We start from the raw sequence: 44,793 nt of genomic DNA on the forward strand, positions 1-44,793 counted from the left end.
TCTGAAACATGCCTTAGACAAGGTTTCTGGTTGCTTTACAGTTTGATGCTATGAATGGCGTTCTACTGCACCAAATCTGCAATCTGCAATCTGCAATCTTGTCTTAGATCGCCAGCCGCACCGCCGGGTCGCCCAGGAGCACATAGTTGCGCGCGTCGTTGCGGGCCATCCAGAGCCGCGCGAGCCGCGCCGGGTTGGGCTGTATGCCGTGGCGTATATCCTCAAGCTCCTTTGTCAGGGTGAGCGAGCGAGCGCCCTGGATGACATTGAACTGGTCGGTGGCGCTGCCCGCCGGCATGCCCTTGAGCAGCCGGCCGATCACGTCCTGGAAGGGCTGGATCTGGCTGTCGGCGCCGCCCTCGACCCCGCTGAACGAGTAGGTCCAGGCCCGCTCGATGTGGCCGAGCACCGCCAGCGCCCCGTGCGCCAGCAGACGCTGCGGCAGCTGGGACACAAAGGAGAAGGGGGCGATCTGTGCGCGTGGCTTGCCCGGCTCAAAGGCAAACTCGTCATGCTGGGGGCAGCCGGCGCTGTAGCAGGCGAAGAGGCAGGCGATCATGCCCGCCACATTCAGGTTGCTCATGGCGTCCAGATCCTCGCCGGCCAGCCAGTGCTCGCGCCTGATGCTGCCATACGCGAAATCTGCGGTTAGCAGGGCGCCCTGGTGCATCACCAGCCGGGCCGGGTCGTCGCTCGACCGCAGGCCAATGCCGTGGGTGGCGCTGAAGAGGATCGCCGGCGGCGCGCTGGCGCTCAGCATCCGCGTCAGATTGTCGCGCGTGGCGTCATCGCCCAGGTAGAGCCTGTGTCCGAACCCGAGCCGGGCGGGGGTCGTGTTCGGCGCGCCACTCCACGCGGCCAGCGGGGTGACCAAGTTCTTGGCGCTGCGCTCGGTCGAGGTGTCGCCCTCGTGGCGTGTGCCGATGAAGGCGATCTCTTTGCGCAGGTGGCTGGCCGCGTCGGCGCGAGTCTCCCAGGCCACCACCTGCTCGGCATAGTCGCGGTAGGCGTCAAGGCGATGCCGCCCGCTCGCGTCCGTGAAGAGCAGCCGGCCCACCCCCCAGAAGACATCCAGCTCGTACTGGAAGCCCCACGGGATAAAGACATCGTCGTGGGGGTCGAGCGGGCCGGGCCGGCCGACGATCATCAGGTAGAAGGGCACCCCTTGCTTCGGGTCGACCGGGGCCTGGGAGACGCGGTGGCGCGTGAGCCAGTTGTTCACTGTCTCGCCGGTGCGCACGAGCAGCACCGGCGGCACCTCGCCCCAGTTGTCCCTGAGGCTCTTCTTGCCATCGTCGGTGTGGCGGCGGAGCCATGCGCCGCAGGAGCTGTCGCCGCTCTGGAAATCGAGGTTGAGCGGGCGGCAGCCCATCTGGCGCATGCGGTGCTGGATGAGCGGCGCGAGCGCTTTCAGCACCGCCACGTCCTCCTTCGCCCGCACCACCACCGCCCAGCGCGCCTCTGCGATAGTGTCCTGATCGACATCGGCGATTGTGCCATAGGTGTGGATGCCGCCAATGAGTCCCCTGGCGATCGTAACCGCCTCTGGCATGGGCTCTCCGCTCGGCGCAAACTCCTCGCTGCGGCAGAAGGCAGCGACCTTTGCCTTGTAGATGCTCTCTACGGCCGTGTCTGGCGGCTTGAACTGCCTGTTCTGGGCCATCGCCACAATGTCGCCAGCGGTGATATGGAGCAGGGGTTGTCCGGTGTGCGCGTCGATCCCGTTGGGGTAGAGCTCCTCGCCGCCCGCGCTCTGCACCAGATTGCGCTGAGGGGATGCCCCGGCCGGAGCCTGCTGGCGCGGATTGAGGTGCTGATCGAGAAGCTGGGTCAGCGTATCGTACTCGTTGTGAATATTGACAGGGGTGCTGGTCTGTCTGCCAGTGGAAGTCGTCTGCGCTATGAACTTGGGGAAATCCCGCCGATGGAACAGCTCGGCCAGCCGCTCGATCAGCGCCTGAATCTTCCGCAGCCTATCGCGCTCCTCCTCCTCCTGATGGCACCCTAGCTGCTCGACGTGCTGCCCCATGAGCTCAGTGGCCCGCTGAAGCGCCTCGTAGATCGTGTCGTAGGGGTCGGTTGCCATAGGTCTTCCTTGCGCGATCATCAGATCGCCAGCCGCACCGCCGGGTCGCCAAGGAGCAGATAGTTGCGCGCGTCGTTGCGGGCCATCCAGAGCCGCGCCAGCTGCGGCTTGGGCTTCGCATCGTACAGGAGGTACTCCAGCTCCTCGGTGAGGGTGAGCGAGCGGGCGCCCTGGATGACATTGAACTGGTCGGTGGCGCTGCCCGCCGGGATGCCGCGCATGAGCCGGCCGAGCACGTCCTGGAAGGGCTGGATCTGGCTGGTCGTCCCGGCTTCGGTGCCGCTGAACGAGTAGGTCCAGGCCCGCTCGACGTGGCCGAGCACCGCCAGCGCCCCGTTGACCAGCATGCGCTGCGGCAGCTGGGAGATGAAGGGGAAGGGCGCGATCTGCCGGCGCTGTTTGTTGGCGTCGAAGATGAACTCATCCTGCTGGGGGCAGCCGATGCCGTAGCAGGCGAAGAGAACGGCGATCATGCCCTCCACGTTCAGGTCGCTCATGGCGCCCAGGTCCGCGCCGGACAGCCAGTGCTCGGGCCTGATGCTGCCGTACGCGAAGTCAGCGGTCAGCAGCGCGCCCTGGTTCATCACCAGGCGGCTGGGGTCGCTCATGGGCAGGCCGATGCCGTGAGTGGCGCTGAAGAGCAGGGCCGGCGGCGCGCTGGCGCTCAGCAATCGGGCCAGGTTGTCTTTGGTCGCGTCTGTGCCGAGCGAGACGGTGTGTTCAAATTGCCGCTCGACGGGGATCTTGCCGCCCTGGCTCCACGCAAGCAGCGGCTTGACCAGCTCCTCGGTGCTGCGCTCGGTCGAGATATCGCCCTCGTGGCGGGTGCCGAAGAAGGCGAGCTCTTTGCGTAGGCGGCTGGCGGCGTCGGGGCGCTGCTCCCAGGCCACCACCCGCTCGGCGTAGGCCCGGTAGTCGTCGATCCGGTGCCGGCCGCCCTCGTCGGTGAAGGCCAGCCGGCCCACCCCCCAGAACATGTCCAGCTCATACTGAAAGTTCAGCGGGATGAATGTCTGGTCGCTGAGGTCGAGCGGGCCGGGGCGGCCGACGATCATCAGGTAGAAGGGCACGCCCTGCGCGGGGTCCACCGGCGCCTGGGATGTGCCGTGGCGCTTCAGCCAGGCGTTCACCCGCTCGCCGGACTCCACCAGCAGCACGGGCGGCACTGTGATCTCGTCCCACCGGGGCGTCTGCCCGGGCTGCCAGTGGATCGCGTCTTTGAATGTCCGCGCGCCGCCATCGGTGTGGCGGCTGAGCCAGGCCCCGCAGGACGTGTCGCCGCTCTGGAAGTCAAAGTCGCGCTTGCCGAAGCCCATCTGGATCATCCGGTGCTCGATCAGCGGCCAGAGCGCCTTGAGCACCGCCACATCCTCCTGGGCGTGGATCACCACCGCCCAGCCGGCCTCCTGGATCTTATTCTGATCGATGTCGGCGATGGTGCCGAGATGCTCGGTGACCAGCGACTTCTTGGCCTCGACCGCGACGTCGAGCGGCGGGTCTGTGCTGCTGCCCGGGTCGTAGCTGGCTATCTTCTTGCGATGAAGCTGTTTGATCTCCGGGTCGATCTGATACGCCTCATCTCTGGTCATCGCCACCACCGCCGCCGCGTTGATGCGCAGCAGCGGCATGCCGATAACGCCGTCGATCCCGTTCGGGTAGAGCTCCTCGGACTGCTCGCCGCCCCCGGCGTCGAGCAGGATCAGCGGCGCGCGGTACTCGTTCTCCGCCGGTGCGGCTTCCGTAGTCGCCGGCGTATCGCCCGCCGGGGGCGTGGGCGCGAGGGTGGCGGTCGGCGCATCGCCGAGGGCCGCCGCAAAGCTTTGCTCGAGCTGACCAAGGCGCCTCCCGAGATCACCGTAGTCTTGCCTGATAGCGCGCAGCTGGTCATAGAGCGCGCGGGTCTGCTCATCCGCCATGCCAGTTCTTTCCGATATCACGGGGGGCGCCGTCTCACGCGCGCGGGAGACGGGGGATAGGGGCGCGGCGATGCCGGCACGCGCCCCTGCCTCCCGCTCGCCTTCAGACTCCCGGCCGCGCAGTCAAATAGCCAACTTCACCGCCGGGTCGCCCAGGAGGGCGTAGTTGCGCGCGTCATTGCGGGCCATCCACAGCCGAGCCAGCAGCGATGGGTTGGGAATACTGCCACCGATCCCCTGCTCAAGCTCCTGAGTCAGGGTGAGCGAACGGGAGCCCTGGATGACATTAAACTGGTCGGTGGCGCTGCCGACCGGCATGCCTTGCATCAGCCGACTGACTACATCCTGGAATGGCTGGATCTGCGCCTTTACATTCTCGGTGCCGCTAAACGAGTAGGTCCAGGCCCGCTCGACATGGCCGAGCACTGCCAGTGCGCCCTTCAGCAGCATGCGCTGCGGCAGCTGAGCGATAAACGGGAAGGGCGCGATCTGCTGGCGCTTTTTGTTGGCATCGAAGATAAACTCGTCCTTGTCGGGGCATCCGGCACCGTAGCAGGCGAAGAGGAGGGCGATCATGCCGTCCAGGTTGGCGCTGCTCATGGCGTCCAGATCCTCGCCGGCCATCCAGTGCTCGCGCTTGATGTTGCCGAACTCGAAGTCTGCGGTCACCAGCGATCCCTGGTTCATCACCAGACGAGCTGGATCGCTCATTGGTAGGCCGACGCCGTGGGAGGCGGTGAACAGCAGGGCCGGCGGGGTACTGGCGGTCAGCAGCGCCTCCAGATTATTCTTGGTGGCATCGTCGCCCAGGTAGATGGTCGGATCCTGGTTGAAGCCGACGCGCTTGACGAACTTGCTTTCCTTGTTCCACTTGACCAGCGGCGCAACCAGCTCATCGGCGCTGCGCTGGGTGGAGTTATCATCCTCGTGGCGCGTGCCGAAGAAGGCGATCTCCTTGCGCAGGCGATTCGCCGCGTCGGCGCGGGTCTCCCATGCCACCACCCGCTCGGCGTAGGTCTTGTAGTCATCGAGGCGGTGGTGGCCGCTCACATCGCTGAAGACCAGCCGTCCCACGCCCCAGAAGAAGTCGAGCTCATACTGGAAGTGGAGCGAGATATAGATCTTATCATGAGAGTCGAGGGGGCCGGGGCGACCGACGAGCATCAGGTAATAGGGCACGCCGAGGGCAGGGTCGACAGGCCCCTGCGAGGTGCCGTGGCGCTTCAGCCAGGCGTTTACAGGTTCGTCGGGGCGCACGAGCAGCACCGGCGGCACCTTCCCCCAGGCGTTGGCCAGAGTCTTCTTGCCGCCATCGGTGTGGCGGCTCATCCATGCACCGCAGGTGGTGTCGCCGCTCTGGAAGTCGAAGTCGAGCTTGCTGAACTCCATCTGGCGCATACGGTGCTGGACGAGGGGCCAGAGCGCCTTGAGCACCGCGACATCCTCCTCGGCATGCACCACCACTGCCCAGCCGGCCTGCTGGATCTGGTTCTGATCGACCTCGCCCGTCGTGGCGAAGGAGCCATGTTCCTTTTCTTTGGCAAGGTTTTGCTCATCCTCCCACGAGCGCTCGCCCTTGGCGAACTTCGCCGCCGTATCGGTGTCGATCTTGAGCAGCAGCTGTCCAGTGACGCCGTCGACGCCATTGGCATCTAGCTCCTCGTTATCCTCACTCACTCCTTTGTTTAGGAAGACGAGCGGCCCCGTATAGGGGATGGTCTCCTCCGCAGGGGCGACGGCTGCCGGTTCCGGCGTAGCTGTGGGGGCGGGCCGGGGCAGCTGAGCAGGTGCAGGTGCCTCTATTGGCGCGGGGGCAGCCTCGTCCTCGTCCTCGTGCGAAGGCATCGGCACACCCAGGATGCGCTGGAGCCGCGTGGTCAGATCATCGACCTGATCCTTGAGCCCCAGCAGGTCGGCGTAGATCGCCATCAGGTTATCGCTGCCCTCGCCCGAACTGCCGAGGCGGGCCGATCCGGATTTGCCACGCGAGCCGACCTTCTTCGGCGGCGCGGCCACCTTCTCCTCGAGGACAATACCGTCGGCCACAAAGGCCACAAGGTTCTGGCGGGACACCAGCAGGAAGGGCATGTGGCAGTAGCCGGGGCCGTCGCTATTGTCCTTGCCCCAGTCGGGGCCCCAGCTGTTTCGCACAATAAAGTAGCCGCCGCCGGGGGCCGTCGCATCGGTGCGGTAGCCCACGACACACATGGCATGGCCGCCCTTTGCTTGTTCGCTGGGCAGCGGGAAGCGCAGCCGGCCCAAGATCGTCGCCTGGGTCGCGCCCGTCCAATGCGAGTAGATCGGCATACCGATCATCACCGGCTTACCCTCAGCCAGCTGGGCCTGGATCTGGTTCACCCCTGTGCTGCCCTTGGGCTGTAGCTGGGTGAAGCCGCTGATCCGGCGGCGTTTCGCCTCATCGTAGGCGGGCGCGGGCGGCGTCGGGCCACCGGGCTGGCTGGTATTAGGCTCAGCGTGGTAGGGCCAGGTTCGCTCGGTGCAGATTCCCACGTCGCGCAGCAGCTGGATGGCCAGGGCCGGATTCGTACCCACATCGCCGGGGATGCCGTCTCGCTCCTTGCAGAGGTAGTAGAGGAACTGCTCCGAGAGGTCGGTCGGGTCGCCGCTGAGGATCTGCAGCATTGAGGCCAGGGTGAAGGCCACGCAGGTGTTGCGCTGGCCTTGGTTCTGCGGGTCGGGGATGCCCCTGGCCTTGGTCAGCGGCTCAACAGCCTCGGGCAGATCGACCACGGTGGCGAAGGACGCCTCAACCTCAGGCACGCCGGTCATATCCAGGCCCGCGCCGACCTCAAACTCAACCGCGATGTCGAAAGGCGTATCTTGGGGGAGGGCTGCGTTGACGGCGTCGGCGAGGCTCCCCAGCGTGGCATCATCGACGCCCAGGACTGCCGCCAGCGTTTTCCGCCCGCTGAAGTTGATCGTGCTGCGGAACTCCTCGGCCGTCGTGATCCAGTATGGGTCTGCCAGCTTCTTACGGATCGTCTCGTCAAACCCGGCGATCCCGTCGAGCGGCGTGAGCGTGCGTTCAGGCATTCCAGCTCCTTCAAAGATTGCAGATTGCAGATTGCAGATTGCAGATTGCAGCATCAGTGTACGATACTCATTTGCGATCAACAATCCGCAATCTGCAATCACATGCGACTGAGGATGCTCTAAGGTACGATAATCTGTAATTACATGCGGCTGAGGATACCACGGATGAGCGCGGAGAAGCGGGGCTTGGCCTGCTCGCCGGCCTCCAGCACCTCGGCGTGGTTGGCCGGGGGGCCGTCGGGCATGGCCAGGTTGGTGATCAGCGAGAAGCCGAGGACGCGCATGCCGCCGTGGATGGCGACGATCACCTCGGGGGCGGTGGACATGCCCACGGCGTCGGCGCCCCAGATCCGCAGCATACGGATCTCGGCGGCGCTCTCGAAGGCCGGCCCCGAGAGCATGCAGTAGACGCCCTCGCGCAGCGTCGTGCCCTGCGCTGCGGCCACCTCGCGGGCCAGGGGCACCAGCTCGTTGTCGAAGGCGCCGACGACGCCGGGGAATCGCGGGCCGAGCCGGTCGTCGTTCTCGCCGCGCAGCGGGTGGTTGCCGACCATGCCGGGCAGGAAGATCTGGTCGCTGATCCGCATAATATCGCCCACCTGCCAGTCGGGGCGCAGACCGCCGGCGGCGTTGGTGACGATCAGTGTCTCGCAGCCGAGCGCCTTGAGCACGCGCACCGGGAAGGCCACCTCCTGCATCGAGTGGCCCTCGTAGAAGTGGAATCGACCGCGCATCGCGGCCACCGGCTTGCCCTCCATCAGCCCGATCGCCAGCTCGCCGCGGTGTCCATGCACCTTCGGCGCGTGGAAGCCGGGGATCTCGGCGTAGGGCACGACGGCGGCCTGCTCCAGGTCATCGGCCAGGCCGCCCAGGCCCGAGCCGAGGATCAGGCCGACCTTCGGCGTCACCAGCAGGCGCCCGGCGATGGCGGCGCGCGCCTGCTCGATTAGTTCGTACATAATTCCTCAGGGTACAGGGTGCAGGGTGCAGGGTACAGGGTGCAGGGTGCAGGGTGCAGGGTGCAGGGTGTAGGGTGCAGGGTGCAGGGTGCCTCTACGGTTTGACGTAACGTGCTTTGGGGCATAGGAACGTGACGGGTTGGTCTGCTCTCGGCTCTAGCGCCATCATACGATAGCCTACGAGCGCCTATCTAGCCCTGTCCCCTGTCCCCTGTCCCCTAAATCCGGCTCAATAATTCTTTCTTCTTCGCCTCGAACTCATCGGTCGAGAGGATGCCGCGCTCGCGGAGGGCGGCGAGCTCCTCCAGGGTGCGCTGGATATCGCCGGCGGACATTGAGGGGCGCTGCTGGGGGCTCTGGTAGCTCTGCGGGTCGAGGTAGCCGTAGCCGCGCTCGTGGTTATGCTTGGCGTCGAGCATAGCCTTCTTAAACTCCAGCGGCCCTTCGATCCGATCCATCACATTGATCGCATCATCTGAGGCGGTGAGGATCTCAACCGTGCCGAAGTTCATCATGCGGCCGATCAGGGTTTGGCGCAGCTCCACATCATTGATCTTCTCCAGCGACGAGTCGATCACCCGCTTGTTGACGATGCCGCGCACCTGGATGACCCGCCGGTCGGTGATCACATACTGCTCGGTCGTCCAGCGCAGATAGTCCATAAAGCCGCTGATCATGACGATCACGCTGATCACCACGCAGAGCAGGAGGATGAGGCTGCTGGCGGTGAGGCTGCCGATGAGCGGGGTGGTGTTGGTGCTGAAGGCCCAGTTTGACGCGACCCCGGCGGCCACCAGGACGGCGATGAGCGTCAGTTCGGCGAGGATATTGGCGATGAGGACGAAGAGGTGCTGGCGGGCGATGTAGATAATCTGCTCCCCGCGCCCCAGCAGCTGGTCGATGTATGCCATGATGGAACTCCTTATTCGCCGCGCATCACGTCCTGGAGAAAGGCCACCGACTTCAGATCGCGCTCGAGCAAGTTGCGTAGGTAGCTCCGCATCAGCTCCTCGGCCTCGCCGCGCACCGCCGTTGAGAGGTGGAGCGCCTCGATGGCGCTCATGGGCTGGCTCTGGAGGTAGCGTAGCAACCGGAACGCCGGGCCGCTCATCGCCATCGCGCGCTGGTCGGCCTTGCGGTCGCGTGGGCAGATCACGCCGCCGAGCTGCGGGCTGAAGCGGTCGGCGTCCTCGGCGAGCAGATCACCGCACACCGCGCAGTTGTGGAGGTGCGGTCGGTAGCCGGCGATATGGAGCAGGCGTAGCTCGTAGGCGCGCAGCACGAGATCGGGGTTCGCACTCTGATCGATGGCTGTGAACGAATCAACGAGCAGCTGGAAGAGCGGGCGATTCTCCTCGCCATCCTCAGTGAACTTGTCGTAGAGCTCTGCGATGTAGTAGGCGCGACTCAGGCGTGCGATCTCGGCGCGCATCTGGGGGAACGAGCTAATTATCTGGCTTTGGGTGATGATATCGAGGTTCCGCCCGACGGCGAGGAGCATGCTGGTGTGGGTGAAGAGCTCGATGTGGCCTGCGATACGGCTGGTGGTCTTGCGGACGCCCTTGGCCACCACGCGGCTCTTGCCGGCAGGCGTGGCGATGAGCAGCAGCCGGTCAGCCTCCGCGAAGTCGCTGCGCCGTAGGATCACCGCCTCTGTTCGATAAACGCGCTCGCGCATACTATTTTCCTGCGCAGCCCGCGTATGCACGCGGGCGCGTGCGTGTGATGAGGCTGTGAGAGACCCCTTGGTGCATCGGCATTCGTTGTCCCGAAGTGCTCGCATCTCGCAATGGCCCTATTATAGCCACTGCCATGGGCATGATCAAGGCGTCGCACCAGCTTCACGAGGGAGTGCGCGCGGCGCGCGCCGGATCGCCTGTCAGTGCGTGATCTCCTGGTACTCTCTGCCGATCTCGGCCTGCTGGGCGTAGCCCCCGGCCCGCACCTCGGCGATCGCCTGATCCTCGGGCATTGTCCAGCGCGGGCTGTAGTGGACGAGCAGCAGCCGGCTCGCACCTGCGGCGGCGGCCACGGCGCCGGCTTGCCGGGGCGTGGTGTGGCCGGGGAATGGCTGCGGCGTGGTCGCCTCGTGGATCAGGACGGTGGTGCCGTGGGCCAGATCGTCTACGGCTGGGCAGGGCTCGGTGTCGGCCGAGTAGGTGATCGCCCGCCCGCCCGCCGCATCCTCACATCGGAGGGCCAGGCAGGGGCGGCTATGCGCGGTCAGCGCCGTGCGGATGCGCCACCCGTCGGCGAGCGGGATCGTGTCGCCGGCCTGGATCTCCGTCCAGATGATCGGCGGGCACATGTCGTCGAGGGCGAAGGCGGCGAGGATGCCCTGCACGAGCGCCAGCGTCGGGGCCAGGCCGTAGATCGGCAGGGGCGCCGTGCGCCCGGACAGGCGCAGGCTGAACAGCAGCGCCGCTATGCCGTTGATGTGGTCGCAGTGGCTGTGGGTGAGCAGAACGCCCTGGAGGGGAGGGCCAGCGTGCCCGCCCAGCGAGTCGAGCCCAGCCTTGAGCAGGCGCTGGTAGGTGCTGCCGCCGGCGTCGATCAGCAGCGGGCCGCCCGGCCCGTCCCAGACCATGTGGGTGTGCTCGCGGTCGGCGTCGGGCACGCCGGTGCCGGTGCCGAGCAGGATCATGCGGGGCATATGGTTTCGTCCGTGGTTCGCTTATAGGCCTGCGGGCTATGCCGCTCTGCGCACATCATAGCACGGCCCGGCCTCGCGGAGGAGGCGCGGCTGCACGGCGGGGCCGAGCAACTCGGCGATGCGCTGGCGGCGGCGCGTGCCCATCAGCGGCTCGATGTCGGCCATGACGGCGCGGGCGGCGTCGCCATAGCAGGCGAGGTGATACTGGGGCTGGTAGCCCTCCTGGCGCGGCGGGCGGGTGTGCAGGTTCACGCTAATAGCATAGCGATCACGGAGGATGCCCTGGACGCGTAGGATGACGTCGTGGTCGACGGTATTTAGTTCGACAATGGGGGTCACATTATGCTTGCTGGTAGGATGCAAGCCAAAATACGCCTCGCCCTCAAGGAGGCCGGCGAGCCAGTAGCGCTCAAACTCCTCGGCGCCATCGGGCGCGACGTAGAAGCGCTTATGCTTGATGGATCGGAGCGGCTGGTAGGTTGCTACAGCCTCATCGATTTGCGTCTGGCGCCGGGAGCTCAGGTGCGGTTGAAGGATCTGCATCATCGCCACGGCGCTGCCGCCGACGAGCTCGGTACGATGGACGGGCTTATAGCGTGGATTCTTGAGCTTGAAGATCCATAGGCGTGTGCCCCAGAGCTCACAGACATGGTTGATCACATCTTCATCTGCCATGCCAATTGATGTTGTTGGCCGCCGTGGCTTCGCTGGCGAGCCGCATGCAAAGGAACCCTCTCCCTCCATCAGCCCGACAAGCCACGCTAGCTGGCGCGTATCGAAGTGTAGTTCACGCTTGATTATTATACTAAACCTCCACGCTAGCGGATAATAAGCTCATGTATTCTAGTGTGAGTGAGTTGACCTGTCAAGCTCAAAAGAGAACGAGCTCTCCTCAGAGTGCTCGTTCAAAAGTATTTACACTTATAATTACAAAGTGTAAGCCTTAATTTTCGTCACTCATTGGTACGAGCCTTTTGCGAAGCGCATAAATTGCCACCTGAGTGCGATCTGCAAGGTGAAGCTTTGAAAGGATATTGCTAATATGGGTCTTGGTCGTCTTCTCTGAAATGATCAGAGTGTCGGCAATTTCCTTGTTCGACATGCCCTTGGCCACCAGGCGCAGCACGTCCATCTCACGCGGGGTGAGCTGGTCGACGGGGGCCTCGGAGGAGCGCGGCGCGCTGAACTCCTGCATGAGCTTGGCGGCCACCTCGGGGTGGAGCACCGCCTCGTTGCGCTGGGCGGCGCGGATGGCGTGTGCCAGCTCCTCGGGGGAGATGTCCTTGAGCAGGTAGGAGATCGCGCCGGCCTTGATCGCCGGGAAGACCTTGTTGTCGTCGCTGAAGCTGGTCAGCACGATCACCTTGCTGCTCGGGCTGACCGTCTTGACCTGGCGGGTGGTCTCGACGCCGTCGATGCCGGGCATCACCAGGTCCATCAGCACCACGTCGGGCAGCAGGTCGCGGGCGAGCTGCACGCCCTCGGCGCCGCTGCTGGCCTCACCCACAACCTCGATGTCGTCCTGGAGCTCCAGGAAGTCGCGCAGGCCCTGACGCACCACCCGGTGGTCATCGATCAGCATCACGGTAATGGCATCCATCTGGAACCTCCTCATTGTTTTAGGGACGCGAATCTTCTTACGCATCTGATCGTGACGGGTGATCCGTGATCCGTGATCCGTGACCAAGCCACGGATCACGGATCACCCGTCACGGATCACGGATCATGCAACTGCCTGGATGATCGCGCATTTCTGCTTCCCTTACCCTACGCCGCAGTACGTGGCACCGTCACCGTCACCTCGGTGCCGCCACCGATCATCGAGCGCAGATCCATTGTGCCACCGATCTCGGCGGCCCGCTCGCGCATACTGATCATCCCCAGGTGTCGGCCCTGGCCCGAGGGGGTGGCCTGCGGGTCAAAGCCCTGTCCGTCGTCGGCGACCCGCACGAGCACCCGCTCGGCACCGAACTCCAGCGCCACCGTGACGTTGCGGGCGTCGGCGTGCTTGACCACATTGTTCAGCGCCTCCTGGACAATGCGGAAGAGCGGCTGCTCCAGCCCGCGGGCCAGGCGGTCGTCGCCGACGACGCTGAGGGCGATCGCCAGGCTCTCGCGGCGCGAGAGGGCCTGGGCGTGCTGCTGGAGCGCCGCGACGAGCCCCTGGTCGCGCAGGGCCGGCGGGCGCAGCTGGAAGATCAGGGCGCGCATCTCAGCCAGGGCGGCGGTGGCCGTCTCCTGGAGACGATCGAGCTGGGCGGCGGCCCGCTGCGGGTTCTTCTCAAGCTGGGCGCGGGCCGCCGGCGCGGTGAGGGTCATGCTAAACAGCTGCTGTGAGACGCTGTCGTGGAGCTCGCGGGCGAGCCGGTTGCGCTCCTCAAGGACGGCGGCGGCCTGGGCGCGCCGGTAGAGCCGCGCGTTCTCCAGGGCCCCCGCCAGCACATCGGCCACGGTCTCGAGGATCGCCACATCCTCATCGCTGAAGGCGGCCAGCTGTGGCGACTCGAGGTTGAGCAGGCCGAGGGTGCGCCCGTTGGCGATGATCGGCACGCAGAGCTCCGCGCGTGTCGCGCTGCGCTCGGCCACCACAAAGTAGCCTGGCTCGTCGCGCACATCGTCGACGCGGATGGTCTGCCCGCCGCGGGCGGCCCGCCCGATGAGCCCGAGGTTGAGGTGCTGGCGGTAGCCGGCGCCCATCGAGGGCAGTATGCCGAACGAGGCCGACAGAACGAGCTCGTTGGTCTCATCGTCGACCAGGAACAGGTCTACCTGATCATAGCCGAACCCGCTGCGGATCTGGGCCGTGACCTCGGGGAGGCTGTACTCCTGCTCCAGGGTGGCGCTGGCGGTGCGGGCGATGGTGTTGAGGACGGCGAGCTGGTCGGCGTGGCGCTGGATGTGGGCGGCCATGCGCTGCGACTCCTGGTAGAGCCGGGAGCTGGTGATCGGCCCGCCCACCTGGGCGGCGATCGCCTCCAGCAGATCCACATCTTCGTAGGCGAAGGCGCCCTCGTGGTGGCTGCCCACGTTCAGCGTGCCGATCACCCGGCCGCCGCTGCGCAGGGGCGCGATGATGCACGAGCGGTAGGTCGGGTCGATCGGGGCGAAGGATGGGCTGCTGCTCAGGTCGTTGGCGAAGAACGATCGTCCCTGCTGAGCCACCCATCCCACCATGCCCTCGCCGACACCAAAGCGTGCGCCCAGCAGGGCGGCCTCCTCGGGCGATGCGGCGACCACGGCCAGCGCGCCGTCATCCTCCAGCAGGCAGAGCGATCCGCTGCCGAAGGCGGCCTCGAGTCGCTCGACCGTGCGGCTCAGGATGGCGTCTAGGTCGAGGGTCGCGCTGACATCGCGGCCCAGCTCGGCGAGCAGCTGCTCCTTGGCGAGCAGGCGGGCGCTGCGCTCGGCGAGGCGCACATTCTCGACCGCCAGGGCGGCCTGGCGGGCGATCGCCTCGATCACCTGGGCGGCGGTCGGGTCGAGGGCGGAGGGCGCTGAGAGCGCGATGTAGATCACGCCGATCAGGCGGTCGCCGCGCCCGCGCAGGGGCACCAGCAGGGTCGGTACATCGGGCGGCGCGGCGGCGGCGTCGGCCGCGTTGGGCGCGGCGCTCCCGGCGGGGATGAGGTAGGAGTCGCTCACCCGCAGCTCGGGGCGGAGCAGGGGCGTGTAGGTGCCGGGCTGCACCGGGTCGGCGCGCAGCCGCTCCTGGATCTCCGTGGCGATGCCGGCGAAGGCCGTCGCCTCGAAGGCGTCGCTGTCGATGTTGCGCAGACGCACATAGACTTGGGCGCTCGCCACCACGCTGCGCAGCGTCTCGGCGACCTCGTGCAGTAGGCTCTCGGGCGTGTCGTCGGCGCGGATCTGGCTGCCGAGGGCCAGCAGATCGCCGAGCGGCAGCTGGCGGCCTCCCTCCGAGCGGGGCTGCTCCTGGGGCTGATTCGTCATCCGAGCTCCTCTCCAGCTGTGGCCTCTGCCAGCGCCGCGCCCCGCCCGATGCTGATCATGCCGAAGAGCGCGTCCTGCTCCACGACGACCGCCCGGCGCTTGAGCAGCTCCAGGATCGCCCAGAAGACCACGATCACATCCTGGCGGCTGGTGGCTTCGGCGAGCAGGTCGTCGAAGCTGAGCCAGCTCTGGCGGGCGAGCCGCTCGCGCACCATGGCGGACACCTGGGCCACCGTCATCCGCGGCGGCAGGCTCAGCACGGCGGCGGCGTCTTCGAGGGGCAGGGCCAGCTGGAGCCGCCGCTGGACGGCGGCGATCAGCTCGGCGACGGTGTGGCTCAGTGGGGATTGCTCAGGGGCCTCTGGGACGATCACCGGCGCGGTGCGCAGGAAGGTGCGCCGCTCCTCGTCCTGCCAGCCGCGCAGGACGGCGGCGAGCTGCTTGTAGCGCTGGTACTCGCGCAGCTGGCGGGTCAGGGCCTCGGCGTCGGTGTCGGCGTCAGATGCGCCGGCGCGCCCCTCGGCCGCCGGGCGCGGCAGCAGCGCCCGCGACTTGATCAGCAGCAGGCGTGCGGCCAGGCTCACGAACTCGGCCAGGGCGTGGGGGTCGGGCTCGTCTATCGCCCGCACGTGGGCGAGGTACTGGTCGGCGACCCGCGCCAGGGCGATGGTCGTGATATCGAGCTCGGCCCGCTCGATCAGCCGCAGCAGCAGATCCAGCGGCCCCTCAAATGTCGGCAGGGTGATGGTATACATTGAGTTGAGTGTTGAGTGTTGAGTGTTGAGTGTTGAGCTTTTGAACTCAACACTCAACACTCAGCACTCAGCACTAATGCTGTTCGTCGGCCCATTTGAGGGTCGCCGCCATCCCCGTCGGCGCCGGGTCGTGGTAGTGGCGCAGGGCGTGTACGATCTCGGGCGGGCTGCCGGCCTCGGCGGCCATGCGCGCGCCGCGCCAGGCGTGCTCGGCGTAGACGTGCAGGGGCCGCAGGGGGCCGCGCCCGCCGCGGGCCAGGGCCAGGTAGAGCCCGGGCATATGCTTCAGGATGGTCGCTACAATATACCACCCCAGCCCCATAGTCTGCCCGTCGTCGTCCACCTTGCCGCAGTCGTGGACGATCGCCGCCCGCAGCAGCAGGGGGGCGCGCTGGCCGGCGTCCACCAGGGTCTGGTAGACATCCAGGCAGTGGCGCTGGTCGTAGGTCGGCATGCGCTCGAAGAGCCGCCGCTCCCCGGCCGAGAGCGTGCGGGCCACCATGGCGCGCTCCTCGGCGCTCACCTCCGCCCGCAGCGCGGCGAAGAACTGCCGGGCGCGGTAGGGTAATGTTGAATGCTGAATGTTGAGTGTTGAATGATCGGTGTTGTTCGACATGAGGTGTCACCTTCGTAAGTGTGTGTATTAGGGAGGATGCCTACCATTCAACTCAACATTCACAATTCAACATTCAACATTATGGTATCAACGCGATCACCCGCGCCGGGCTGCTCTGGGCTGCCTGGAGCTTGAGGGCGCCGACGATGATCGTCGCCCCGGTGGCGGGGAGTTGCTCCAGGCTTGTCAGGTTCTCCAGGAGCAGCCGGTAGCCGCTGGAGGGGGCGTAGGCTGCCCCGGGCGCGTCGATGCCCAGCCCGATCACCTCGCGATCATCGAGCAGCGTGGCCGCCGCCGCCGCGCCGAAGGCCGGCGCGGTCATCTGCCCCGCCCCATCGTGATCGATGTAGGACGCCGGGTCGCCCCAGCGCAGATCCCACCCGGTCACCAGCAGCACGAGCGCGCCGCGCGGGACGACGCCGTGGCGTCGCTCCCAGTCGTCCAGCTCAGCCGTGCTGAGCTGGTAGCCGGCGTGATCCTGGGCCCGGTCGCGCACGTCGATCACCACGGCGGGCAGCACCAGTTCGCGGGGCGAGAGCTGATCGACCGTGCGCAGGTCGGAGGCCGGGGCGGCGACGAGCCGTAATAAGGTGCCAGTGCGTGCGCCGATCTCGATCTGGCGCACGCTGCCATCGGCGTCCCTCCCGATCCGCATGGGCGGCTCGTCGGGCAGGTAGGGCACATCCTGGCGCACCACATGGCTCAGATCGACCGTGCGGGTGAACATCGGCTGCTGCGCTGTGGGCTGCTCCCGCGGTGCGCAGCCCGAGAGGAGCAGGGAGATCGCCAGCAGCGCGACGATCATCCGCCGGCTGCTGGCTGATCGCTGGCTGCGCAAAGTTGTGGGGCGTGCTGTCAGATCGATGATACCTGATCATCCTCAAGAGGCAAGAACTATCGGCCTGATCATCATTATAGCAGCGATATCGTCGCTGTAGCGTGGCCGCAAGCACAGCCGGTATGCTATAATGCTATCCTATAGCGGTCAGAGCAGCGAGAGACACCCTATGTCGCTGTATATCCCAGAGGGCATCCCGCCCGTTATCCCGAACGCAATGGCCCGGATCGAGCGGCGCCTCCCCTACCCCGGAGAGGTGCTTGTGCGCGAGGGCAGCCGCGTCGAGCCCGAGGATATTGTCGCCCAGACCCTCAAGCCCGAGCCCCCGCAGATCATCAACGTCGCCCGATCGCTCGGCATTCCGCCGAGCCAGGTCTACCGCGCGATGCGCCGCGAGGTGCATAATAAGGTGGAGGCCGGGCAGGTGCTCGCCCGCGCGGCGGGGATCGTCGGGCGCAGCTGCCTGGCACCGGTTACCGGCATGATCGCCGATATCGATGATGAGACGGGCTATGTCACCATCGCCCCTGACCCCACCGAGTATGCCATGCAGTCCACGGTGCGCGGCATCGTGATGGAGGTCATCCCTTACGAGGGCGTGGTGATCGAGACACCGTCGGCTCAGGTCTATGGCGCTTTCGGCATCGGCGAGGATCGTAGTGGCGTGCTGCGCCTGTTGGCCACTGACCCCGGCGACATCGTGCGCCCCGAGCAGATTGATGCCCGCAGCGCCTACGCCATCCTGATCTGTGGCGCCGGCATTAGCGCCGCCGCGCTGCGCCGCGCGGTGCAGGAGCAGGTGCGCGGCATTATTGTCGGCGGGATCGACGAGTCTGAGCTGCGTGACTTTCTCGGCTGGGCGGATGTTGGCAGCTGGCAGGTGGGGCGGCATACCTGGCAGTGGCCAGACCTCACCGCGACCCCCGATCCGAAGCTGACAATCCTTGTCACCGAGGGCTTTGGATCTCGCCCGATGAATGCGGCCATGTTTGATCTGCTCAGCGCTCAGGATCGTCAGGAGGCGCTGATCGAGGGTGTGACGCGCCTGCGTCGCCCCCTGCGCCGTCCCCGCGTGGTGATCCCGCTCACCCGCAGCAGCAGCAGCGTGCAGGTCGAGGCTCCGCGCCCAACCTTGCGCCCAGGGGCGAGTGTGCGCCTGCTCGATAGCGACCACCTCGGGAAGATCGCTCAGGTGCGGAGCATTCCCTCCTCCCCGCGCCGGGTCGCCTCGCGCGTCAGCCTTGCTGCTGTAGAGGTTATCGATGCGGAAGGAGTGGCGTTCTGGCTGCCGCGGACCTGCGTTGAGGTGCTTTCCTAGATTGCAGATTGCAGACGCGGCCATAAAGCACGGCGGCACTCAACAAATGATCTACAATCTGCAATGAGTATGAGCCAGGAACCTTCACCCACGCCACAACCTGCCAGCGCCGGCATCAGCTCTGCATCTATCCTCGTCGTCGACGACGATCCAACCACCTGCACCTTCTGCGCTCGCGCCCTGAGTGTGTCGGGCTATACCGTCTCCTCTGCCACCGAGGTGGATGACGCCCTCGCGATCCTGCGCGGGCCTCAGCCGGTCGACCTCCTCCTCGCCGATATCCAGATGCCTGGCCTGAGCGGTCTGGAGCTCGCTCAGATCGCCCGCGAGGGCGATCCGGCGATCGCGATCATTATCATGACCGGCCACGCGACGCTTGATGCCGTGCATCAGACGGCCCGCCGCGGGGTGGCCGATTTTCTGATCAAGCCGTTTGAGCTCGATGAGCTGCGAACTGCGGTCGACCAGGCGCTGCACAAACGGCAGCTGCTCCAGGAGCGGGTGCGCCTGCGCGCCATTGAGAAGATCCTCCTGAGCAGCCAGGCGATCAACGTAATTCTCGACCTCGACCAGCTCTGCCGGGTGATCATTGATCGTGCCTGCGACCATGTGCCCTGCGATGCCGCGTTCCTGGTGCTCTCCGGTACGGCTGACCAGATCGGCCAGGTGATCGCTACGCCGGACGGTGCCGAGCTGCTGCCTGCTGGTGAGTCCGCCGCCCGCGATGCGGGGCGTGCCAGCGGGCCGCTGACCCATGCGGGCGAGCGCCTTGCGCGCATCGGTGATCGCGCGATCTCCACCGGTGTTACGGTGCCCCTGCGCGCGCAGGGGCAGGCTGTGGGCGCGCTGATCCTGTGTAGCGAGCAGCCCGATCTGCTCGCCCCAAGCACGCAGGACACCCTCGCGCTCCTCGCCAATCAGGCTGGCACAGCCTTGCGCAACGCCCAGCTCTACGGTGAGCTCCAGGTCGCCTACCACTCGCTACGTGAGCTGGATCGGCTCAAGAGTGAGTTTCTCGCGATCGCCTCTCATGAGCTGCGCAGTCCGCTCTCGATCGTGCTGGGCTACACCAAAATGGTGCGTGATCGTGGCGATGGTGAGCAGCGCGAGTTTTCGCAGCGCGCGCTCGACAGCGCCGAGCAGATTAAGGCGATCGTCGACACGATGGTTCGCCTGCGCCACGCTGATCTCAATCAGTTGACCTTGAGCCCAGAGCCCTGGCCCATCGCTGCGCTGATCCGCCAGGCGGTTGAGCGTCTCACCCCTACGGCTGATCTGAAGCGGCAGCAGGTCGAGCTGCTGATCTCCGATGAGTCGCTGACGCTCCCCGTTGATCGTGAAAAAGTGCTGCTGGTGCTTGGTAATTTGATCGATAATGCGATCAAATTTAGTGCCGAGGGCGCGGTGATCCAGGTTGGCCTGGCGAGTTGGCACCATGAGCGGATCCTGGCGGCGGCGGGTGCCGCCGTGCCAAACGTGACGATTCGCGGGCTCGGCGCGCTCTCCGAGTCGCGCTGGGCGGTGATGCGGGTGGTTGATCCGGGCGTGGGGATCAGCCGCGAGCAGCAGCCGCAGATCTTTGATCGCTTCTATCAGATTGCGGGGTCGCTCACCCGCAGCCATGGCGGCCCCGGCCTTGGCCTTGCCCTCGTCGCTGACCTTGCGACGCTTCAGGGCGGCATTGTCTGGGTTGAGAGCGCCGAAGGGAAGGGCAGCATCTTTAGCTTTGCTCTGCCATATCTGCAGTCGGCATAGCGGCGTGGGTGGATTTGAGGGCTTCGCCCCAGACCTGGTTTTTCATTGGGTTTGGGCGGCGAAGCCGCCCAAACCCAATGAAAAATACTGCGGGGGTGGCGTAGCCGCCCCGCCCCCCACTGGGATATGACGTTGTAGCAGCCGTGATCCCTCGCCTGCGCCCCGCACCACCGTAACCGCGATAGGGTATACTAGAGGGCAGATTGTGCTGTGTAAATGCTATAGGGCGGGAATGCATTCCCTCCCACTCCGAGAAGCGAGAGCTGAAAATGACCTATCGTCTTGTGGTCGTCACCGTCGAAAATGAGATCTTGCGCGCCTTGCCATCTGCGCTTGGTGATGATGTGAGCGTGCAGATCTTTGAGTCGGCGAACGACGCCCTGTGGGAGCTACGGGTGAACCCGCCGGAGGCGGTGATCGCTGAGGTGGAGCTACCTGGGATGACGGGCCTGGAGCTTGCGGAGATCATTCCGAACTTTGAGATCCAGACGAACGTGCTGCTCTATAGCCCGAGCCTGAACGATAGCGCGCGCAAGCAGGCCGAGGCGCTGGGGGTCTATACATTTCTGCATGGCCCGGGCGCGGCGGGCGAGCTCCATGCGGCGATACAAGCGGCGCTCCATGATGCGCACATGGCCGCCGAGGCGGCCGCCGCCGAGCCCGAAGAGGAAGACGTACCAGAGCCAGAGGCAGAGCCAGAGCCAGAGGCGAAGCCTCGCCGTATGGCGATGCGTCCCGTCTCCCCGGCCCCACCTGCCGCGAGGCCCAGTGCCGCGCAAGAGCCGAAGGCTGAGCGGCGTGACTTCACGCCGGCCCGGGTCGTGCTGCCCTCGGCGCGTGAGCGCGAGCAGGCGGCGGCGGCACCGCCGCCGCCGCCGCCGCCTGCTCGCGGTGGGCTCGCCTCGCGGACGCGGGCTGCCGTTGATCGTAAGCCTGAGCCTAAGCCGCGAGCGGAGCCGACGCCCGAGCCGACCCTTGAGCTGCCTGGACGTCGTAGCTCTGGCACGCTGGTTGTCACCGCTGAGAATATTAACGCGGTCCGCAAGGACATGAGCCAGCTTGCTCAGGAGCTCGGGGCCCAGAGCGTGATGCTCACCGACCGTGCTGGCATGGTGCTCGTCGATGTAGGGACAACCGATGGCCTGCTTATGATGAGCGTCCTGCCGCTGCTCTCGATGAGCTTCTCTACGTCGGGTGAGGTGGCTCGCCAGCTCCAGGAGGAAGATGCCCTCACCGTATATATCCACGAAGGTATGAACTACGACCTGTACTGCTTCGATGTGGTGCAGCGATTCCTGCTCGTGCTCGTGTTCAACAAGAAGATTGCCAGCTCAAAGATTGGCTCGGTCTGGATTAATGCGAAGCGGGCTATCCGCGAGTTGCGTGATAACCTCGCGAAGACATAGCCTGTTTGCGCATCACAATGAGCTATGGTATACTCCGGGCGATTTCCAACCGGGTGCCCATAGGAATATCAACTGCTCAGCTCAACTCTTCAGTGGCGAACAGTTGACATTTTTTTGCCCTCTATGGTAAACTGATTGTGAAAGAGTTCTCAATATAGTACAGGGAGAGGGGATCGCCACGATGCGAAATCGGATCCTCACAGTTCTGGGGGCGCTAGCGGTGCTTGGCATCGTTATGTACTTCCTGGGCTTCCGGATGTCCAAAGACGACCTCCACATCTCCGCTGCCGCAGAGCCGCTCTTCTGCATCGGTGGCGCGCTGGATGCTTCGGGGGAATTGTGTGAATCGGGCCTGCCATTCACCAACTCGGTGCTGATGACTCTGTTGGTCGATGTGATCTTGGTTGGTATCGCCTTTGGGGTTGGGCAGCGGCTACAGCTCGTGCCGCGTGGGTTTCAGAACATCGTCGAGCTTACCATTGAGTTCTTCTATGACTTCGCTCGCGGCGTTGACAAGAAGAATGTCGGAAAATTCTTCTCCCTGGCGGCGACGATTTTCATCTTCTTCCTCGTGGGTAACGTGCTAGCTCTGGTGCCGGGCTTCGGCAGCATCGGCACATGCCGCCCGAAGGTCGAGGCAGTGGTCGAGGGCGCGGCACCCGAGGCACACGCGGCAGAGAGCACCACGCTGGTGAATCTGGCGGCCTTCCCCGGAGCCTGCGATCACAAGACGAGCCTGCTGGTTCCCTATATGCGGGCACCTGCAGCGGATCTCAACGTCACCTTCGCGATCGCTATCGCGGCAGTGTTCATGGTGGAGTTCTGGGGCTTCCAGGCGCTGGGCATCGGTTATCTACGCAAGTTCTTCATCTTCAATGAAGGCCCGATCATGTTCTTTGTCGGACTGCTCGAGCTATTCTCGGAGATCATGCGTGTCGTCGCCTTCGCCTTTCGAATTTTTGGCAACATCTTTGGTGGAGAGGTGGTCCTGGCTGTGATGTCCTTCCTCTTCGCCTACCTGTTGCCGCTCCCCTTCTACGGCCTTGAGCTGTTCGTCGCCTTTATCCAGGCGGTCATCTTCGCGGTGCTCACCGTTGTGTTTGCGGCTCTTGCGGTGCAGGGGCACGGTGATCATGATGATCACGCGCATGCGGGAAATGAGGCTGCTGCCCACTAAGTACGCCCGTTCGGACGCATTTCGCTGACTTTTAGGAAGCGTTGCTTTTAGGAGGCTTTGGTAATGAGTGACAAAGCGGCACAGCTTATTGGCATGGCGCTGGCGATCGGTCTCGGTGCTATTGGCCCGGGTGCGGGCATCGGGATTATCTTCGGGGCCGCGATCGAGGCGATGGGGCGCAACCCCGAGGCTGAGGGTCTGGTACGAACCTACATGTTCCTCGGCTTCGCGCTCACTGAGGCTCTGTTCATCTTCGGCCTGGTGTTCGGTCTGCTGATCGGCTTCGGTATCCTCTAATTCATCCATCAGGTCTCCTCCGCCGCCAGAAAATTGGGCGGCGGTGGTCAAGATGAGGAGTAGGACTGTGGAAAAGCTGGGCATCAATTGGGGCTTGCTGATAGCGCAGCTCTTCAATGTGATCTTCCTGGTCTGGCTGCTTGGCCAGTTTCTGTACAAGCCGATCCTGAACATGCTCGGCGAGCGGACGCGGCGCGTGCAGGACAGCCTTGCCGAGGCGGATCAAGTGAAGCAGCAGCTCGCCAACGCGAAGAAGGACTATGAGGCCGAGCTGGCGAAGGCGCGCCAGGAGGCGGCCGGGATCGTGGCGCAGGCCCAGGATCGGGCCAAGGCTCAGGAGGCGGAGATCGTCGCCCAGGCCCGCCGCGACGCTGAGCGCATCCGCGATGAGGCTCGCTCCACCGCAGTTCAGGAGCGTGATACGCTGCTGAGCGATGCGAAGGGCCAGATCGCTGATCTGGTTATGATGACGGCATCGCGGGTGCTTGGCGCTGAGCTACAGGCCAAGGGCCACGATCAGCTCATCTCTGAGTCGCTGGCCGCCCTGGATCGCCGAAACTAGAGGGCGCTGCCCACGCTGCGGCAGGTAAAGGAGGGTGTCTCAGGCTCCCCCCTTTGCCCCCGGCAGCGGCTGGCTGCCCCTGAGATGGATAACGATATGGCAACCAAAGTTGATCCCAAGGCGATCGCAGGGACGCTCTATGATGCGCTGATGGGTTCCGCTATGGAGCAGCTTCAGACGGCCGCTTCGAAGCTGGCCGGCGTCGGGGGCGATGATCTGTCCCAGCGTGTCAGTGCCGCGCTACCCGCTGATGCCATGCCGCAGGTTCGGAACTTTCTGCTCGGCCTGGCGAAAGAGGGCCTGCTCGATCAGGTTGGCGATGTCGCTGAGGCCTTCGGGCGCCTCACGACGAGCGCCTCCGCCCAGTCGCTTGATTCTGTCGTCACCAGCGCGGTCACGCTTAGCGCCGATCAGCAGGCGGCGATCGTCGCCGATCTGCGCCAGCGCTACGGCGCTGACCTGAGCGCCACCTTTGATGTCGATGCGTCGCTGATCGGCGGCCTGCTCATTCGCGTCGGCGACCGGGTGCTCGATAATAGCCTGCGCACGCGCCTCAGCGCCGTCCAGCGCAATATGCTCACCAGCTAGGGAACAGGGTACAGTGTACAGGGCACAGGGTTCGATGGGGCGCGGCGTTCGATGCCTGGAGCAGCTCGCTCTCCCCTGTACCCTTTCCCCTGTACCCTCACTCAGGAGCACTCACTATGACGATTACTGATGATCTTATCTCCCGGCTTAAGGCCGGGATTACTGCTGGCGTAGACCTTAAGCCGCGCCAGGTGAATGTGGGCACGGTCGCCTCCGTCGGTGACGGCGTCGCTCGTATCGAGGGCCTGGATCAGGTGGTGGCCTCCGAGCTGCTGGAGTTCCCGGTGAAGGCCGGGCGCAGCGAGGCGATCTACGGCATCGCCCTGAACCTCAACCGGAATGATGTGGCGGCGATCGTGCTCGGCGACTCGGAGTCGATTGCTGAGGGCGACCAGGTTAACTCGACCCGTCAGGTTATCTCGGTGCCCGTCGGCCAGAGCCTGCTTGGGCGCGTGGTGAACGCGCTGGGCCAGCCGGTGGACGGCAAGGGGCCGATCAACAGCGAGACGATCCGCCCGATCGAGCGCATCGCCCCCGGCGTGATCACCCGCAAGTCGGTGGACACCCCCGTGCAGACGGGCATCGTCGCCATCGACGCGCTCATCCCGGTCGGCCGCGGCCAGCGCGAGCTGATCATCGGCGACCGCCAGACCGGCAAGACGGCTGTGGCGATCGACGCCATCCTCAACCAGAAGGGTCAGGGGATGGTCTGCATCTATGTGGCGATCGGCCAGCGCCGCGCGCAGATCGCCCAGGTGGTGGGCGCGTTCGAGCGCTACGGTGCCATGGACTACACGATCGTCGTCGCCGCCTCGGCCTCCGAGTCGGCCGCGCTCCAGTATATCGCCCCCTACGCCGGCTGTGCGATGGGCGAGGAGATCATGGAGAACGGCGTGATGGTGGACGGCAAGCTTGTCAAGGACGCGCTGATCGTCTACGACGACCTGAGCAAGCACGCCGTGGCCTACCGCCAGGTGTCGCTGCTGCTGCGCCGCCCCCCCGGCCGCGAGGCCTACCCCGGCGACGTGTTCTACCTGCACTCGCGCCTGCTGGAGCGCGCCGCCCGCCTGAACGAGGAGAATGGCGGCGGCTCCCTCACCGCCCTGCCGGTGATTGAGACCCAGGCCAACGACGTGTCGGCCTACATCCCGACCAACGTGATCTCGATCACTGATGGACAGATCTACCTGGAGGCCGACCTGTTCAACGCCGGCCAGCGCCCGGCGCTCAACGTCGGCGTCTCGGTGTCGCGTGTGGGTAGCGCCGCGCAGACCCGGGCGATGCGCTCGGTGGCCGGCAAGCTGAAGGGTGAGCTGGCGCAGTTCCGCGACCTGGCGGCCTTCGCCCAGTTCGCCTCGGATCTGGACGCGACCACCAAGGCCCAGATCGACCGCGGCCAGCGCCTGCAGGAGCTGCTCAAGCAGCTGCAGTATAACCCGCTGCCGGTCGCCGACCAGGTGGCGATGCTCTACGCCGCGAACAATAACTACCTTGAGGATGTGCCCGTCGCGCAGATCACCCAGTGGCGCGATGACTTCATCGAGTTCCTGAAGACGGCCCACCCCGAGGTGCGCAAGCTGATTGATGACAACAAGCTGGACCGCAAGTTCCCCAGCGACGAGGTCAAGAAGGCGCTCGAGTCGTCGATCAAAGAGTTCAAGTCCACGAGCAACTATAGCTGATTGCAGATTGCAGATTGCAGATTGCAGATTGGATTACAAAGTAATCTGCAATCTGCAATCTACAATCTGCAATGGAGTGCGATATGGCGAGCAGCCGAGAGATTAAGCGGCGCATCAAATCCGTCAAGAATGTGGCCCAGATCACCCGCGCGATGGAGATGGTCGCCGCATCGAAGATGCGCCGGGCCCAGCGCAATGTGCTGGCGGCCCGCCCCTACGCTGACCGCATGCGCGATATGATCGGCGAGTTGACGGCGCGCGCGGTGGGCGGCGCCCGCAAAGGCACGCTCCTTGAGAAGCGTGAGAATGTGCGGCGCGTCGGCCTGATCATCGTCACCCCCGACCGCGGCCTGTGCGGCAGCCTGATAACGAACGTGCTGCGGCGCTCCGCGCGCTTCATCCTCGACCAGCGCGCCCTGGGCCGTGAGGTCGATGTCTTTACGTACGGGAAGAAGGGCCGCGACTTCGTCTCGCGCACCGGCTACACGCTGGCCGGCGAGATGGTCAAGATCGGCGACGCGCCGAAGATAGAGGATATTCTCGGCGTGGCGATCGATGCGGTCTCGGGCTTTGAGTCGGGGCGCTACGATGAGCTCTACCTGATCTACAGCGAGTTTATCAACACCCTGGTCCAGCGGGCGGCGCTCAAGCAGCTCGCGCCGGTGGAGTCGGCGGAGCCGGCGAGCTCCAGCCGCTCGGACTTCACCTATGAGCCGAGCCAGGAGGATGTGCTCCAGGAGCTCCTGCCGCGCTATGTGGAGTCGCAGATCTACCAGGCGATCCTGGAGTCGATCGCGAGCTTCTACTCGGCCCAGATGGTGGCGATGCGCAACGCCACGAAGAGCGCGAAGGATCTGGTGCAGGATCTGACCCTGAGCTTTAACAAGGCGCGCCAGGCCGCGATCACGAAAGAGGTCAGCGAGATCGCGTCCGGCGCGGCCGCCCTCGCAGAGTAGTAACCAATCGGGGCGGCGCGCCGCCCCCCGACGGAGGATAGTATGTCGCACGGAACAGGGAAGATCGTCGAGATTATCGGCGTGGTGATCACGGCCAAGTTCCCGCTTGGCCAGGTCCCCGAGATCTATAACGCGCTGGAGATCCCGCTGGCCGATGGCAAGCGGCTGATCTGCGAGGTGCAGCAGCAGCTTGGCGACGGCTATGTGAAGGCGGTGGCCATGGGCACCACCGACGGCCTCGCCCGCGGCCTCGATGTGATCGACGCCGGGCGCGCGATCTCGGTGCCGGTCGGCCCGGCCACGCTGGGGCGCGTGTTTAGCGTGCTCGGCGACCCGATCGACGGCGAGGGTCCGGTGGACGCCTCCGTCGAGCGCCGGCCGATCCACCGCGCGCCGCCCTCGTTTGAGGAGCAGAGCACCGAGGCCCAGGTCTTCGAGACGGGGATCAAGGTCATCGACCTGGTCGCCCCCTTCACCCGCGGTGGGAAGACCGCCATCTTCGGCGGCGCCGGCGTGGGTAAGACGGTGGTGATCCAGGAGCTGATCGCCAACATCGCCAAGGAGCAGTCGGGCTTCTCGGTCTTCGCCGGCGTGGGCGAGCGCTCGCGCGAGGGCAACGACCTGATCGCTGAGATGAAAGAGTCTCAAATCGATGAGAAGACGACCGTCTTCGATAAGACGGTGATGGTCTTCGGCCAGATGAACGAGCCGCCCGGGGCGCGCCTGCGGGTGGGCCTGACGGCCCTGACGATGGCGGAGTACTTCCGCGATGAGGGCCGCGATATCCTGCTCTTCGTCGATAATATCTTCCGCTTCGTGCAGGCCGGCTCCGAGGTCTCCTCGCTGCTGGGCCGCATGCCCTCGCAGGTGGGCTATCAGCCGACGCTGGGCACCGAGATGGGCGAGCTCCAGGAGCGGATCACCTCGACGAAGCGCGGCTCGATCACCTCGATGCAGGCGGTGTACGTGCCCGCCGACGACTACACCGACCCGGCCCCGGCCACGGTGTTCGCCCACCTCGACGCGACGATCTCGCTGGAGCGCAGCATCGCCGAGCGCGCGATCTTCCCGGCGGTGGACCCGCTGGCCTCCACCTCGCGCATCCTCGACCCGAATATTGTGGGCGAGGAGCACTACCGCGTGGCCCAGGATGTCAAGCGTGTGCTGCAGCGCTACCGTGACCTGAAGGACATCATCGCCATCCTCGGCATGGAGGAGCTGGGCGATGACGATAAGCTGACGGTATCGCGGGCGCGCAAGATCGAGCTCTTCTTCTCGCAGCCCTTCACGGTGGCCCAGCAGTTCACCGGCCGCCCCGGCAAGTATGTGCCAGTGGCCGACACGGTGAAGAGCTTCGCCCGCGTGCTTGCGGGCGAGGGCGACCACATCCCCGAGAGCTTCTTCTACATGCAGGGCGGCTTCGACGAGGTGATCGCGGCCTACGACGCGGCCCAGAAGTAATTGCAGATTGCAGATTGCAGATTGCAGATTTTCACAATCTGCAATCTGCAATCTGCAATCTGCAATCGAGGTGATCTATGCCGATGCATCTTGAGATAGTCACCGCCGAGCGGGTCGTCCTCTCTGAGGAGGTCGATCAGGTGAACGCGCCCACCCGCGACGGTCGGGTCGGCATTCTGCCGCGCCATGAGCCACTGATGACGATCCTCCAGCCCGGCGAGCTGACGATCATCAAGGGCGGGGAGCGGATGCCCTTCGCAGTCTCCGGCGGCTTCATGGAGGTGCTGTCGAGCCGGGTGACGATCCTGGCCGACACGGTCGAGCGTGCCGACGAGATCGATGAGGATCGCGCCATGCGCTCGCGGGTCGCGGCCGAGGAGCGGGTGAAGAGCGCCCAGACCGAGCGCGACATGGCCATGGCCGAGGCGAAGCTGCGCAAAGAGATGGTGCGTCTGCGCGTGGCCCAGATGAAGAATATCCGGCGCCAGTAGGGCCGAAGCATTCGGGATCGGCGCTTCGCGCCGATCCCGAATGCTTCGGCCCTACGGCGATTATCCGTGATCACGGGCGGGAGGGCAACCTCCCGCCCGTTCTATGTGCGCGCCGACGGGGTGGGCAAGATCGGCTATAATAGCGCCGGTTATGCCGCAGCGCGGCAGGCCTGATCACGCACAGCGGGCGCGGCGCGCCTGGATGATAGAGGGATGTATGGCTCGCAAGATCGGCATCGACCTGGGCACGGCCAATGTGCTTGTCTATGTGAAGGGTAGGGGCATCGTGCTCTCCGAGCCGTCTGTCGTGGCGCTCTCGAAGCGCGATGGCAAGGTGAAGGCGGTAGGCGCGGATGCGCTGGCGATGCTCGGGCGCGAGCCTGAAAGCATCGAGGTGATCCGGCCAATGCGCAATGGTGTGATCGCCGACTATGAGGTGACGGAGGCAATGCTGACATACTTCATCACGCGGGCGACGGGGCGCATCCGCCTCTCGAAGCCTGAGGTGATGATCTGCATCCCCGCCGGCGTCACCAGCGTGGAGATGCGCGCGGTGCGCGACGCGGCCCTACACGCCGGTGCCTCGCGGGCTTGGCTCATCCGTGAGCCGCTAGCCGCCGCCATCGGCGCGAATATCCCGGTGGCACAGCCCTCGGGCAACCTGATCATCGATATCGGTGGCGGGACGACTGAGGTGGCCGTGATCTCGCTCAACGATATTGTGGTCAGCACCTCGGTGCGGGTGGGCGGCAATAAGTTCGATGAGGCGATCGCCGCCTATATCAAGCGTAAGTACAACGTGCTGATCGGCGAGCGCACCGCCGAGAGTATCAAGATCGAGATTGGCTCGGCGCTTCCCCTGGAGCGCCCGCTGACCACCCAAGTGCGCGGGCGGGATCAGGTGGCTGGCCTGCCGCGCACGATCGAGGTCGATAGCAACGAGATCACTGAGGCCATCCAGGAGCCCCTGGAGGCGATCGTCAACGCGGTGCGCGCCGTGCTGGTGGAGACGCCACCTGAGCTCTCGTCGGACATCATCGACAAGGGCATGGTGATGACCGGCGGCGGCTCAATGCTGCGCCGGATCAATGAGTTGCTCACCGAGGTGACGGCGGTGCCCTGCTATGTCGCCGACCAGCCGGCTTCCTGTGTGGCGATCGGCACCGGCCTGGCCCTGGAGAATATCGATATTCTGCGCGATAGCCTCAGCGGGGACGATCTGAACTAGCGGAGGCGGCCCATGGAGAAGCGTACCTTCTGCTTCTGCATGGGCGCTACTCTCCCTCAAGGATCTCGGGGATCAGGCTGCTGGGCAGCGTGAGCGGGCCGAGGCCATTGTCTTCCTGGAGCAGGTTGTGGCGGATCTGGGCCATCTCGATCAGGTGGCCGCGCTCGTGGTCGACCACCCAGTTCCCCTGGTGGGTGAGCGGGATGGTGCCGAAGATCTCGTGATAGCCGGTGCGGTGCCAGGCCGCCGGGGTGAGCCCGCGCAGGAGGCCCAGCGTCTGCTGCCGGCTGTTCTGGAATCCGTCGAGCAGGTCGCCGATCTTCTTGTTGTTGTAGGCGGCGGCGCTGCCCAGGGTCGGCGGGTGGCCGCTGGGTAGTCGCGGGCTCTGGGTTTCGAGGATGAGCCATGCCCGCTCGCGGAAGACCACGTCCATATCGATGAGGTGGCCGACCAGCTCCTTGAGCGAGTGGCCGCCGAGCCGCCGCTGGAGCTGGTCATCGCTGAGATCCTCGACGATGGCGCGCAGGGTCGCCGGAGTCTGCTCGATCTTCCTGACAATGCTGTAGGGGCCGAGGGTGCCCATCGACTCGGCGGCACGGAAGAGGATGAAGCCCTCGCGCACGGTGCCGCAGCTGGGGCAGACACTGGGCGGCGGGCCCTCGAAGAGATTGCCGCAGCTTCCACAGACCGCCAGGTCGCCGATCTCCTTGGCGGTGAGGTCGCGGCCCTCGGATAGTGCGTGGGCCGCGCGGCTCATCAGATCGCGCGAGAGCGGCGTGGTTCCGGTGACGGGGCCGGTGGCGATGGCGTTTGGCTCCAGACCCGCGAGGGCGCGCGCGATATTCTCGGTGGTGGCGCCAACCTCGCCGAGGGACTGGAGCGCGAGCTCGGAGCGCACCCGCTTGACGGCGCTGGAGGCCTCGAAGATGCGGGCGATATTGTAGCGTCGCTCGCGGCGGGCCCGCAGCGCCCAGACGTGGTAGGCTGTGTAGCCCAGGCTCATGCTGCAGAGCAGGCGGCGGTTCTCATCCTGGTCGATGCTCATGAATGCTCGCCCCCCTCATCGGAGCGCTGATGCTGCACGAGCTCGATCAGCACCCCCTGGGCACCGGCCTTCGGGTGGACGAACGCCACGAGCGTGTTGTGGATGCCGGGCCGGGCCACCTTGTCGATCAGGGGCACCCCGCGGGCGCGCAGCTCGTCGAGCGCGGCGGCGACATCGTCGACGCGGTAGGCGATGTGGTGAATCCCCGGCCCCTTCTCGCGGAGGAAGCGGGCGAAGCTGGCATCGTCCGACGTCGGGGCGATCAGCTCAAGGAGGGTGTCGCCCAGGCGGGCGACGCCAATGTCGGCGTGGCGTTCGGGCAGGGCGATGCGCTCCCAGGACTCGATGCCGAATGCCTGGCGGTAGTGATCGATGGCGGCGTCCACGTCGGCGACGACGAAGCCAATATGGTCAACAAGCGTAAACATGGGGGGCATCCTCCAGGGTTTCTGATACCACTGGTATTATACCGCTCCTACGTAACGCTCTTGCAAGGTTGTGCCTTTGACACGTTTGCGCAACACGCTACAATGAGGGCCGTACCAAGATTGTAGATTGTAGATTGCAGATTGCAGATTGGGTGCGATTTGTCCTGATGCGATCTATAGGTGCTGACTCTGTATGATGACATCACCTCCCGATCAAGTAGCGCAGGAGCTCGCCGCCCTCGGCGCGGCGGCGCGCCTGCTCCACGACGATGATCCGCTGCATGTGCGCCTGCACCGGCTCTTCGATCTGCTCCGCGAGGCCGTCGATCACCGCGATGCGCGGATCACCTGCTGGCCTCAGTCGGCGAGGCCGGGGGGCGCTCGCCAGCAGTTCTACTCGGCCGATGCCTGGCCCTACCCCTGGGACGATGGCCTGACTCGCACGGTGGCCCGCGAGGGCGTGATCGCGCGGCGGGTGATCGCCCTGGGCGGCGGCGGCGCGGGCGGTGGCCGGCTCCCTGCGGCGCGGGCGGCCTACTTGGGCGCCCCGATCCGCTGGGGTGGCCGGCTCTGGGGCGTCCTTGAGCTGCGGGCCGAGCACGCCGATGGCCTGCGGTCGGCCTCCGACGATCTGATCGGCGGCATGCTGCCCCTGCTGGCGGCCGCCATCGCCGAGGAGGGCCGCCGCCGGTCGGATCTGCCGACGGGGGAGCGGGCGAGCGACACCCCGACCGGGCTGACCCTCCGCGCCCCTGATAAGCAGCGGCTTGTGGCGCTGAACAGCAGCCTCGACGCGCCCATCGATCTGCACGACCTGCTCAGCCTGCTGCTGCGCCGCGCCCTTGAGGCGAGCGGCGCAGAGGCGGGCGCGGTGGCCTTAGTCGATCATGACCAGGGCGAGCTTGTGCTGCACACCTTCGAGGGCTTCGCCGATGATGTCGGTGTGGGCATGCCGAGCGGCCCGCGCCAGCGCTGGAGCCTGAAGACGGGCCTGGCCGGACAGGCCGCCCTGGGCGGGCGGGCGCTGCTTGTGCGCGATGTGACGCTTGAGCCGGGCATCCCCGGCGCGGGCGCCGGGCTACGGGCCGAGCTGGCCGCGCCGATCATGATCGGCGACCGCGCCGCCGCCGTGATCATCCTCAGCAGCCCGCGCTCGGACGCGTTCGGCGAGGATGAGCTGTCCTTTGTGCGGGCGCTGTGCGCGCGGGTCGCTCAGCCGCTCAGCCGCGCCATGCACTACCAGGAGGCGATCGAGAGCGCCCTCTACCTCGGCCAGGTGTTCAGCAGCCTGCCCACCGGCCTGGCCCTGATCGATATCAACGGCAAGGTGCTGCGCTCGAACCCCGCGTGGGATCTCCTCTGGGGCCTGCACGGCCACGCCCGCCACGAGAGCTTCCACGTCTCCCTCGACCTGATCGCGCACCTGCTGCCGCGCCTGCACGAGCCCCTGGGCCTGACGGAGTTCTGCGACCGCATGCAGCGCTCGCCCGCGCAGGATCTGATGGTGACGGTGCGCCTGCAGCACCCGACCCAGGAGCTGGAGGTGCGCGCCGTGCCCACCCGCGATAGCAAGGATCAGATCACTGGGCGGCTCTGGGCGGTGAGCGATGTGACCCGCGAGCGCGAGTCGGACCGGGTGAAGGGCGAGTTTGTGTCGATCGTCTCACACGAGCTGCGGACGCCGCTGACCTCGATCCTTGGCTACACCGAGCTGCTGCTGAGCCGCGACTTCTCGCCGGAGGAGCGCCAGCAGTTCATCGGCACGGTCTACACCGAGGCGGAGCGGCTCTCGCAGCTGGTCGAGGACCTGCTCGGCATGTCGCGCATCGAGGCCGGCAAGGTGAAGCTGAACCGCTGGGTGGTCTCGCTGACGAACATCGTCTATGAGCTGACCACGCAGCTCAACACGTCGCTGATGAACCACCGCCTGCTGATCGACATTCAGGGCGAGATCCCGCCGGTCTACGCGGATCGCGACAAGCTGAAGCAGATCATCTTCAACCTGCTGACTAACGCGATCAAGTACAGCCCGGGGGGCGGCGAGATCCAGCTGCGCATCCACGAGGCCCAGGCGTCTACGCTGCCGGAGGATCACCCGGAGGGGCGCTGGGTGGTGGTGTCGGTGCGCGACCAGGGCATCGGCATCGCCCCGGAGGATCTGGCGCGGATATGGGAGCGGTTCTACCGGGTGGATAACACGAACACGCGGCGGATCGGCGGCACGGGCCTGGGGTTGAGCATTACCCGGGCGCTGGTGGAGCTTCACGGTGGCCGGATCGATGTGGAGAGCGAGCTGGGCCGGGGCAGCCGGTTCTTCTTCACCCTGCCGGTGTCGAATGATCTGGCGCGGAGGTAGGTTTTTTGCTGCGGTGTGACGGCGAAGCCGTCACACCGCAGCAAAAGAAAAGAGCGCCGGTGGCGGTTACACGCCCCAGGTTGGCTGGACGCCCTCGACCTGGTAGGCGTAGGCCATGCGGCGGGTGTTCCAGGAGAGGCCGATCTGGCCGCCGGGGGTGAGCACGATGCAGCCGCCGCTGCCGCCGGAGACCTGGTGGGAGAGGACGCGGATGGCGGCCTCGGCGGCCGTCTGGGGGGATGCGCCGCGTTCAAGCATCTCGATGGCCCGGCGGGCCAGGGCGACGCGGACGATCGACTCGCCCCAGCCGGTGCAGACGACGGCGCCGACCCGGGCGTCGGCGTAGAGCCCGCAGCCGACCATGGGCGTGTCGCCGATGCGGCCGGGGAGCTTGAAGGGGGTGCCGCCGGTGGAGTTGGCGGCCACTAGGTTGCCGCTCTGGTCGAGGGCGATCGCGCCGACGGTGTCGTGGCCGCCGACGGTGGTGGCGACGGGCGGGGACTCGGCGGGCGGCGGGCTGGTATGGCTCTCGGGGCTCGGGGCGATCCGCCCGGCCTTCCACTCCTCCCAGAGGGCGCGCTCGCGCTCGACGATCAGCTCGCTGTTCTCGATCAGTGGGATGCCGTGGGCCACGGCGAACTGCTCGGCGCCCTCGGCCACCAGCATGGTGGCGGGGCCGACGAGCAGCTTGCGGGCCAGGGAGATCGGGTTGCGGATGTGCCGGAGGTTTGCGGCGGCGCCGTAGCGCAGGCTGCGCCCATCCATCAGGGCGGCGTCGAGCTCGACGGTGCCGTCCGAGGTGAGCACCGAGCCGGTGCCGGCGTCGAAGATCGGGTCGTCCTCCATCAGGCGGACCGCCGCCTCGCAGGCGTCGAGCGCGGATGCGCCGCGGCTTAGCAGATCCCAGCCGGCCGCTAGGGCGGCGCGGCAGCCGGCCTGGTGCGGCTCAACCTGATCGTCAGGGATGGCCCATGCGCCACCGTGAACAATGAGCGCAATTGGCATGGGTCGTGGCTCCGTGGATAGTTCAGTATAATCAATGAAAGATGCTCAACTCTACCACAATCGGTAGTTGCTCGCAAGGATAGTGACATGCTTGTCATCATCACGCCGAACCCGGCCCTGGATCGCACGATGGTCTTCCCTGGCCTGCGCCTGGGGGCGGTGCAGCGCACCGATGATGTTGTAGTGGCGGCCGGGGGCAAGGGGCTGAACGTGGCCCGCGCGGCGCTCACGCTCGGCCAGCCGGCGCTGCTCTGCGCGCCGATCGGCGGGCTCACCGGCGATCTGGTGGCCCGCCTAGCTGAGGCCGAGGGGCTCGCGGGGCGCTGGAGCCGCCACGCCGCCGGCGAGACCCGCACCTGCGTGCTGCTGGTGGACCCGCAGGGCGGCGACGCGACGGCGCTGAATGAGTCGGGGCCGGTGTTCGCCGACTCTGACTGGGCGGCGTTCGCGGATGCGGCCATGGCCGCATCGGCCGACGCGCGGCTCTGCCTCATCTCGGGGAGCCTGCCGCGCGGGGTGGGCGCGGTGCGGCTGGGCGATCTGGTCGGGCGGCTGGGGGCGGCGGGGCGTCGGGTGATCGTGGACACGAGCGGTGCGCCGCTGGAGGCGGCCCTGGCGGCGCGGCCCTACGGGGTGAAGGTGAACGGCGCGGAGCTGGGGGCGGCCCTCGGGCGGGCCGAGCTGGCCGACGTGGCCGGGGCGGCGTCGGCCCTGGCCGAGCTGCGGGCCGGCGGCCTGGGGCTGGCGGCCGTCTCTCTGGGCGCGCTGGGGGTGGTGGCCGTCGATGACACCGGCGCCTGGTGGGCATGCCCGCCGCCGATCGACCTCGTGAGCACGGTGGGCAGCGGCGACTCGCTGCTAGCCGGGCTCTCTACAGGCCTGCTGCGCGGGCTGCCGCTGCCCGAGGCCCTGCGCCTGGGGGTGGCCTGCGGCAGCGCCGACGCGCTCACCATCGGCGGCGGGCGGATCGAGCTGGCGGAGGTGGAGCGGCTGGCGGCGGGGGCGCGGGTGTTGAGTGTTGAGTGTTGATCACCCCGCGCCGATCAGGCGGGCCAGCTGCTGGGCCTGGTCGGGGTTGAGGTAGCAGGCGCGCTGGCCGGAGGCCGCGTAGAGGCTGAGGTCGCCGCCTGCGCCGAGGATGAGCTGGCCGCCGCCGATGGGGCGGATGCGCTTCTGGGTGACGGCGAGCAGCTCGCGCAGCTCGGCGACCTCGGCGGCGGACATGCGGGCCACCTCGCGGCCGCGCACCACGTGGAAGAAGGAGATGGCCGGCTCGCCCTCGGGGCGGTAGGTGACCTCGTACTCGGCGATCTGCGCGATCTGCATAATGTGTCTCCTGTTGGGGCGCAGCAGCGCGATGCATGTATGTCGCAAAGCGACATGCACGTATCGCGCTGCTGCGCCCCTACGGCGATGCGGGCGGGTCGCGGACGGCGACGACCACCTGCCAGAGGCTCTGCTCGCCGAAGGGCACCGGCGGCAGGACGGCGTCGCCGAAGACGCTGAGCGGGCGCAGGCCAGCCTCGGCGAGCAGGGCGGCGAGCTCGGGGAAGCCGTAGAGGCGGATGCGGTCGCCGGGGTGAGCCACGTCGAGGCTCTGGGCGGCGTCGAGGTAGCGGTAGCCGATGTGCAGGGCGGCCTCGCGCGGCTCGAAGCGGGCATCGCGCAGCACGTAGCCGGCGCCGATCTGGTACCAGCCGCTGCGAAACTCGCGCAGGTAGGCCTCGATCTGGTAGGGGTTGATGCACTGCAGCAGCAGCCGACCGCCGGGGGCGAGGGCGCGGGCGGCTCCGGCGAGCACCGCCTTGTTCGTGGCGTCGTCGAAGAAGCCGAGGCTGCTGTTCATGATCAGCACCACGTCGAAGCGGGCCTCGTAGGTCAGCGCACGCATGTCGCCTTGCACAAAGCTGACGCTCAGGTCGCGCTCGGCGGCGCGCGCGCGGGCGTGGGCCAGCACGGGCGCCGCCGCGTCTAGGCCGACCACGGTCAGCCCCCGCCCGGCCAGCTCGATGCTGTGCCGCCCGCCGCCGCAGGCCAGGTCGAGGATCGTCTCGACGCCGCGCAGGCTGAGCGCCTCGGCCAGGAAGTCCGCCTCGCGGCGGGTCAGGTCCTCGGCGTAGTCGCGGTAGTGGGCAAACTCGTGGACCTGGAGCAGCTCCTCCCACCAGTCGCGTATCGCTTCGCTCATAGTATTGAATGTTGAATGTTGAATGTTGAATGTTGAATGCCGCACATTCAGCATTCAACATTCAACATTCAACATTTATAGATCGACCTGCCTGGGCATGATCGGCAGTTCGTCGACGCGCAGGCTGGGCGGGAGCGTGCAGACCCAGAGCAGGGACTGGGCGACGTCGTCGGTGGTGATCAGCTGGCGGCGGAAGGCCTCGTCCGGGTTGAGTGGGTGGATGTCGGCGTTGATCAGCCCGGCGTAGACGGTGGTGACGAAGACGTTGTGGGGCCTCAGCTCCTGGGCCATCGACTGGGAGAGGCCGGCGAGGGCGAACTTGGCGGCGCAGAGGGGGCCGATGTTGGCCACGCCCACCTTGCCCACCCGCGAGCCGAGGTTGATGATCGTGCCGCTGCGCTGGCGTTTCATGACCGGCACCACGGCCCGCGCCGTGTAGAACACCCCGCTGAGGTTGGTGTCGATCGCGCCGCGCCACTCGGCGTCGCTGAAGGACTCGATCGGCGACACTCTTCTGAAACCTTGTCATACGCCGAAACCTTAACTTGTGACCAATGGTGTAAGGAGTGTTGAGTGTTGAGTGTTGAGTGTTGGAGCCAACACTCAACACTCAACACTCAAGCATAGGCCGGCGCGGGGGTAGCGCGGGCGGGCGGGCGTGTGCCACGCGCAGCGCAAGCTGCAAAGGTCTCGAAAACCTTACTGGATCCACGGGTTCGAATCCCGGCACGGCACAGGCCGTACAGGGCACACGAGCACCGGGCAGTGGGCATCGGGCACATACCAGGCACAGACGACCGACCGCGTGAGGGTGGGTCTGGGGCGACGCGCCGGAACGAGCAAGACCATACAACCGCTGGGATCGTGATCGTCGGGCCGGACGTGGGAGGGTTATCATGAACAGAGCCCCACCGCCGCCACGCCGCAGTCCGCGCCGCTGGCGGGCCAGGTGCGGAACAGCGCCGGCGGCTACAGCTACCCGGTGGACGACTGGACGCGCCTGGGCCGCTTCCTGGTGCTGGGCAGCGAGGGCGGCAGCTACTACGCCGCCGAGCGCGCCCTGACCCTGGAGGGCGCCCACGCCGTCGCCCGCTGCCTCGCCGAGGACGGCGGCCGGGCGGGCGCGGAGATCGTGGCGGTCAGCGCGGCCGGCCGGGCGCCGAAGAACGACCCGGCCCTGTTCGCCCTGGCCATGGCCGCCACCGCCGAGGCCGGCGAGACCCGCCGCGCCGCCCTGGCGGCCCTGCCTCAGGTCGCGCGCACCGGCACCCACCTGCTGCACTTCGCCGGCTACGTCCAGGCCCTGCGCGGCTGGGGCCGCGGCCTGCGCCGCGCGGTCGGGGCCTGGTTCCTCGAGCAGCCCGCCGAGCGGCTGGTGCTCCAGGCGATCAAGTACCGCCAGCGCGACGGGGTAGGCGCGGAACGCCAGGGAGCGCGCGATCACTCCTTAGCCTGGCGCGCAGATCCGCTTACTCCTCTGACGCGTCGCCGGCCACCGGCCGACTGGCACCGCAGTTCCAGCAGTCGGTGAACTGCGGATCAAGCTGCTCGCCGCACCTCGGACAGCGCCACGGCGTCGCGCCCGTGGTGGCAGGCTGACTCTGCAGGAACTCCTGGATCAGCGCCTCCGCCCGCGCCTGGTCATCGTCGGCGACCCAGAGCGATGGGCGGGATTCCTGCATGGGCAGGGCGCCCTGGAGCCCGGTGAGATCATCGCCCTGGATCATCGCCGCAATCCCTGCGGCCTCCAGGTAGCCCTTGATCAGATGGGCCTCAGCCGGCAGGGTGGTGGTATGCACCAGCTTCATCGTGGTCTCCTCGCCCGTTACCAATGTGCGCCGCGCCGTGCGGCGATGGAGCTTCCACCATACCACGGATGCGGGCAGGCACACGACGGGCATGGAATCTCCACGATGGCTGATGCATCGTCGGCTCGCTCCACTGAGCGCGCCTATCTCATCGGCCTCTGTTCACGCTGCTGGCCCGCACCGATCAGGCGCAGATCGTACTGCCCAGCGCTCCGCTGGCGGAGCTCGAAGAGATCCGGGTGCGCCTGGAGCAGCAGGCCGAGGCGCGCATAGCCGTGCCGCTTCGGCGTAAAGGCCGGGTCGAGCTGCTTGAGCTGCTGGCCGAGCGCGGTCATCGGTAGCCAGCCATCCTGCTTGGCGGCCTGCTGCCAGGCGGATTCCAGCAGCGCCCGCACCGCGCTCTGCTGCGGCGCGACCGGCGAGCGCAGTGCCCGCAGCACAATCTGGTGGGCCGGATTGTCGGCATCCGGCTGGACACTGAACAGATCGTCGCGCTGCTTAATCAGCTGCGCCAGCCGGGTATGGCCGTAGGTCTGTGGCTGAAGCTCGGGGTGGCGCCGCTGCAGCTCGTTCACAAAGTTCGAGAGCGAGACCGCGCCACGCGCCTGGCGCACGCCCTCCCACACCGCGATCAGCAGCGGCCCGACATCAGCGATACCAGCCGAGGCTTTCGTGGGCTTCGGCGCGGGCGCGGGGGCTTTCGCGGGCTTCGGCGCGGGCGCGGGGGCTTTCGCGGGCTTCGGTGTGGGCGCGGGGGCTTTCGCAGGCTTCGGTGTGGGTGCAGCGGAGGGGGGCGCTGCTGCGGACGTATGGGGCACCACCCTGGGTGGCGGGGAAGGCAGAGCCGGCGATCCGGTCAGCTCCTCCAAGGTCAGAAAGACGCTGCTCACCTGCACCAGCGAGGGCAGCGTCTGGGCGCGACCGATCACCACCACGGTGCGCTGGGCCGCGCGGAGGCGGGCGACCAGCGGGGTGTAGTCGCTATCGCTGGCGACGATGCAGAAACAGTCGATAGCCCCGCCGTGCAGCAGATCCATCGCATCAATCGTCAACAGGATGTCGGTGGCGTTCTTGCCGGTCGTGGTGGGCTCGTGATGGATCGGCTGGATGGCGTGGCGTGCGACCGGCTCAAGCCAGCCGCGCGTGCTCGCCGCCGCCCAGTTAGCGTAAACCCGGCGCACGCGAACGGTGCCAAACTCACCCGCCTTGGCCAGCACATGGGCCGCGACGCCGGGCGCGCAATTCTCCCCGTCGATGAGCAGGGCCACCGATGGCGCTGCCGCACGCGCCGTTGCCGACCCAGGTGTCACACCTTCCGGCGCGCAACGCTCCGCGCGGTCGAGCAGATCAGCCGACGGCTCGCCCGGCGCGAGATCAGGTGCCTGACCGAGCGTCCGCAGCATGACTTGATACGGCGTCGCAACCCAGCGTGTAAACCAGCTCTCGTTTGGATTCATAGGTGAAGATGTGAGGGAGCATGAACATAGATGTCGTACACATGCTACGCGAAGACCCGGCTTGAGGTTTCATGGGCGATCGCAGAGGGAACCCTGCCCAGGGCTCAGCGGTGCGCCAGCTCGGCCCGCACCTCCATCAGGATCTTCCCGAGCATGTTCTTGCCACTGCCGTCGGCCCCGCAGCCCCAGTAGTAGTCGCCCGGCGCGTTCTCGACCAATGCCGCATCGCCGGTGGCCAGCAGCTCGGCCCGCAGGTCGGCGTGGGCGCAAAACTTGGCCCGCACCGCCGCGCGCATCACGTCATCCTTCACCTGCTCCCAGTCGGCGCGCAGCGGGCGGCGCCGGTCGCGCCCCATATCCGCCGCGGCGCGCGGCGTCGGCGCGCTGCGGATGGCGTCCTCATGCTCCGTGCCGGCGAACTTCTGGGCCTGGAAATAGTGCTCGCTGGTCGGCCACCAGACATCCTTGAGGGTGAAGCCGTGGCGCGAGAAGTTCGAGAACCCACCATAGGCGTCGCGGGTGCTGTAGAAGAAGATGGTCATAGGAGCCTCGCTCTGGGCAGATCGACAGGTGTGTTACGTCAAAGTATAGCCACACTGCCCCGCATTTGCCACCGACCTTGGGACGACCGTCGGCAGTGACGGCGGGTGTGCGTACTGTCTACGGCTGAAGGGGCGCTGCCCGATCTCCTGCTGGCGACCGATGCTCAAGATGAACATACGTACTATGGTGGCGCTGCCTTGTACGGTGGTCGGGATGCTGCTACGATAGCTCTATCAATGTAGCGCACCGCAGCGCGCCTGGGATGCGGCGAGCGATGGATATGAGCGGGACGGGAGAGGGAACGCGTATGCAGTTTCACGCCATCATCGAGCTGCACGGCAAGACAGCCACGGGAATGCAGGTGCCCGCAGAGGTCGTGACCGCCCTCGGCGCGGGGAAGCGGCCGGCGGTGCGGGTCACGATCAACGGCTACACCTACCGCAGCACCGTCGCGGCCTATCGCGAGGCGTTCATGCTGCCGCTCAGCGCGGAGCACCGGGCGGCGGCGGGCGGCCAGATAGCGAGTGATGCTCGGCTCGCTGGCGCAGGCCACCTCCGCCGCGCGCAGGGCTAGGTCCGCCCGGCCAATGCCGGGCGCAAGCGCGGCCAGCCAGCGCGGCCAGCCAGTCGCCCAGGGCGCCCCGCAGCCCGCCCAGGCCCAGGCCGTGCTCGGCGACCTGGAGCGCCCCGTCGAGCTGGCCGCCCGCGCGCAGGGCGGTGGACAGGGCCAGCGCGTCGGCGGCGCTCGCGAGGGTCTCGATGCCTGCCGCGACGGCCTCCTCCACCCGGCCCAGGCGGGCCAGCATCAGGGCGCGCTCGCGGTGCAGCCCGTAGGCCGCAGCGAGGTTGAGATACTCGTCCAGCCGCTCCTGGCGCTCCAGGATGCGTAGCCGGATCAGGGCTAGCCTGGGCGGCGGGCCGACCGCCGGCGCTGCGGTTGTGCCAGGCGGCTCCTCGTCTCGCTCGTCAGCGTTACCTCCCTCGACCGCGCTCGGCGCAGGGGCGAGCACCGGCTCGCCGCGCAGGGCGCGGACGATCTGCGGGTCGTGCCAGCCCTCCTGGGCGGCCCGCATCGCCAGCCGCATGCCCGAGTCGCTCCCGTAGTCGGCCGCATCGCCGGCCCACTCCGCGAGCTGGTCGTCCCACTCCTCCAGCTCGTCGGGGCGCAGATCCGCTGAGAGCAACGCCTCGGCCCACAGCGCCCCCAAGTCATCGAAGACATCGCCAAGTGCCGTAGGAGTCGTCGAAGTCGTGCTGACCCTCGCTATACTCCTCGGTGATCACCTCAAGCAGGCTCAGCGCGTTGGCGCTGTCGCCGCCCTCGACAAAGCCGCGCACCTGGTCGAGGATCGCACGTATCCCCGCAGCGATCGCGCTGGAGGTATCGTAGCTATCATAGCTGCGGTACGAGGTATGCATGAGCGCGCGCACCTGGCGCTGGATCGGCCCGACATCGACGGGCGGGTGGGTCGGGGCAGCGCGGGGCGTGGCGCGGACCTGCGTCACCGCGACCTCGACCGCAATCACGTCGGCGAGGTCGGGCTGGCGCACGGCCAGACGCAGCAGCAGATCCTGGAGCTGATCGCGGTCGAGGGGCTCCAGCAACGTCTCAAGCGTGATACTTACTCATGCCTCACTATCCTCCCAGACCTCATCGTCCGCATCGCCATCATACTGGGGCGGCGCCTTGCCCTCCGACTCGACCAGCCGCGGGTAATCGCCCGGCTCAGCCTGTGGCTGGATAGCCACAAGAGTGACATCGAATAGGTGGTCGTCGCCGTAGTCGAAATAGTAGAGCACTGTGTGCCCGACGCGCAGACCCAGCTGGCCGAGCGCCACGGTGCTGGTGTCCAGCGGCTCGACATCCTCAGTGTCATCCCCCTCGTCAGCGATCACCTCGCCTTCCGCCCCCTCAGACTCCTCATCGGTGAATAGCTGCATCGCCTCATCAAACATCGCGCCAAAGAAGGGGGTGCCCTCTGGGCCGGAGATTTCGTAGCCATCGTCGCGAGCCTTGCCGCGCAGAAAGAAGCTGTAGAGGTGGTCGGCATCCCACGCGAACGCGTCCTGGATGGCGATGTGCAGCGCCGCGAGGGTCTGCTCGGGGCGCAGGGCGAGGGTGCGCGTGGCGCCCGAGCGGTCACCCCTGAGCCGAACCTTGAACAGGTAGACCCCGCCGGGGCTATCGAGCGGGGCCGGTGTCCCAACGTAGCGCAGGGTCATGCGGGCCTGGTAGCGCGCCTCGAAGACGGGGTCAGTGGTCGCGCAGGCGTTCAGGGCGACCAGGACGTGCTGCGGGAGCGGGCGCTCGGGATGGCGTAGGCGCTGCCGAGGTAGTACGCGGCCAGGATGCGCACGGGCGGGTTCGCGTGCTGGAGCGCGGCATCGAGGGCCGCGTAGGCGGCAGAATCCCCTTGCTTGATCGCAAGCAGGGTCAGTGCGCTGAGGGCGAAGGACTGCCTGCGCGAGGCGAAGCTGTCGCGCGCGCGCTTCAGGTCGAGCAGCGACTGCCAGAAGGGGATGGCCTCAGGGGCCTGGGTATAGCCGAGCCAATTGAGCAGAAACGCCTCGACCTTCGCCGCATCCTTGGTGTTGCGCTTCGCCAGTGAGACGACAAGCTGCTGGGCGTACTCACGATCCGAGGGTGGCAGGGTGATCGGGGCCAGCTCCGGGACAGGCGGGAGTAGCCCGCTGAGGCGCTGTTTGGTGCCCGGCGGGCCAGCCAGGGCCTTAGCCAGCTGCGCGAACGACGTGCGGATCGCGCGCATGATGCGCTGGTTGGGGGCACCTGGAGGCATCTGCTCGCTATCAGGACGAAGACCGCCAGCACCGCCGCCCAGGCCGGCGTCCCGCGCAGCGTGTCGAGCAGGAATCCGGGCTTGCCCCCCGAGACGTAGACCAGGCTGTCCGCCGCGATCCGCTGGGCCACCTGCGGGTCGTCGGCGCGCGCGCCCGCGCCGATCGGGATGACATCGACGCTGACGCCGAGGGCGGCGAAGTGGGCGCGGCCCAGCGTGGCCCAGCGTTCCACCACCTGCGGGCCGTCGGGGACGGCGGCGGTGGGGATGACGGCCACGTGGGCGCGACCCGTCTGGCGCGCCCGCGCCAGCAGCCCGGCGTCAATCGGCCGCATCACTTCAAGAAACTCGCCCGAGCCGACCAGGGCCAGCGTTCCCGCCACAGTCATCCTCCCATCCGCAATCGAAATCAGGCGGAGGGCACAATGCGCCACTGGTGGATGGTGAGGATGTCGTCGAGGAGCAGGGGGCAGGCGGCGGTCGAGAGGAGCGGGGCGAGGAAGCGGTGCAGGCGGAGCAGGGTGGGGATCGATCCGGTACTCGTGCGTCGGCTGGTCGTGCTGGCGGGCTCATCGGTGAAGCGCTGGATACGGTCGAGGATGGTGTGCAGGGTTTTGGCCTGCTCCGGCATCTGCTCGGCGTCGGCGATGCGCTCAGCGAGGCTTTTGAGATTCCAGGTGTGGGCGGTGGTCGTATTGAGCCGGTCGAGGATGCTGTCGAGGTGCCAGGCGAAGGGCGGGTCGGGGGGGGCTATCGGGGGCAAGCAGGAGGCGTGATCGGGGGTGGCTTCGGGGTGATTGCTGGCGGGGGATCTTCGGGATCGTGGCTGGCAGGCCGGGAAGATGGTGTGCAGCGGGTAGGACTTGCCGCTATACCACGAGAGCGTCCCCAGCAGCCCGCCGGCGACGCGGGCGAAGGTCGGCAGCGTCCAGGCGCTTTTCCCCTGTTCGAGCCGCGAGAGCTGGGCGAAGTCGAAGCGGGCGGCGGCGGCGACCATCCGTAGCGATGCCTGGGGCTGGTAGCGCTCCAGATCGGCGCGCAGGGCGCGCATGCGGCCCTCGTGATCGACCCAGCCCGGCGCCCATGAGTCGGCATCAGTGCTGCTGACGCCGCTCGGCGTCCCTATCGTCCTATTTGTCCAGGCCGTCACGCATCACTCCTCTGTTGGAAAGCTATCTCTCGTACTATACCATCTCTTCGGCTGATCGCAAGCGACTTCGGTCGGAGATCAGGGCATGTGCAACGTCCTGAGCGCCCCACAGCTGGCGACTGATGTCGCGCCAGCGGGGCGCTCCGCGTCGGACGTCGGCGCAGGCCGACGCCGGAACCGCCCGCGCAGGCGGGCGGCCGGCCGCAGGCCACCGCGACGCGGCTTCAGCCGCCAGCGACGTTGCACATGCCCTGGGCCGGAGAGATGTT

General features: G+C 66.7%; 42 protein-coding genes and 3 pseudogenes. 17 read left to right on the forward strand and 28 right to left on the reverse strand.

Annotated features, from left to right (window positions below):
• Positions 1–103: 103 nt before the first annotated feature.
• The 13 genes from K2Z83_RS09590 to K2Z83_RS09650 all read right to left on the reverse strand — a co-directional run bounded on the left by K2Z83_RS09590 (position 104) and on the right by K2Z83_RS09650 (position 16,792).
• Positions 104–2,086, reverse strand: a complete 1,983-nt coding sequence (locus K2Z83_RS09590; RefSeq protein ID WP_220594948.1) for a C25 family cysteine peptidase — start codon at positions 2,084–2,086, stop codon at positions 104–106.
• 20 nt (positions 2,087–2,106) lie between these two features.
• Positions 2,107–4,002 (reverse strand): hypothetical protein, encoded by a 1,896-nt coding sequence (locus tag K2Z83_RS09595; RefSeq protein ID WP_220594949.1) that lies wholly within the window; start codon positions 4,000–4,002, stop codon positions 2,107–2,109.
• 123 nt (positions 4,003–4,125) lie between these two features.
• Positions 4,126–7,056 carry a C1 family peptidase gene (locus K2Z83_RS09600; RefSeq protein ID WP_220594950.1) on the reverse strand — a complete coding sequence of 977 codons (2,931 nt, stop codon included), beginning with the start codon at positions 7,054–7,056 and terminating at the stop codon, positions 4,126–4,128.
• Between the two features lie 140 nt (positions 7,057–7,196).
• Positions 7,197–8,015 carry a purine-nucleoside phosphorylase gene (locus tag K2Z83_RS09605; RefSeq protein ID WP_220594951.1) on the reverse strand — a complete coding sequence of 273 codons (819 nt, stop codon included), beginning with the start codon at positions 8,013–8,015 and terminating at the stop codon, positions 7,197–7,199.
• Positions 8,016–8,233: 218 nt separating this feature from the next.
• The gene (locus tag K2Z83_RS09610; protein WP_220594952.1) at positions 8,234–8,926 is read right to left on the reverse strand and encodes a PH domain-containing protein; all 693 of its coding nucleotides are present in this window, start codon (positions 8,924–8,926) and stop codon (positions 8,234–8,236) included.
• Between the two features lie 11 nt (positions 8,927–8,937).
• Positions 8,938–9,693 (reverse strand): DNA repair protein RecO, encoded by a 756-nt coding sequence (gene recO, locus K2Z83_RS09615; protein ID WP_220594953.1) that lies wholly within the window; start codon positions 9,691–9,693, stop codon positions 8,938–8,940.
• Between the two features lie 201 nt (positions 9,694–9,894).
• Positions 9,895–10,668 (reverse strand): MBL fold metallo-hydrolase, encoded by a 774-nt coding sequence (locus K2Z83_RS09620; protein WP_220594954.1) that lies wholly within the window; start codon positions 10,666–10,668, stop codon positions 9,895–9,897.
• 36 nt (positions 10,669–10,704) lie between these two features.
• Complete coding sequence (locus tag K2Z83_RS09625; RefSeq protein WP_220594955.1) at positions 10,705–11,343, reverse strand: hypothetical protein; 639 nt, start codon at positions 11,341–11,343, stop codon at positions 10,705–10,707.
• Positions 11,344–11,611: 268 nt separating this feature from the next.
• Positions 11,612–12,268, reverse strand: a complete 657-nt coding sequence (locus K2Z83_RS09630) for a response regulator transcription factor (protein ID WP_220594956.1) — start codon at positions 12,266–12,268, stop codon at positions 11,612–11,614.
• Between the two features lie 167 nt (positions 12,269–12,435).
• Positions 12,436–14,616 (reverse strand): GAF domain-containing protein, encoded by a 2,181-nt coding sequence (locus K2Z83_RS09635; protein WP_220594957.1) that lies wholly within the window; start codon positions 14,614–14,616, stop codon positions 12,436–12,438.
• Entirely contained in the window at positions 14,613–15,371 is a 759-nt protein-coding gene (locus tag K2Z83_RS09640) for a ScpA family protein (RefSeq protein ID WP_220594958.1), read from the reverse strand. The genes K2Z83_RS09635 and K2Z83_RS09640 overlap by 4 nt, the downstream gene beginning before the upstream one ends.
• Positions 15,372–15,444: 73 nt before the next feature.
• Entirely contained in the window at positions 15,445–15,987 is a 543-nt protein-coding gene (locus tag K2Z83_RS09645) for a hypothetical protein (protein ID WP_220594959.1), read from the reverse strand.
• A gap of 79 nt (positions 15,988–16,066) precedes the next feature.
• Entirely contained in the window at positions 16,067–16,792 is a 726-nt protein-coding gene (locus tag K2Z83_RS09650; protein ID WP_220594960.1) for a cyclase family protein, read from the reverse strand.
• A 202-nt stretch (positions 16,793–16,994) separates the two neighbouring features.
• Between K2Z83_RS09650 and K2Z83_RS09655 the strand changes: the two genes are divergently transcribed.
• From K2Z83_RS09655 to K2Z83_RS09710, 13 genes and pseudogenes are all read left to right on the forward strand, one after another.
• Entirely contained in the window at positions 16,995–18,143 is a 1,149-nt protein-coding gene (locus K2Z83_RS09655) for a hypothetical protein (RefSeq protein ID WP_220594961.1), read from the forward strand.
• Between the two features lie 69 nt (positions 18,144–18,212).
• A pseudogene (locus K2Z83_RS29840) lies at positions 18,213–18,545 on the forward strand (response regulator); the annotation flags it as partial.
• Between the two features lie 99 nt (positions 18,546–18,644).
• Positions 18,645–19,898 (forward strand): ATP-binding protein, encoded by a 1,254-nt coding sequence (locus tag K2Z83_RS09660; protein ID WP_370650125.1) that lies wholly within the window; start codon positions 18,645–18,647, stop codon positions 19,896–19,898.
• Between the two features lie 269 nt (positions 19,899–20,167).
• On the forward strand, positions 20,168–21,304 hold the full coding sequence (locus tag K2Z83_RS09665; protein ID WP_220594963.1) for a response regulator: 1,137 nt from the start codon (positions 20,168–20,170) through the stop codon (positions 21,302–21,304).
• A 181-nt stretch (positions 21,305–21,485) separates the two neighbouring features.
• Positions 21,486–22,481, forward strand: a complete 996-nt coding sequence (locus K2Z83_RS09670) for a F0F1 ATP synthase subunit A (protein WP_255603665.1) — start codon at positions 21,486–21,488, stop codon at positions 22,479–22,481.
• 63 nt (positions 22,482–22,544) lie between these two features.
• Positions 22,545–22,778 carry an ATP synthase F0 subunit C gene (gene atpE, locus K2Z83_RS09675; protein ID WP_220594964.1) on the forward strand — a complete coding sequence of 78 codons (234 nt, stop codon included), beginning with the start codon at positions 22,545–22,547 and terminating at the stop codon, positions 22,776–22,778.
• Between the two features lie 67 nt (positions 22,779–22,845).
• Complete coding sequence (locus K2Z83_RS09680; RefSeq protein WP_220594965.1) at positions 22,846–23,340, forward strand: F0F1 ATP synthase subunit B; 495 nt, start codon at positions 22,846–22,848, stop codon at positions 23,338–23,340.
• Between the two features lie 96 nt (positions 23,341–23,436).
• Positions 23,437–23,928: an ATP synthase F1 subunit delta gene (gene atpH / locus K2Z83_RS09685; RefSeq protein WP_220594966.1), complete on the forward strand. Its 492-nt coding sequence runs from the start codon at positions 23,437–23,439 to the stop codon at positions 23,926–23,928.
• A 116-nt stretch (positions 23,929–24,044) separates the two neighbouring features.
• A complete protein-coding gene (atpA, locus tag K2Z83_RS09690) occupies positions 24,045–25,610 on the forward strand; it encodes a F0F1 ATP synthase subunit alpha (protein ID WP_220594967.1) in 1,566 nt (521 codons plus the stop codon).
• 83 nt (positions 25,611–25,693) lie between these two features.
• Entirely contained in the window at positions 25,694–26,566 is an 873-nt protein-coding gene (locus tag K2Z83_RS09695; RefSeq protein WP_220594968.1) for a F0F1 ATP synthase subunit gamma, read from the forward strand.
• 42 nt (positions 26,567–26,608) lie between these two features.
• The gene (gene atpD, locus K2Z83_RS09700; RefSeq protein ID WP_220594969.1) at positions 26,609–28,027 is read left to right on the forward strand and encodes a F0F1 ATP synthase subunit beta; all 1,419 of its coding nucleotides are present in this window, start codon (positions 26,609–26,611) and stop codon (positions 28,025–28,027) included.
• A gap of 77 nt (positions 28,028–28,104) precedes the next feature.
• Positions 28,105–28,518 carry a F0F1 ATP synthase subunit epsilon gene (locus tag K2Z83_RS09705; protein WP_220594970.1) on the forward strand — a complete coding sequence of 138 codons (414 nt, stop codon included), beginning with the start codon at positions 28,105–28,107 and terminating at the stop codon, positions 28,516–28,518.
• Between the two features lie 217 nt (positions 28,519–28,735).
• Positions 28,736–29,746, forward strand: a complete 1,011-nt coding sequence (locus K2Z83_RS09710) for a rod shape-determining protein (protein ID WP_305082502.1) — start codon at positions 28,736–28,738, stop codon at positions 29,744–29,746.
• A gap of 46 nt (positions 29,747–29,792) precedes the next feature.
• Here the strand turns inward: K2Z83_RS09710 and K2Z83_RS09715 are convergent, their stop codons facing one another.
• Entirely contained in the window at positions 29,793–30,791 is a 999-nt protein-coding gene (locus tag K2Z83_RS09715; RefSeq protein ID WP_220594972.1) for a DinB family protein, read from the reverse strand.
• Positions 30,788–31,219, reverse strand: coding sequence for a VOC family protein (locus K2Z83_RS09720; protein WP_220594973.1), 432 nt, complete (start codon positions 31,217–31,219; stop codon positions 30,788–30,790). Before K2Z83_RS09720 ends, K2Z83_RS09715 begins: the two co-directional genes overlap by 4 nt.
• 193 nt (positions 31,220–31,412) lie before the next feature.
• On the opposite strand from K2Z83_RS09720, the gene K2Z83_RS09725 reads away from it, so the two are divergent.
• Entirely contained in the window at positions 31,413–33,575 is a 2,163-nt protein-coding gene (locus tag K2Z83_RS09725) for an ATP-binding protein (protein ID WP_255603668.1), read from the forward strand.
• 66 nt (positions 33,576–33,641) lie between these two features.
• On the opposite strand, the gene K2Z83_RS09730 is transcribed toward K2Z83_RS09725, so the two are convergent.
• A complete protein-coding gene (locus tag K2Z83_RS09730; RefSeq protein ID WP_220594974.1) occupies positions 33,642–34,580 on the reverse strand; it encodes an isoaspartyl peptidase/L-asparaginase family protein in 939 nt (312 codons plus the stop codon).
• 87 nt (positions 34,581–34,667) lie between these two features.
• Between K2Z83_RS09730 and K2Z83_RS09735 the strand changes: the two genes are divergently transcribed.
• On the forward strand, positions 34,668–35,609 hold the full coding sequence (locus K2Z83_RS09735; protein WP_220594975.1) for a 1-phosphofructokinase family hexose kinase: 942 nt from the start codon (positions 34,668–34,670) through the stop codon (positions 35,607–35,609).
• Here the strand turns inward: K2Z83_RS09735 and K2Z83_RS09740 are convergent, their stop codons facing one another.
• The 3 genes from K2Z83_RS09740 to K2Z83_RS09750 form a co-directional block, all read right to left on the reverse strand.
• A complete protein-coding gene (locus K2Z83_RS09740) occupies positions 35,610–35,906 on the reverse strand; it encodes a hypothetical protein (protein ID WP_220594976.1) in 297 nt (98 codons plus the stop codon). It abuts the gene before it with no gap.
• Positions 35,907–35,985: 79 nt separating this feature from the next.
• Entirely contained in the window at positions 35,986–36,822 is an 837-nt protein-coding gene (locus tag K2Z83_RS09745; protein WP_255603670.1) for a class I SAM-dependent methyltransferase, read from the reverse strand.
• Between the two features lie 21 nt (positions 36,823–36,843).
• A complete protein-coding gene (locus K2Z83_RS09750; protein ID WP_220594977.1) occupies positions 36,844–37,278 on the reverse strand; it encodes an SDR family NAD(P)-dependent oxidoreductase in 435 nt (144 codons plus the stop codon).
• A gap of 439 nt (positions 37,279–37,717) precedes the next feature.
• On the opposite strand from K2Z83_RS09750, the gene K2Z83_RS09755 reads away from it, so the two are divergent.
• Positions 37,718–38,299, forward strand: a complete 582-nt coding sequence (locus K2Z83_RS09755) for a TROVE domain-containing protein (RefSeq protein WP_220594978.1) — start codon at positions 37,718–37,720, stop codon at positions 38,297–38,299.
• On the opposite strand, the gene K2Z83_RS09760 is transcribed toward K2Z83_RS09755, so the two are convergent.
• From K2Z83_RS09760 to K2Z83_RS09770, 3 genes are all read right to left on the reverse strand, one after another.
• Entirely contained in the window at positions 38,238–38,576 is a 339-nt protein-coding gene (locus tag K2Z83_RS09760) for a DUF2007 domain-containing protein (protein ID WP_220594979.1), read from the reverse strand. The genes K2Z83_RS09755 and K2Z83_RS09760 overlap by 62 nt on opposite strands.
• Positions 38,577–38,719: 143 nt before the next feature.
• The gene (locus tag K2Z83_RS09765; RefSeq protein ID WP_220594980.1) at positions 38,720–40,033 is read right to left on the reverse strand and encodes a PIN domain-containing protein; all 1,314 of its coding nucleotides are present in this window, start codon (positions 40,031–40,033) and stop codon (positions 38,720–38,722) included.
• A 104-nt stretch (positions 40,034–40,137) separates the two neighbouring features.
• Positions 40,138–40,575 carry an NADAR family protein gene (locus K2Z83_RS09770; protein ID WP_220594981.1) on the reverse strand — a complete coding sequence of 146 codons (438 nt, stop codon included), beginning with the start codon at positions 40,573–40,575 and terminating at the stop codon, positions 40,138–40,140.
• 308 nt (positions 40,576–40,883) lie between these two features.
• Here K2Z83_RS09770 and K2Z83_RS09775 point away from each other — a divergent pair.
• A pseudogene (locus K2Z83_RS09775) lies at positions 40,884–41,087 on the forward strand (DUF1905 domain-containing protein); the annotation flags it as partial.
• Here K2Z83_RS09775 and K2Z83_RS09780 read toward each other — a convergent pair.
• From K2Z83_RS09780 to K2Z83_RS09800, 6 genes and pseudogenes are all read right to left on the reverse strand, one after another.
• Positions 41,059–41,760 carry a hypothetical protein gene (locus tag K2Z83_RS09780; protein ID WP_220594983.1) on the reverse strand — a complete coding sequence of 234 codons (702 nt, stop codon included), beginning with the start codon at positions 41,758–41,760 and terminating at the stop codon, positions 41,059–41,061. The pseudogene K2Z83_RS09775 and the gene K2Z83_RS09780 sit on opposite strands and share 29 nt — an antisense overlap.
• Before the next feature lie 25 nt (positions 41,761–41,785).
• Entirely contained in the window at positions 41,786–42,181 is a 396-nt protein-coding gene (locus K2Z83_RS09785; protein ID WP_220594984.1) for a hypothetical protein, read from the reverse strand.
• A 21-nt stretch (positions 42,182–42,202) separates the two neighbouring features.
• Positions 42,203–42,799, reverse strand: coding sequence for a plasmid pRiA4b ORF-3 family protein (locus K2Z83_RS09790; RefSeq protein ID WP_220594985.1), 597 nt, complete (start codon positions 42,797–42,799; stop codon positions 42,203–42,205).
• A 50-nt stretch (positions 42,800–42,849) separates the two neighbouring features.
• On the reverse strand, positions 42,850–43,344 hold the full coding sequence (locus K2Z83_RS28920; RefSeq protein WP_255603675.1) for a hypothetical protein: 495 nt from the start codon (positions 43,342–43,344) through the stop codon (positions 42,850–42,852).
• Positions 43,345–43,430: 86 nt separating this feature from the next.
• Positions 43,431–43,763, reverse strand: a pseudogene (locus K2Z83_RS29845) (Type 1 glutamine amidotransferase-like domain-containing protein); the annotation flags it as partial.
• Between the two features lie 20 nt (positions 43,764–43,783).
• Positions 43,784–44,524, reverse strand: coding sequence for a hypothetical protein (locus K2Z83_RS09800; protein WP_220594987.1), 741 nt, complete (start codon positions 44,522–44,524; stop codon positions 43,784–43,786).
• Between the last annotated feature and the right edge of the window lie 269 nt (positions 44,525–44,793).

Source organism: Oscillochloris sp. ZM17-4 (assembly GCF_019599295.1).
Classification (GTDB): domain Bacteria; phylum Chloroflexota; class Chloroflexia; order Chloroflexales; family Chloroflexaceae; genus Oscillochloris.

What these genes read in the sequence shown, in the direction of transcription:
- K2Z83_RS09590 (WP_220594948.1), bottom strand. Translation starts at nt 2,086, where the DNA reads ATGGCAACCGACCCCTACGACACGATCTACGAGGCGCTTCAGCGGGCC.
- K2Z83_RS09640 (WP_220594958.1), bottom strand. Translation starts at nt 15,371, where the DNA reads ATGTATACCATCACCCTGCCGACATTTGAGGGGCCGCTGGATCTGCTG.
- K2Z83_RS09600 (WP_220594950.1), bottom strand. Translation starts at nt 7,056, where the DNA reads ATGCCTGAACGCACGCTCACGCCGCTCGACGGGATCGCCGGGTTTGAC.
- K2Z83_RS09655 (WP_220594961.1), top strand. Translation starts at nt 16,995, where the DNA reads ATGTCGCTGTATATCCCAGAGGGCATCCCGCCCGTTATCCCGAACGCA.
- K2Z83_RS09735 (WP_220594975.1), top strand. Translation starts at nt 34,668, where the DNA reads ATGCTTGTCATCATCACGCCGAACCCGGCCCTGGATCGCACGATGGTC.
- atpD (WP_220594969.1), top strand. Translation starts at nt 26,609, where the DNA reads ATGTCGCACGGAACAGGGAAGATCGTCGAGATTATCGGCGTGGTGATC.
- K2Z83_RS09790 (WP_220594985.1), bottom strand. Translation starts at nt 42,799, where the DNA reads ATGACCCTGCGCTACGTTGGGACACCGGCCCCGCTCGATAGCCCCGGC.
- K2Z83_RS09705 (WP_220594970.1), top strand. Translation starts at nt 28,105, where the DNA reads ATGCCGATGCATCTTGAGATAGTCACCGCCGAGCGGGTCGTCCTCTCT.
- K2Z83_RS09670 (WP_255603665.1), top strand. Translation starts at nt 21,486, where the DNA reads ATGCGAAATCGGATCCTCACAGTTCTGGGGGCGCTAGCGGTGCTTGGC.
- K2Z83_RS09710 (WP_305082502.1), top strand. Translation starts at nt 28,736, where the DNA reads ATGGCTCGCAAGATCGGCATCGACCTGGGCACGGCCAATGTGCTTGTC.
- K2Z83_RS09765 (WP_220594980.1), bottom strand. Translation starts at nt 40,033, where the DNA reads ATGAATCCAAACGAGAGCTGGTTTACACGCTGGGTTGCGACGCCGTAT.
- K2Z83_RS09625 (WP_220594955.1), bottom strand. Translation starts at nt 11,343, where the DNA reads ATGGCAGATGAAGATGTGATCAACCATGTCTGTGAGCTCTGGGGCACA.
- K2Z83_RS09695 (WP_220594968.1), top strand. Translation starts at nt 25,694, where the DNA reads ATGGCGAGCAGCCGAGAGATTAAGCGGCGCATCAAATCCGTCAAGAAT.
- K2Z83_RS09635 (WP_220594957.1), bottom strand. Translation starts at nt 14,616, where the DNA reads ATGACGAATCAGCCCCAGGAGCAGCCCCGCTCGGAGGGAGGCCGCCAG.
- K2Z83_RS09745 (WP_255603670.1), bottom strand. Translation starts at nt 36,822, where the DNA reads ATGCTGAATGTGCGGCATTCAACATTCAACATTCAACATTCAACATTC.
- K2Z83_RS09650 (WP_220594960.1), bottom strand. Translation starts at nt 16,792, where the DNA reads ATGATCGTCGCGCTGCTGGCGATCTCCCTGCTCCTCTCGGGCTGCGCA.
- K2Z83_RS09715 (WP_220594972.1), bottom strand. Translation starts at nt 30,791, where the DNA reads ATGAGCATCGACCAGGATGAGAACCGCCGCCTGCTCTGCAGCATGAGC.
- K2Z83_RS09770 (WP_220594981.1), bottom strand. Translation starts at nt 40,575, where the DNA reads ATGACCATCTTCTTCTACAGCACCCGCGACGCCTATGGTGGGTTCTCG.
- K2Z83_RS09730 (WP_220594974.1), bottom strand. Translation starts at nt 34,580, where the DNA reads ATGCCAATTGCGCTCATTGTTCACGGTGGCGCATGGGCCATCCCTGAC.
- K2Z83_RS09630 (WP_220594956.1), bottom strand. Translation starts at nt 12,268, where the DNA reads ATGGATGCCATTACCGTGATGCTGATCGATGACCACCGGGTGGTGCGT.
- atpH (WP_220594966.1), top strand. Translation starts at nt 23,437, where the DNA reads ATGGCAACCAAAGTTGATCCCAAGGCGATCGCAGGGACGCTCTATGAT.
- K2Z83_RS09725 (WP_255603668.1), top strand. Translation starts at nt 31,413, where the DNA reads ATGATGACATCACCTCCCGATCAAGTAGCGCAGGAGCTCGCCGCCCTC.
- K2Z83_RS09665 (WP_220594963.1), top strand. Translation starts at nt 20,168, where the DNA reads ATGACCTATCGTCTTGTGGTCGTCACCGTCGAAAATGAGATCTTGCGC.
- K2Z83_RS09740 (WP_220594976.1), bottom strand. Translation starts at nt 35,906, where the DNA reads ATGCAGATCGCGCAGATCGCCGAGTACGAGGTCACCTACCGCCCCGAG.
- K2Z83_RS28920 (WP_255603675.1), bottom strand. Translation starts at nt 43,344, where the DNA reads ATGCGCGCGATCCGCACGTCGTTCGCGCAGCTGGCTAAGGCCCTGGCT.
- K2Z83_RS09605 (WP_220594951.1), bottom strand. Translation starts at nt 8,015, where the DNA reads ATGTACGAACTAATCGAGCAGGCGCGCGCCGCCATCGCCGGGCGCCTG.
- atpA (WP_220594967.1), top strand. Translation starts at nt 24,045, where the DNA reads ATGACGATTACTGATGATCTTATCTCCCGGCTTAAGGCCGGGATTACT.
- K2Z83_RS09595 (WP_220594949.1), bottom strand. Translation starts at nt 4,002, where the DNA reads ATGGCGGATGAGCAGACCCGCGCGCTCTATGACCAGCTGCGCGCTATC.
- K2Z83_RS09620 (WP_220594954.1), bottom strand. Translation starts at nt 10,668, where the DNA reads ATGCCCCGCATGATCCTGCTCGGCACCGGCACCGGCGTGCCCGACGCC.
- K2Z83_RS09610 (WP_220594952.1), bottom strand. Translation starts at nt 8,926, where the DNA reads ATGGCATACATCGACCAGCTGCTGGGGCGCGGGGAGCAGATTATCTAC.
- K2Z83_RS09720 (WP_220594973.1), bottom strand. Translation starts at nt 31,219, where the DNA reads ATGTTTACGCTTGTTGACCATATTGGCTTCGTCGTCGCCGACGTGGAC.
- K2Z83_RS09760 (WP_220594979.1), bottom strand. Translation starts at nt 38,576, where the DNA reads ATGAAGCTGGTGCATACCACCACCCTGCCGGCTGAGGCCCATCTGATC.
- recO (WP_220594953.1), bottom strand. Translation starts at nt 9,693, where the DNA reads ATGCGCGAGCGCGTTTATCGAACAGAGGCGGTGATCCTACGGCGCAGC.
- K2Z83_RS09645 (WP_220594959.1), bottom strand. Translation starts at nt 15,987, where the DNA reads ATGTCGAACAACACCGATCATTCAACACTCAACATTCAGCATTCAACA.
- atpE (WP_220594964.1), top strand. Translation starts at nt 22,545, where the DNA reads ATGAGTGACAAAGCGGCACAGCTTATTGGCATGGCGCTGGCGATCGGT.